This window comes from Leptotrichia shahii (assembly GCF_008327825.1).
Taxonomy (GTDB): Bacteria; Fusobacteriota; Fusobacteriia; order Fusobacteriales; family Leptotrichiaceae; genus Leptotrichia; species Leptotrichia shahii.
The window spans coordinates 2,018,499-2,076,169 of record NZ_AP019827.1 but is presented as its reverse complement, the minus strand read 5'-3'; the positions used below and the strand labels follow the sequence as shown (position 1 = coordinate 2,076,169).

The window sequence follows — 57,671 nt, the reverse complement described above, 5'->3', positions numbered from 1 at the left end:
GATTTCAAAAGAAAAATTTGAGAAATATTTTTTAAATAGAAAAAGTAAGGGGAAAATAGAGGATTATTTTGAGTTTTATGAAACTTGTTTAGATTTTTTTGAAAATAGAAATTTGGAAATATATAAAAAACTAGAAAAAATAAGTAAAAAGGATAGTATAAAAAAGGCTTTTGGATACAATAAAGTTCCATTTAAATTTTGTAAGACATTAAAGGAATTTTTTGAAGAGAATAAAAAAACGATATTTGAAGCTAAAAATATTGAAGAGTTCAATAAATTATTTTATGAATTATTTCGAGATTCTAAAAATTATGATTTGATTTTTGAATATAATGATATGACAATTAGAACTTTTAATCTTTCAGGAATAATTAGTTTTGAGAATGGACTGGTAAATTTATCGTATAAATGGTTGAGTAAAAATATTTTTTCAGAAATTATAGGTATGAAAAAGCTAAATAATGAAGTAGTCAAGGATAATTTTCATAAAAATGTTTCATTTTCAGAGATTTTTGATTTATCAGAAGAGAGAATTGAAAGTTTTATAGAAAAACTAAGAAAAGTAAATAATATTCCAAAAGAAATATCAATTTTTGAATATTTTTCAGACAAAATAGATAAAGATTTTGAAAAGAAATTGGAAGAAAGATTTTCAAATGACAAAGTCTGTACCATATTAAATTTGTTTAAAAATAGGGGAAATGATGAAAAAATTTTAAAAGAAGTTACAGATAATGCTAAAGTCCCTACAATTTTTGAATATATATTGGCAATCGCCTGGCATAGAATTTCCAATAAAGAATTTAATTTGAAGAAAAGTCTAAAATTGTCACTTGATGGAGATGGATTTCCGCTTTCACATGCTCCAGGTGGCGATGGTGACATAATTGCAGAATATTCAGATTTTGATGTTATGCTGGAAGCAACATTGATGGATAAAAATACTCAAAAAAGAGGAGAACTTGAGCCTGTAATACGCCATACAACAAATTTGACAATAAAAAATATGGAAGAAAATAAAGAAACGTATACTTTTTTTGTTGCAAATGAATTGGATATGAATGTAATTAATATTTTTAGAGCAACTTCACAAATTCGACTTCAATCAACACAAAATAGAGAAAAATATACAAATGGAATAAAGATTTATTCTTTGACAATAGATAAGATAGTTTATTTGCTTGAAAATAATATAAATTATAAATATTTTCTAAATAGAGTTTTTGAGAATTACAACAAAATAGAATTTATCGGCAAAAACTGGTGTGAAGATACGTGGAATAACTCTGTAAAAGGAGAAAATATTGGATTTAAAATATATAATAGAAGATATTTAGGAAGTAAATATAAGTTGTTGGAATTTATTGAAAAAATAGTAGAAGAAAATACAGAAAATAGTAAAGTATTTTTTGATTTATTTGCAGGAACAGGAGTTGTAGCAGATTATTTTAATAAAAAGTATGATGTTGTACTGAATGATTTGCTAAGATGTAATTATTTTTCTTATGAATGTTTTTTTTCAAATTTGGAATATGATGAAAAAAAATTGATTGAGATCATGAAAAAATATAATAAAAAGATTGTTGAAGATAACAATTATTATTCTGAAAATTTTAAAGATACATATTTAAATGAGAAAAATTTAAAAAAAGTTGGATTTATAAGAGATGATATTGATGATTTATTTGAGAAAAAAAAAATAAATAAACGAGAGAAGGCAATATTAATAACATCTTTGATATATGCTGTTGATAGAATTGCTAATACAGTGGGACATTATGATGCATACAGAAAAAATGGAGATTTGGAAAAAGAATTGATTTTGAAATTTCCTCAAATTGAAAATGAAAATAATAAAAACAATAAAATTTTTTGTATGGATGCAAATGAATTGGTAAAAAAAATTAAAGCAGATATTGTGTATATTGATCCGCCATATAATTCAAGGCAGTATAGTGATGCTTATCATTTTTTAGAAAATATAGCAACAAATAGTAAACCTGAGGTTTTTGGAATTGCTAAAAAAATGGATAGAACTCATATAAAAAGTAAATATTGTTTATCGAGTGCTAAACAGACTTTAGAAGAGTTGATTAAAAATATTGAAGCAAAATATATTCTTTTTTCATATAATAATACTCAACAAAAGGCAAATTCTCGTTCAAATGCAAGAATTAACGATAATGAAATTTTGGAAATATTAAAATCTAAGGGAGAAGTTACAGTTTTTGAAAAGGATTTTAGTCCATTTACAGTCGGTAAAACGAATATTAAAAATCATACTGAAAGAGTGTTTTTTTGTAGGGTGAGGAAAGTTGGAAAGAATAAAAAAAATAGTAAGGAAAATACTATAAATAATATAACGGAAGAGAATATAGTAGCAGAAGAAAATAAACTTTTTATATTAGAAAATATAAAGAAAAATATGGTTCAGTCACCACTTAATTATACAGGCGGAAAATTCAGGTTGTTAAAACAGATTTTCGAAAAAATACCTGAAAATATTGATGTTTTTTATGATATTTTTTGTGGTGGTTTTAATGTGGGAGTTAATTTTAATGCAAAAAAGATAATTGGAATTGATAAAAATAAGGAGTTAATAAAGTTACTTAAGTTTTTGAAAAAACAGGATTACGAAAAGCTGGAAAAAGAAATTGAAGAAAAAATAGAGTATTATGGTTTAAGTAACTCCTTTAAAAATGGCTATGAATATTATGGATGTAATTCTTATGATGGTTTAGGAAAATACAATAAAGAAAAATTTTTGAGATTAAGAGAAGATTATAATAATAAAAAAAAGGAAATATTATTTTTATTGTTAATATTTTATTCTTTTAATAATCAGATTAGATTTAATAAGAAAAATGAATTTAATTTACCTGTTGGAAAAAGGGATTTTAATTTTAATTTACGAAAAAAACTAAAAAATTTTATTTACAATTTACAATTAGCTGAAACAAAATTTAAGAATATGGATTTTCGTGATATAAATTTAGATAAAATTGACAGTAAAAGCACTTTTTTTTATCTTGATCCACCGTATTTATTGGGTCAGGCAAGTTATAATGAAAATAATTCCTGGACTGAAAATGATGAAAAGGATTTATTGAAATTTTTAGAAAATTGTAATGAAAGAACAATTAGATTCGCTCTTTCAAATGTAATAGAACATAAAGGGAATGAAAATAGAATTTTAAAGAACTGGTGCTCAAAAAATAATTTTTTTGTAAACTATCTTGATTTTAATTATTATAATTCAAATTATCAGGTAAAAAATAAAAATACTATAACAAGAGAGGTTTTGATTACGAATTTTAAATAAAAATACAAAAAACTTAGGAGGATAAAAATTATGAAAGATGAAAAAAGCTACGTAGAAACGGAAAGAATAAGAGAGCAATCAGAATTAGGGAGGAAAGAAGAAAAAATAGTAAATTGTGTGGATATTTCGGATAATCAGAAAGTATTTATAAAATTTAGCACAGTTACGTATAGAAATTTATTAAAATGGGTTATTATTGGTGGAATTTCTGGGATTTTGATGCCTTTTTTTCAAGTGGCGTTGCTTGGTCTGATAGTTTCGGTATTTTGTTGTTTTTCGATATTGATGACAATATTGTTTAATGGGATAAGAACTGTGTAATTGAAGGAAAATACTTTTGTTACAAATGTTGAAAATGAAGATATAGATTATAAATCTTTGGAATATTTTATAATAACAACATATTCAGGGGATTTCCTGACTTATAGAAATAATAAAAATTACTGGAGAACAATATCTGAAATAGCTTTTCCATCACAAACTATACAAAGTCTTCTAAAAAATCATCTGCTTGACAGAATCCCTGTTTCCAAAGAAATTATAAATTCAGGTGGGGAAGAAGTTTTTGGCGTACGTTCAGAAGAAGATATAAAAGCTGATTAACTGTAAAAGAGATTTTCTTGGAAAGCGTAGAGATAGAGTTTATCAAGCTATGAGAGATAAAGTTGTGCCTCTTGACAGACTTCAAAATGAGGCTCGTAAAGTTTTTGAAAATCCAAATAATAAGTTGATAATAAAAAAAGAAGGATTAGTTGTGGATGGTGCAATTTATCCGTGGAATAGACTACTGCCAATAAAAGTTTCCAGAAATTTTGGAGGAATGTTAGAAATAAAAACAAGAGAAGATGAAATAATTTTTTCTGAAAGAGCAACAGCGGTAGTAAAACTTCCTTTATTTGAGATATTATATAATTCAATGGTTTTTCAAAAATAATTTTATGAAAGCAGGAAAAGCAAATGGCAAATAATAAATACAGCTGGGAAAACGAGAGTGATAGAATTTTAAAAAGGCTAGTTTCTCAAGACGAAGAAGAATTTTTGAGCAAAAGACGGGTAAGAGAATTGTTTGACAATGCGATATTGAAAAATATTCAAGTGGGAACTTTTGAAGGCTTGAAGGAAATACATAGATATTTGTTTCAGGAATGTTATGGAACTGCAGGAAAAATAAGGAAACATGATATTCGGAAAGGCGATACTGTGTTTTGTCGTGCGATGTATTTTGAAAATAATTTAAAGATAGTTTCTAAAATGCCCGAAAATACTTTTGAGGAAATAATTGAAAAATATGTTGAAATGAATATAATGCATTCGTTTTATGAGGGAAATTGAAGAACGACTAGAATCTGGTTGGATCAGATGTTGATAAAAAGGCTCGGAATGTGTGTAAATTGGCAAAATATCAGTAAAAATGATTATTTGTCGGCGATGAAAAGAAGTATGGTTAATGATTTGGAATTGAAATTTCTTTTGAAGGAGAATCTAACGGAAGATGTGGAAAGTAGAGATATATTTATGAATGGGATTAATCAGTCTTATGAATATGAAAATATGAGAAAATATGATGTGAAAGAATTGGAAATTTCAAATGAATTAGAAAAAATTAGCGAATAAAAAAGGAGATTAAAATGGAAAAATTAGTAAGAAGAGGTGGCGGTGGACATTCTCACGGTGGAGGACACAGCCATTCTCATGGAAGTGGCGGAAGCCATCACTATGGTGGACATTATGGTGGAGAACATTCGAGCGGCCATTCGGATGGAGAAGGAAATGGAAGATCTAGAAAATCAAGTGACGACGAACAAGAAAATTCAACATCTTTTTGGAGAAGTCACGGATCTCATTCGGGAAGTTCAAGGCAGAGAAATTGTGAAAGTATTGTTGATGCTAAGGAAAGACAGGCTTGTATTGATAGTAGTAATAATGCTAGTAATCTCGAGGCATTTTTTATTTTTTGTGCTATAATAGTTTTTATTTTTTTGAAAATAAAAGATTTTGGAAGAAAATAATGAGAAATAATGAACATTGTATTGAACATATTTTAAATTGAATGATAAAAATAGATTTTGAATTGATAATGTTTAAGATGACGGATAAAAATCCTAAATATAACAGTAAATGTAGGAGAAAAGAGAAATGATAAGTTGAAAATGGCAGGAGCAGAAAATAAAATATGGAAATATTAATATCGGCATTAATCGTAGTTATTGGAATTGCAGTTATAAAATACTTGAATTATCAATTATGAAAATATATAAAAAAGCCAGAAAATTCTGACTTTCTACTCAGCTATTTTTTCTGTTTAGAATTTTCTCTCCCCAGAACCCCGAAAACAGCCCAATTAATACCCCAGCCAAAACATCACTTGGAAAATGCACAGTCAAGTATAATCTTGAAAAAGCAATTATGATACTTGTTATCAGTACGACTGGAAAATATTTTTTTAAATGTTTGTAAAAAACATAAACCATCGTGAAGGAAGCAGAAGTATGTCCTGAAGGAAATGAAAAATCCTTGGGAGCCTTTATTAAAAGTATAATATCAAGTATTTCCTCAAAGGGTCTTGCTCTGTGCATAAGATTTTTCAAAATTACATTTACAATAATTGCATTTATAATCAATGAAATTAACGCTAAATATCCTATTTTTCGATATTTTTTGCTAGAAAGCAGGAACAATGTCACTGCAATCCAGATTAATCCGTGATTTCCTAAGTTGGTAAAAAATATCAGTATACTGGTTAGTAGCTTAGAATCTAAGCTGTGCTGGAAATTGTAAAATTGTTTAATAATAAAAATATCAATATTTTGTATAAAGTTTAACATTTTTTCTCCTAAATAATTTATTTTTAGAGATATTATATATTAAAAAGTTTAAAAAATAAAGAGAAAAATAAAAGAAATAAAACAGTCAAGCAAAGAATTCTGAATAAAACCTTGTTTGACTGTATTTTTTGTTTATTTAATTATTTTATTTTGCAACGTGTAAATGTCCAGCGTGATGAGATTTTCCATGCAAATGATGTTTATAGTTAAATAATAATGCTGTACAGATAATTGTAACTACACTTGCAATTAAAATACCATAAAATTCAATAGTGTGAACAGGAACGTTCTTGAAAAATCTTACAAACCCTTCTGGAGCAATTACAATGTAAGTTGTAACTACCATTGTCATAAACATTGAAGGAATTAATGCAAATAAGAATGGTTTTTCTTTCTTAACAAGCCAAACTGTTGCAGTCCATAATGAAACTGCCGCCAAGGTTTGATTTGCCCATGCAAAGTATCTCCAAATAATGTTAAAATCAATAGTTGTCAGATAAATACCAACAATAAATAAAGGTATTGCGATTAAAAATCTATTTTTTATTGGAGCCTGTTTAATTTTGAAAATGTCGGCAATGATTAATCTTGAACCTCTGAATGCAGTATCTCCTGAAGTAATAGGACAGGCAACAACACCAAGCACAGCTAGAAATGCTCCAAATACACCAAGCAACTGAACAGATGCCTTATTTACAACAACTGCAGGAGTTCCAGCAGCAGCAAGTTCTTTAATTCCGCCAAATACTGTCATTGCAGCGGCAGCCCATACCAATGCAACAACACCTTCTGCGATCATCGCACCATAAAATACTTTGCGTCCTTCAGTTTCATTTTTTATGCAACGTGCAACCATTGGAGATTGAGTAGCATGGAAACCGCTTACAGCACCACAGGCAATAGAAATAAATAAGTAAGGAAACATTGAAGTTCCTTTAGGATGTGGATTTCCTTTAAAAATTTCAGTAACTTCAGGAATTGCGAAAGCTCCTGTAAATTGTCCATAAATTAACATTCCTCCAATTCCGATTGCCATAAATAGCAATGCAAAACCAAAAATCGGATAAATTTTGGCAATGATTTTATCAAGTGGAAGAATTGTAGCTAAAATGTAGTAAGCAATGATAATAATTGTAAAAGTCATGGCACTAACGCCTGGAATCAAATTGTGAAGAATATCAGCAGGTGATTTTATAAATACTACTCCAACTAAAAGAAGTAAGACAATTGAGAAAACTCTCATAATCTGCTGCATTACAACACCTAAATTTTGTCCTACAAGTTCTCCAATACTGCTCCCTTTATCCCTAAGTGAAAGCATACCAATCAAGAAATCATGAACCGCTCCTCCAAAAATACATCCAAAAACAATCCATAAAAATGCAGCTGGTCCCCACAAAGCACCTGCAATAGCTCCAAATATAGGACCTGTTCCAGCAATATTCAAAAACTGGATCAAAAATGCTTTTGGAGTGCTAACTTGTACATAGTCCACACCATCGTAATATTCGATTGAAGGCGGGACTCTGTCAGGTTCTATTCCAAAAACTTTTTCTACAAATTTGCTGTAAAATGCGTAGCCTAGAATAAGTGCTGCAATCGCTAAAATAAAAGAAATCATAATAAAAACCTCCTATAATTTTAAATATTCATTTATTTATCATATAAAAATTTTTAAAATTATTCTGCTAATAATATAATAGCCTGATTTTATAAAAAAACAAGTGTATTTTTTGAAAAATTAATTAAAATATAATTGTCAATTACAAAATTATGTGGTAGACTTAAAATGAAAAAATAAGTTCTAGGAGGAAGGTCATGACAGAAGGAATGCTTAATATAATAAAAAAAGTAATATCAATGCTGACAATAAGTGTTGCGACAATTATTCCAGTAAAAGCTGAAACAAGTAGTGTATCAGGAAATAACAATGAATTAATCTGTATTGATTCAGGACATCAGCTTAAAGGAAATTCAGGATTAGAAGAAATTGGACCTGGTTCATCAAAGAAGAAGCTAAAAGTATCATCTGGAACAAGAGGAGTAGCAACAAAAAAATATGAATATCAGCTTACACTGGAAGTTGGATTAAAGTTAAGAGATGTATTGCAAAAAGAAGGTTATCACGTATTTATGGTACGTGAAACACATGATGTAGATATTAGTAACAAAGAACGTGCAATAAAGACAAACAACGCAGGTTGTTCATTATACATAAGGCTTCATGCTGATGGCATCAATAATTCTTCGACCCAAGGAGCTTCAGTCTTAACTTCTTCACCAGCAAATCCATATACAAAGGGTGTTCAAAAATCTAGTGATAAATTTTCACATGATATATTATCAGAATATGTAAAAGCAACAGGAGCAAAAAATCGTGGAGTTGTCTACAGAGATGATCTTACAGGTACAAATTGGTCAAAAGTAACTAATACATTAATCGAATTAGGATTTATGTCAAATCCTGCTGAAGATAAAAAAATGTCAACACTAGAGTACCAAAATAAAATGGTAACAGGAATAGTAAATGGTATAAAAAAATATTTGAAAGAAAAGTAAAAAAATAAAGTAAGAAAAGTACCTGTAATGTTATTAAAGGTGCTTTTTTTTAAAATATAGTATTTAATGCAGAATCTTAAATTAAATTTTTCAATATTCAGCAATATAGGCATCTTTAAAGTCGCATAAGGAAGATTATCTGGATGATAGATATTTAAGAACAATCATCTTACTATGTTTTTTAATATGTTCCAGGTGCTGTACTTAATTATACAATACACCAAAAAAGTAAAATATAAGAAAAGAAATAATTGTATAGGAAATTAAAATTTGAAATTTAAAAAATAAAAGGAGAAAAAATGAGAACAGCAGTGTATTGCGTCAGTAAAAATGGATATGAAACATGTTTAAAAATAAGAAATAATGTTTATAAAAATCTGCATATTTATGTGTCACAAAGAGTAACGAATATGCTTAATCTTGAAATTGAAAATGTAGAAAATTTATTTGTAATAAATGAGCGAGTGCCAATTTTATTAGAAAAAACATTTGATAAATATGATTTGCATATTTTTGTTGCAGCACTTGGAGCAGTTGTGAGAATTATTGAAGGAAAATTTGAAAGCAAGGATACTGACCCAGCAGTTATCACGGTTGATGACCACGCTAATTTTGTGATTTCACTGCTTTCGGGACATCTCGGAGGTGCAAATGAAGAATGTAAAAAAATTGCAAATGGAATAGGAGCAATCCCAATAATTACAACAGCATCCGATGTTGGCGGGAAAATTGCAGTTGATACATTGTCGCAAAAAATTAAAGCAAAATTGGAAAATCTTGAGGATGCTAAAAGAGTGACGTCGCTTATCGTAAATGGAGAAAATGTGAGCATTCATTTGCCCAAAAATATCGTAGAAAATGACAAAATTTGTGCTGGAGCAATAATTGTTTCAAACAGAAAAAATATTGAAATTTCTAAAATTATTCCCAAAAATATCATTCTCGGAATCGGCTGTAAGAGAAATACACCAAAAGAAAAAATCATCGAAAAAATAAGTTATGTAATGGAAACTCAAAATTTAGAAATGAGTTCAATAAAAAGATCTGCATCTGCTTGGGTAAAATCTGATGAAATTGGTCTTTTAGAAGCAATGGAAGAATTAAATATTCCGATAGAGTTTTTTGAAAAGGAAGAAATTTTGAAAATGGAAAATTTAGTTGAAGAACGCTCAGAATTTGTAAAAAATCAAATTGGAGTGTATGGAGTTTCCGAACCTTGTGCCTATTTAGCTTCGAGCAAAAGAGGAAGTTTTCTGGTGAAAAAAGTTAAGTTGGAAGGAGTTACGATTTCAATTTTTGAGGAGGAAATGTGAGAATGGAAATATATAAATTATCATTTATGGCAATAGTACTATTTATGATACATGAATTTGAAGAAATAATTTTTATGAAAAAATTTATAGAAAAAAATAAAGTTGTAAAATATATGAAAAATGAATTATTTTTGAAAAAAAAGGCAAATTATCCATCTGCAGAAACAATTTCATTAATGATTGCTGAAGAATTTATAATTTTATCAACATTGCTTTTTATTGCAAGTGAGTTTAGTATGTATGAAATAGTATTGTCATTATTTATTGTATATATTGTACATTTACTACCTCATATATATGATGCACTTAGATATAGAAAATTTTCTCCAGGAAGTCGGACTTCTTTTATAATTTTCCCTTTAGGAATTTTAATAATCTGGAATATTATTTTAAATAAAAAAATTCATTTAGTTATTTTAATTTTATGTGTTATAATAATTGGATTTTTGATGATTTTAAATTTGCTATTTTTACATAAAATTAGTAAAAAAATTAATAAGTATCTGTGGAAATAAAAAAAATTATTTTCAATATTTTAAGAAAGTGTGTTATAATTTTGACAAAGAAAAATAAAAGATAAAGTGAGGAGAGTTTATGAAAAAATTATTATTTGTATTGATGTTGGCAGTAATGGGAAATGCGCTTGCAGGGACAGCGGTGCAAAAAAATCGGAATACATCGATGAATATGGTATCGGCAAGTGAGAAAAGTAAAATTGAAAATGCCTTTCAAAAAGAGATGAAAGATATTAAAGAAATGATCGAAAATGAGACTTTAGCGGAAGTGAAAAAAAATACTTTTAGTAATAATGCAGATTTATTATTTAACAAAGATTATAAAATTAGTGATTTAAATAAAAAAAAGATATTAGAAAAATTTTTTGAAGGATGTTCTGATATTTATTTAAAAAATATGAAATTAAGATTTGCTGTTAAAGAAATTAAATATATTGATAAGAAAAATGTTGAAGTAGTGTATGATCTAAAAATGAAGGATTTCGATAAGGCATTGGATGGAATAGAAAAAAAATTTGAAGAAAATATTAGAATTAATGTTTTAAAAAAATTAGGTTATAAAAATGAAAATGAAATAGAAGCTTTAATGCTAAAAAATGGAAATGAATCAGAAAAAATACGAATTTATGACATTATGGTAGATGAAATTTTAAATATCATGAGAAAAGCTTTGGAAAATGTAAATTTAGAAACAGTAGTATCAGCAAATGAAAAGGCAGTATTAACTGAAAGAAATGGACAGTGGGAATTGAGTTATTTTAAATAAAAAAACTTAAAGTATAAAAAGGTAAGAAAAACTTAAGTTTTAATTTATTTAAATTTTTTTTTAAAAATGTGGTATAATGTTAGTAAAAGGATAAAAAATATATTAAGGAGAAAAGTATGAAAAAATTATTATTTTTAATTATGATGATCATTGTAGGGAATACTTTTACAGCAGGAACACAGAATGAGGACATGGCAATAAAAAGATCACTTCAAAGTAGATTGAATTCATTTTTTTTCACGATTGTAAATGAAGGAATAAGAGATAATGAGAAAAATCTCGAAAAAGAGGCATATAACAAACTATTTAAAAAAGATTATGTAATTAGTAATTTTTTAAAAAGAGAGATTGTGGAAGAATATACAAGACAAATTTCAAGAATTATAGCAGATGAAACAAAGTTGAAATTCGACGTAAAACAAATAGATTATCTTTCAGAAAATGAAGCAGAAGTAATTTATGATATAAAATCTAAAAGTCTAAAAAATGTTCCAGATATGTTAGATATAGATGCGGAAACAGAAAGAAGAATCTTGGAAAAAGCTAAAATAAGTGAAGATGACTTTGAAGAAATTATGAAGAAAAAAGGAAATGAGCCTATCAAACGAAAGTACTACAATGCTGCAATTCAAGAAAGAATAAATATGTTTGAAAAAGAAGCTAAAAAAGTTACTGAAGAAGAGGTGATATTGCAAAATTTACAGGCATTGATGGTAAAAGTAAATGGAAAATGGAAATCTGAAAATTTGGAAAAAGCACTAAAAGGGATTAAAGATTAAATAAAATCAAGCTAATAAAAATTAAGTGAAATTAGTTTGGGTATAATATTCATAATTTTTGACCTCAGTTTTAAAGTAATTTTTCTATATATTTGAAAAATTAAGCATACTACATGGTAAGAATGATAATTTCTATGTTTTGCAGTATTAACTTGGATGTCATTTTTACTATGTTTTAGGTGCTGTACTTAATTATACAATACCTCTATTGAAAAATTATAAAAAAAGTGTTGACAAATCAAAATTATTTTTGTATAATAGTTAATGTCCATAAAGGATAAAAGTATAAGGATGTTGTTGGGCTGTCGCCAAGCGGTAAGGCACTGGACTTTGACTCCAGCATGCAATGGTTCGAATCCATTCAGCCCAGCCATTTTAAAAATTAAGTTATAAGTTATGTCTGCTACTAATTATAGTAGTTTTTTTTTATTTAAAAATTATAATTAAATACTTGTTTTTTTAAATGTTAGTATTTTAACCAAAGATATAAAATTTGTTAATTTTTGCCGTTGAAAATTCAAAAAAAATGTGGTATACTCAAAATGTAAGGAATAATATATAATCAATATATATTAAAATTTTTAGGAGGTATTATTAAAATGGCAGTTAAAGTAGCAATTAATGGATTTGGAAGAATCGGAAGATTAGCATTAAGATTAATGTCAGAACAAACAGACAAATTTGAAGTAGTGGCAATTAATGATTTAACAGATGCTAAAATGTTAGCACACTTATTCAAATACGATTCATCTCAAGGAAGATTCAATGGAACTATTGAAGTTAAAGAAGGAGCTTTCGTAGTAAATGGAAACGAAATTAAAGTTTTCGCAGAAGCTGATCCTGAAAAATTACCTTGGGGAGAATTAGGAGTAGACGTAGTATTAGAAGCAACAGGTTTCTTTGCAACTAAAGAAAAAGCTGAAAAACACGTAAAAGCAGGAGCTAAAAAAGTAGTTATTACTGCACCTGGTGGAAATGATGTTAAAACTGTAGTTTATAATGTAAACCACGAAATCTTAGATGGAACTGAAACAGTTATTTCAGGAGCTTCTTGTACAACTAACTGTTTAGCGCCAATGGCTAAAGCATTAAACGATAACTTTGGTGTTGTAACTGGTACAATGACAACTATCCACGCTTATACTGGAGATCAAAACACTTTGGATGCACCTCACAGAAAAGGTGATTTAAGAAGAGCAAGAGCTGCAGCTGTAAACATTGTTCCTAACTCAACAGGAGCTGCAAAAGCAATTGGATTAGTAGTACCTGAATTAAACGGAAAATTAGATGGAGCTGCTCAAAGAGTACCTGTTCCAACTGGTTCATTAACTGAATTAGTATCAATCTTAAATAAAAAAGTAACTGTAGAAGAAGTAAATGCAGCTATGAAAGCAGCGGCTAACGAATCATTTGGATATACTGAAGAACAATTAGTATCTTCTGACATCGTTGGAATCCACTTTGGATCATTATTTGACGCAACTCAAACTAAAATTGTTCAAAACGGAGATACTCAATTAGTTAAAACAGTATCTTGGTACGACAATGAAATGTCTTATACTTCTCAATTAATCAGAACATTAGGATACTTCGCAAGCAAAATTGCTAAATAATTGATTTAATTAAATTCTAAAAAGATCAACTTTAGGAAATCGGCTAGAAATAGTCGGTTTTCTTTTTATTTCTTTTATTTTTTTTCATTATTTTAAATTTTCTTTTTAAAAAATCAATTTATATTTTGTAAAATATATGTTATACTATAATAAAAATATTTAAAAATTATTTTGAAACAACAATAAGGAGAGATTCATGGTTAAAATAGAAATAGCAAAACCAATAAATTTTAATGAACTTATCACATCAAAGGAAGCTGAAGTTGTAAGTATGAGAATCTTAAATCAGTCAAATAGTTATATTTCTTTATTTTCTTTGGCAGACGATGAGGAAATAACGGCAGAGGCTATGCTTGGTAATCGTTATTATTACTGTTTTAACGGTAATGGAGAAATTTTTATTGAAAACAGTAAGAAAATAATTTCCAATGGATATTTTCTTGAAATAGCAGCAAATCATAATTATTCTATTAAAGCAAGGAATAATTTAAAGTTAATTGAAATTGGAGAAAAGATAGGAGATGGGAATATGGAAAATACTACATTGAAAATGCTGGAAAGTGCAAGTGCTTTTAATCTTTCTGAAATTATTGACTATCAGGAAGGAAAAATTGTAAGTAAAAATTTAGTGGCAAAACCAAATTTAGTAATGACAATTATGTCTTTCTGGAAAGGTGAAAGCCTTGATCCGCATAAAGCTCCTGGAGATGCGTTGGTTACCGTACTTGATGGAGAAGGTAAGTATTATGTTGATGGAAAGCCATTTGTCGTTAAAAAAGGTGAAAGTGCAGTTCTTCCTGCAAATATACCTCATGCTGTAGAAGCTGAAACAGAAAATTTTAAAATGCTGTTAATACTTGTTAAAGAGTAAGAATTTGTAACCTTGTTTTTTATAAGGCAATAATTTTATTAAGAAAATTATATATTAAATGAAAAGTTGTATGAGTACAGTAAAGTACTTTCATGCAGCTTTTTATACAAAAATTTATTAAAATGATTATACGTTATCTTAAAATTAACGTAAATAAGCTATAAGGGAGAAAGTAAAAAATAAAAATGATGAAATCTTTTACAAATTTTATAAAAGTTACTTTGATAGGAGCACCGCTTTTAAATAAGATGATAGGAATATTCCTTATTTCGATGCTTCCTGTGATTGAATTGCGTGGTGCAATACCAGTTGGGGCGGCTATTGGATTGCCTTGGTATTTGAATATGATTGTCTCTATTGTGGGAAATATGCTTCCTGTGCCGTTTATTCTTTTATTTTCAATAAAACTATTTGAATTTATGAAAAAACGGAATATTTTGGTAAGATTTATTGAAAAAATAGAAAATCGGGCTAAAAAACGTAGTGAAGGGCTTGCGACAGGAGAATTCATTGGACTTATGCTGTTTGTGGCAATTCCGTTTCCTGGAACGGGTGCTTGGACAGGTGCGTTAATTGCGGCTTTGCTTCAATTTGAGAGAAAAAAATCATTTTTTTATATTGGATTGGGAGTGATAATAGCTGCGACAGTGATGACTTTGGCATCTTATGGGGTAATAAGTATTTTTGCACCAAAACATTAAAAAATTTTGAATAGGATGTTGAAAAATAAATATTTTTGTGGTAAAATAACTTGAAATTAGATATTAAGTAATTGAGGGAATGTTTTGGTTTCGACAGGATAAAAAGATTATTATTGGCAAGTAAGCGGGAGCTTTGAAATCCAACTTAAAAATAATCGGAAACGATAATTACGCATTAGCTGCCTAAGATAGCGGCTCATCTCTTTTGGGAACGCCATTTTTCCATTAGATGATGTCATTTTTAATGGCTTACTCAAATGTATGATTATGTCATTTGAGGAAATCTCATAATCTCGCCTTTAGACTTTTGTCTGTTTAATATCTAACGGTTAAAGCGTTAAATAGACTAAACTTGTAGAAGATAATAAGGACTTTCTATTTTGGACACGGGTTCGATTCCCGTCATTTCCACCAAAACAGAAAATAAAAAGTAAAATTTTAGATAGATTAAAAGAAGCGGGTCATTAGGCTCGTTTTTCTTTAATTAAAAAATAGGAGATTTTTAGTGAAAATGAAAAGAGGTATTGGAAAATCACATAGTAAAATTATATTAATTGGAGAACATTCTGTCGTTTATGGCTATCCTGCCATTGCTATTCCATTAAGAAAGATTGGAATTGAATGCATAGTGGAAGATGCAAAAAATAGTTTTTTTTATAATAAGATAAATACACTTTCAGTCGCCATTTTTACTGCATTAAAACATTTAAAAAAAGAAAATGCGAAAATAAAATACAAAATAACTTCCCAAATCCCTCAAAAACGTGGAATGGGCTCTTCAGCAGCAGTCAGCATTGCGGCAATTCGTGCGATATTTGATTATTTTGAAGAAGATTTAACAGATGAATTGCTGGAAAAATTAGTAAACACAGCAGAAATTGTGGCTCATCAAACTCCAAGCGGGCTAGATGCTAAAACTTGTCTTAGTGATAAAGCCATAAAATTTATAAAGAATAAAGAATTTTCATACATTGACTTAAATCTTGACGCATACCTTGTTATTGCAGACACAGGAATTTATGGAAAAACAAGTGAAGCAATTCAAAGTGTGAAAAATCTTGGAAGTAAAGCCGACATTCCATTAAAAAAACTTGGAGATTTAACAGATGAAATGGCTAAAATTTTAACTGAAAATAGCAAATCAAAAAGTGAAATGATTGATAAAGCGGGAAAAATTATGACAAAGGCAAATACAGAACTTGGGAAGTTAAACATAACTATTGAAAAGACAGATTTATTTGTAAAAACAGCGATTGAAAATGGGGCAAGTGGAGCAAAAATTTCTGGTGGAGGTTTGGGAGGCTGTGTAATTGCACTTGCAAAAAATTTGGAAATTGTAGAAAAGATAAAAGATGGATTTACCAAATGTGGAGCGGAAAATATTTGGGTAGAAAAAATTTAATATTTAGAAATTTAACGAGAAAACAAAGGAGAAAAAATGGTAAAAGTCAAATCTTATGCTAATATCGCAATTGTAAAATACTGGGGAAAAAAAGATGCAGAAAAAATGATACCTGCCACAAGCAGTATTTCCCTTACTCTTAATGATATGTTCACAGAAACAGAAATGGAATTTATAAAGGATGAGGATATTAAAATTGCTGTTGAAAAGGAAATAAAAGATGGAAATTGTAAAGATAAATTTTCAAATATGACGGATTTATTTTATTTAAACGGAGAATTACAGGATAGTGTGCATACAGAAAAGATTAGTAAAGTTGTGGATTTGTTCAGGGAAAATAGAAGTCAGAAGGTAAAAATTTCTACAACAAATAATATGCCGACAGCGGCGGGACTCTCTTCCAGTTCAAGTGGTTTATCAGCTATAATAAAGGCGTGTAATAAGATTTTTGGAAAAAACTGTACACAATCTGAACTTGCACAAATTTCAAAATTTGGATCTGGCTCTTCTTCAAGAAGTTTTTTTGGACCAATTGCGGCTTGGGACAAGGATACTGGAGAGATTTATGAAGTTAAGACAGATTTGAAATTAGCGATGCTTGTGCTTGTGCTGAATGAAAATAAAAAGAAAATTTCAAGCCGAAATGGAATGGAACTTTGTGCCAAAACTTCGACGTATTTTGATGAATGGGTAAAGCAGTCTGAAATTGATTTTATAAATATGAAAAAATATCTTGCTGAAAATGATTTTGAAAAAGTGGGAACTTTGACAGAAGAGAATGCTCTTAGAATGCACAAGACAACTGAAACTGCAAATCCTCCATTTTCGTATTTTAATGAAAAAACTTACGAAGCAATTGATTTTGTAAAAAATTTGAGAAATAATGGAGAGAAATGCTATTTTACGATGGATGCTGGACCTAATGTGAAGGTGCTTTGTCTAGAAGAGGATTTGGAAAAATTGGCAGGGATTTTTGGGGAAAAATATAAGGTTATTGTAAGTAGGACTGTTAAATTATGATTTTAGAAAGGTTTTTGAATAATGGGTAAATTAAGAAAATTTGATATAGTTACAGGCATATTATTTGGAATTATAACAATAATTTTAATTTATTTATTTTTTAATAATGAAATATTTTTTACATGGGCATTTCAGCGGCATTATAATATATTGAGCTGGTACATCAGACCATTATTTATTATTCCAATAATCTGGAGTGCATACAAAAAGGTATTTTCAGGAATTTCAATTTCTATTTTTTGTCTATTTACGAGTATGTTCTGGTTTCCAAAGCCAAACATAACTAATCCTGAAATTGTAAAATTTTTAAATTTTGAAGCAAATTATTTGAAAAGTGGATGGACAATGGATAAAATTGTCCTGCTTTTTACTGTTATAATTTTTTTTATTTTTATTATAATTTCAACTTGGACAAAAAATTGGAAATTACTTTTAGTAATTTTAATAGCAGCTGCATTTTTTAAAATATTTAACAGCTATCTTTTAACTGGCAAGAGTGCATTTTCAATGTTGATGCCTGCGGTTACTGGATTAATTGTTTGTGTGATGGCTGTATTTTTCTTAAAAAAGAAAAACTGATGAAAAAGGAGGATAAATTGTGGGATATATAAAAATACTAGATGAAAAAGTATCAAATATTATTGCCGCTGGGGAAGTTGTAGAAAATCCAGCTTCAATGATTAAGGAAATGATTGAGAACTCGCTGGATGCGAAGGCTACAATGATAAAAATTGAGGTTTTTAAAGGCGGAGTGGATGTTAAAGTAAATGATAATGGAATTGGGATGGATAAGGATGACACGCTTTTGTCAGTTGAGCGTCATGCCACTTCTAAGATTAAGGAAAAGGAGGATGTCTTTAATTTAAGCACTTATGGCTTTCGTGGAGAGGCTCTGTCGTCTATTGCGGCAGTGTCTAAGCTTACGATTGCTACACGTTCTGAGAATAGTCCTGTGGGGTATAAAATTGGCTGTTATGGCGGAGTTGTGAGGAAATTTGAGGAAGTTTCGAGAAATGTTGGGACAGAAATGGAAGTTAGAGATTTATTTTACAATACGCCTGCTAGAAGAAAATTTTTGAGAAAAATGTCAACAGAGTATGGAAAAATTAGGGATATTGTGCTAAAGGAGGCACTTTCCAACAGTAATGTGGCATTTTCACTTGAGCTGGATGGGAAAAGTATGATAAAGACAAGTGGAAAAGGAATTGAAAATACAATTCTTGAATTATTTGGAAAATCGATTTTAAAAAATTTGAAAAAATTTGAATATGGATATTTGGGAAATGTGGAAATTTTACGAAGTTCAAAGGATTTTATGTTTACTTTTGTAAATAATCGGTATGTAAAGTCAGCAACTATTGAGAGAGCTATTATAGATGGCTATTATACTAAGTTAATGAAGGGAAAATATCCTTTTGCCATTATTTTTTATAATGCTGATCCAAAGGAAATAGATGTGAATGTTCATCCATCTAAAAAAATAGTAAAATTCTCAAATGATAAAATTGTTTATAATGAGATAAAATCAGCAATTGATGACTTTTTTTACTATAATGACAGGGAAAATTGGCAGCCAAACATTGATTTAATAAAGAAAAATATTAATATTAATGAAAATGTCGCTGTGGAAAAGGATGATTTATTTTCTGATGACATTTTAAAGGGGGAAAATCAAAAGATTTTGAGTTTGGAAACTTTTGATGGGAAAGAATGTAGTGAAAAATTAGAAGGGAAAAATGAATTTTTAGAAGATAATATTGGAAAAAGTAATGAAAATAAAGGTTTTACAAATAGTGAAGAGAAGAAGGTTAAAGAAGAAAATAATTTGAATCTTGATGAAATTTGGAAAAAAATGAATGGGAATTTGGATAAATCTGTGGAAAATAATGTGGAAAACTCACAAAATATTGAAAATTCTAATTTGAAAAAGAGTGAAAAAGATAATAGAAACTGGAGTAAAAATAGTAATTTTGAAAATTATGAAAATTTTAACGAAAGAAAAAATTCTAATAGTGTAAATGAAAATACTGAAAGTGAATATTATAAAGTGGGAACGTTTGAAAAGCATATTGGAAAACAGATTCATTATGATATTTTGGGACAGATTTTTGACACGTATATTTTGGTTCGGAAAGATGAGGAACTGGAAATTTATGATCAGCATATTATTCACGAGAGAATTTTGTATGAACAATTAAAGGATAAGTTTTATAATAAAAAAATTGAATCACAGCATTTATTGTTACCACTAAAATTAGAAGTTACACAAATTGAAAAAAATATTATTTTTGAAAATATAAATATTTTTAATGATTTTGGATTTGATATTGATGAATTTTCAGAAAACGAGATTGTGATTCGTGCTGTGCCTGCCTTTGATTTTCGGGATAGTATTGAAAATGTATTTTTACAGCTTTTGCTGGATCTAAAAAATGAAGTTGAAATAAAGGATTTGAGAGAAAATATTATTATTTCAATGTCGTGCAAGGGAGCTGTAAAGGCTGGGCAGAAGCTGGATATGTTTGAAATGCAGAATATGGTACGAAGGATTCATGAAGTGGGAAAATATACGTGTCCGCACGGCAGACCAATTATTGTAAAATTGTCTAAAAATGATTTGGATAAAATGTTTGGAAGAAAAAAATAATGGCAAAACAGGGGGAAATTAGTAAAAAAATGAAAAAAACTTTTGACAATAAGGGAAAAATATGATAAGAATTAATGTAGTATGTATTGGAAAAGTAAAAGAAAAATATATAAGAGAGGGAATAGCTGAATTTTCAAAGAGGTTATCAAAGTACACAAAATTTGAAATTATAGAACTGGCTGAAGAAGACGATAACAAAGGGATTGAAAATGCAATAAATTCTGAAACTGAAAGAATAATAAATGTTATTTCAAAAAAAAATTATTCATATAATATTTTGCTTGATTTAAAAGGAAAAATGCTTACTTCAGAAGAAATGGCTGATAAAATTGAAAAAATTTCAATGACAAATAGTGAAATTAATTTTATAATTGGCGGTTCAAATGGAGTTGATGATAATTTACGGAAAATTGTAGATTACAGACTGTGTTTTTCAAAGATGACATTTCCACATCAGCTTATGCGGCTAATTTTGTCAGAGCAAATATATAGATGGATTTCAATCAATAATAATATAAAATATCATAAATAATGGAGGGAAGTTATGTATTCTGCTGGGGAAGAATTTGAAAAAACTAATAGCGAAGGGGATGTTGAAGAGTATACGTGCCTTTCAAATATTACGGTAGGAGATAAGGAATATTTAGTTTGTGATAGTGAAACTGGGGAAAAGAAGGTTTTTTACTATGACAGTATTGAAGAGGAATTGTATGATTTAGATGAAGATGAGGAAGATCAGGTGCTGGAAATATGGAATGATGAATATTACGGCTCTGACAAGGATTATATGTACTGGAATGAAGATTTTGGCGAGTATGATAAAAATGAGAATGTAGATGGAGAATTTGACGAAAGTAATTTTGATTCATTGAATGATGATGAAAATGAATTTTTTGATGAAGAAGAAACCGATGATGAAGATTTATCAGAATTCTTAGATGATTTCTTTGATGATGAAAATGAATAGATTTATTTTATAATTTTTAACAAAAGATAGCAAGAAGTTACTGACTTCTACAAGTGGGAGATTAATTGCTTTTTTTCTAAAAAATTGAAAAAAGGAATATATATGATATAATTCACTTAGATTGTAATCAAAAGAAGGTGTAATTTCGTGAAATATAATTTAGCATTTAAATATAGAATTTATCCAAGTGAAGAATAAAAATTATTGATAAATAAAAATTTTGGATGCGTTCGTTTTGTTTACAATATGATTTTGTATATTGTGAATAAAATTTATGAAGAAATTGGGGAAAATAAATAATTACACCTATCAGCTTGAAAAGTGAAAATCAATTTTTGAAAATAGATAAGTCGTTTCCATCATCAAAAATTCCTAGAAAATGTTAAAGAGAAATTGAAATTATGAGAAAGAAGCTGTCGTTTCTAAAAACGGGAGTAGTTCACTTCTCTGATATAATAAAAAAATAAAAAATAAGGAATATAATGAAAATAAAAATAAAAAGTCTAGATAATTTTAATCAGAATTATGAAAAATTATTTGAGCTGGAAAAAGTATTGGAACAGGAAGAAAAAAAAGAATATCATTATAATGATGAATATGGAAACTGCAAAATTATTGATAAAGGTAATTCCATTGAAATTTACCGATATGGTGAAATTAATTCTAGACAGATTTTTCAAAGTGATAAAAATACGCCATTTACTTATATTACAAAACAGTTTCGAGGAAAATACAAAATTTTTACAAAAAAAATTCAAAAAGAAAATGGAAAAATGATAATAGAATATGATATAATACATAATAATGAAGTGATAAACAATATAAATTTAGAATTACAGTTTATAGATGTTCCAAATAAATAAATATTTATATTTTTAAAAAAGCAGAAAGGAAAAAGTGAATGAGTAATCAAAACCAGAATGATAATGGTATTATAAAAGAAAAATTAAAAAAAGTAGAAGAACTAAAGGAAATTGGAATAGAACCTTACGGAAGAAAATATGAAAAAGTGAATGATATTGCTGAAATAAATCAATATGATGAAAGTTGTGATAAAGTATTTAAAACAGCAGGAAGAATCGTTGCTTTCAGAAGGATGGGTAAAAACGGGTTTGGTAAAATTCAAGATCCAACTGGACAAATTCAATATTATGTAAAAAAAGAAGAAGTTGGGGAAGATCAATATGAAATCTATAAAAAAATGGGACTTGGAGATTTTATTGGGCTTGAAGGACATTTATTTAGAACTAAGACTGGAGAATTAACTTTAAGAGTGGATTCTTTTGAAGTACTATCTAAAAATGTGCGTCCACTACCAGAAAAATTCCATGGCTTGACTAACATTGAGACTCGTTATAGACAAAGATATGTTGATTTGGTAATGAATAGAGAAGTTATGGAAACTATGAAAAAAAGATTTCAAGTTATCAGGTTTTTTAGAAGCTATTTAGAGAAAAAAGGATTTACTGAAGTTGAAACTCCAATGATGCATCCTATCGCAGGTGGAGCGACTGCAAGACCGTTTGTTACACATCACAATGCATTAGATATGGAATTATTCTTGAGAATTGCACCTGAACTGTATTTAAAAAGATTATTGGTTGGTGGATTTGAAAAAGTATTTGAAATTAACAGAAGTTTTAGAAATGAAGGAATTTCTATAAAACATAATCCTGAATTTACAATGATGGAACTTTATCAGGCGTACGCTGATTTTAATGATATGATGGACTTGACAGAAGATTTGATTTCTAGCTTGACTTTTGAGTTGCATGGAAAATATGAAATTGAATATGAAGATAAAACTATTAATTTAGCTAAACCTTGGAGAAGAGTAACAATGAAAGAAGCTGTAAAAGAAGCAACTGGATTTGATTTTGATTCAGTTTCAAGTGATGAAGAAGCCGTAGAAAAGGCAAAAGAATTTGGAATTCCTTTAGAAAAAGATAAAACTTATACAAAATTTGGAATTTTAAATTTATTCTTTGAAGAAAAAGTTGAGGAAACATTGATTAATCCAACATTCATAATAGAATATCCAAAAGAAATTTCACCACTTTCAAAAAATCAAAAGGGTGAAACTGAATGGGTTGACAGATTCGAATTATTCATTTCTGGAAGAGAATTTGCAAATGCCTATTCAGAATTGAACGACCCAAGAGACCAGAAAGAAAGATTTGAAGAACAGGTTAAATTGAAGGAAGCAGGAGATGATGAAGCACAAGGAATGGATTTAGACTACATAAGAGCCTTAGAATACGGAATGCCACCTGCAGGAGGATTAGGAATTGGAATTGATAGATTAGTTATGTTACAAACTAATTCTGCCTCAATTAGAGACGTAATCTTGTTCCCAACATTAAGAAAAGAAGATATTGAATTATAATTTTTTAAATTAATTATAATAAGAATGTTCATAAACTTAGTCGTGAAAATTTAGAAAAATAGATAATCTCAGAAAATAGAGACTATCTATTTTTTTTGTGAAAATTTTTTGAAAAAAGAAAAAAATTAAAAGTTCTCATTTTTCTTTAATCTTTATGTGATAATATTACAATGTAATAGAGAAATAGTAATTACAAATAAAAAATTCGAAGGAGGATTATGAGAAATAAATTCTAAAAGGTAGTGTTGTTAGGTTGTTTAGTATTAGGTGTTTTAAGCTTTACTGGAAGTAAAAATTACAAAAAATCAAATTTTAGTCATAACAAAAGTTCTTATAGAAGATCAAAAATAACCCCCAGCAAGAGCTAAACAAATAGCATTAGCAAAAGTTCCAGGTGCAACAGAAGAAAAAAGTTTTTTATAGATAGATTACAAAAGGATAAGTTTTAAGAAATTTAGATATGTTTTGAAGAAAAAGGTCATTATATATAAAAAAAGTGGACAGATTAAGATAGAGAGAATTTATTTTAAAAAGAAAAAGAGAGAAAAGTTGAGAAGAAATTACAGTTTTGGAGAAGTTGTTTTGTGAGTTGGGTGGCTTACGAAATACTTCTTTTTTAGTTATAATTATTCCCTGTTAAAATAATAGATTTGTTATAATTTAATCAAGATTCCTTGTTAGAAAATAAATAAAATATAATTTTCATTTTTAAATAGAAGTTATTGAACTTTTTTACTTTTATTCTTGAAAGAATGGCTATAATAAAAAGGTGCTATAAAAACACCTTTTTAAATTTTTTGGAGAGAAAATCAACTTGTGAAAATTGATTTATCTTAGTTATATATAAATATAGCTAAAATCATATTTATTTTGTCTTTTGTGAATAATGATTTTATTTAAAATATTTCTAAAAAAATTTTTTCACAGACATGGTTTCATTATAACTCTTAATTTATTAAAATTCCTTTTGGATTTGTTCAACCCATGCGTCAATTCTTTCATCTGTCAATTCAGACTGATTAACTTCATCTAGGGCAAGTCCTAAAAATTCTCCATTTTTTGCTGCTCTTGATTCGTTAAATTCGTATCCTTCTGTTGAAGTTTTTCCAATGATTGTCGCACCAGTTTTTTCGATTTCTTCATCAATAATGGCTATTCCATCCATAAATGTGTCAGAGAAAGTTCCTTGATCTCCACTTCCAAAATATCCTACTTTCTTGCCACTTAAATTTTTACTTGCTAAATCATCAAGAACTGCTGCCCAGTCATCTTGCAAGTCTCCAAATCCCCAAGTAGAAGTACCTAAAAGAAGTACATCATAATCTTCCAATTTATCCTCATTTCCATCAATGTTAAAAACTTCTGCTCCATCAATTTTTTCTGCAATTTTATGAGCAATATCCTCAGTTACTCCTGTTGTTGATCCGAAAAAAATTCCTACTTTTGCCATTTTAATCCTCCGTGTTTATTAGTTTAGTTTTAAATGTACTCTTTTTGCACATTTATTTACTTTTACATTTCTGGATAATTTTATCCTAATTTTTATTTCAAATCAAAGAAATGAAGTAAATTTCCATATAAAAAATATACCATATTTTACTTTGATTGTCAAATTTTTTTATATTTAATATTTTAATAAATCATAAAAAAATTTATTAAATATGCCACATATAATAGTCTTCCTCTGTTTTTGGAATGATTCTAGCTGGAATACCTACTGCGACTGCATTATCTGGGACGTCTTTTAAAACAACTGAATTTGCTCCAATTTTCACATTATTTCCAACTGTTATATTTCCTAGTAATTTTGCTCCTGTTCCTACCGTAACGTTATTTTTTAATGTGGGATGTCTTTTAGTTTTGGAAGTGCTTACTCCACCTAGAGTTACACCGTGGTAGATGACACAGTTATCGCCTATTTCAGCGGTTTCTCCAATTACAATTCCCATTCCGTGATCAAAAAATACTTTTTTTCCTAATTTTGCTCCTGGGTGAATTTCTATTCCTGTAAAAAAACGTGAAATTTGTGAAATTAACCGTGCAAAAAAATATAATTTATGTTTTTGAAAAAAGTGGGCAATTCTATGATTAATAATCGCATGTAGTGACGGATAAAGAAAGACTTCTATTTTATATCTGACAGCTGGATCTTTTTCTGCAATATTATTTATTTCACTTACTAACCATTTAAAAATAATAATCACACTCCTTAAAATTTATATTTGAATTATATAATAAAACTGTTTTAAAAACAACTTTTTATTGCGTATTCTGTTTTTTTTAATACTAAATTTATAAAAATTAAATGATGTATAACATTTGAGCTAAGCTCTAAAGAAATTTTACTATATAATTTATTTCATAAAGTATGAAAATATGAAAATAGGCAATTCATCTCGTTATTATATATGAATACTATATAAAAGTCAGAGAATCCTTGCCCAAGTTAGTTAAGTTTTATTAATTATAAACTGTTTCTAAATGCTTCAATTGATAAGTATTTTTCTCCACCGTCTGGTAAGATTGTTAAAACTTTTTTACCTTTTCCTAATTTTTTGGCTACTTCATAAGCTGCTGCAATTGCACTTCCAGAAGAGATCCCGATAAATAGTCCATTTTCTTTTGAAGCTCTTGTTGCAAATTCTACCGCTTGTTCATTAGTTACTTTTATAATTCCATCTACAAGACTGGCATCATAGTTTCCAGGTACAAATCCTGCTCCAAGTCCTTGCTGAAAGTGTTTTCCAGGTTGTTCTCCTGATAATACTGCAGAAGTTGCGGGTTCAACAGCAAATACTTTAACTCCTTGTCTTTCTTCCTTTAATCTTTTTCCAACTCCTGATAAAGTTCCAGCAGTTCCGACACCTGATATGAAAGCATCAATTTGAGGGAAATCATCTAAAATTTCTTTTGCAGTTGTTTCATAGTGTTTTGCAGGGTTTGCAGGATTTTCAAATTGTTGAGGCAAGAAATATCCATTTTCAGCTGCTAATTTTTCAGCTTCAGCAATTGCCCCTTTCATACCTTTTGCTCCTTCAGTTAATATTAATTCAGCTCCATAAGCTGCTAAAATGCTTCTTCTTTCCACGCTCATTGAATCAGGCATTACAATTACCACTCTATAACCTTTTGCTTTACCAATTAATGCAAGTGCGATACCAGTATTTCCAGAAGTAGGCTCAACAATTGTTCCGCCTGGTTTTAATTTTCCTTCTCTTTCAGCTGCTTCTATCATTCCAAGAGCCGCTCTATCCTTTACACTTCCACCAATATTATATTTTTCAAGTTTAACGTAAATATCAGCTATATTTTCATCATTTAAGAATTTTAATTTTACCACAGGTGTATTTCCAATTAAATCTAAGACATTTTCGTAAATCATTATAAATTACCTCCATATTTAAATATATTTATTTTTTGTTTTATTAATTTGTATCTACAATTATTATAGCACTAATTCTTTTTAAAATCAATAGAAAAATATAAATATTTTAAAAATTTTTTAGGTTATATTTATAAATATACTCAAATTCGTTTAAAATTAAACTATTAAAAATTAACTGTTCAATAACTATACAAGCTCAAAATTTAATAAAATAAATATCTTGAAACATGGGGTCTTGACCTTTTATAGAAATAAAAAAACGTAGGCTATCAAGTATATCCATTATATAAATTTAGGATTTGAATAAAACAGTCATAGTTTTTAAGTTCAGTTTTATCATAATATTTATCTAAATGATAAGTAATATCAGATTTACAAGTTCATATCATCAACATTATCCAAATATTCCTTAATTTTTGGGATTACAAAAGCCAATGTCCCTTCTTCAAACGGATTTTTCAAATTAGCTGATTTCATAAGTTCAAAGAATGGTTTGCTTCCTCCAAGTTTACATAAATTCAAATAGTCTTTCCATGCTTTTTCTCTATTCTCTCTTGATTTTATCCAGAATTGGAAGGCACAAACTTGTGCTAGAGTATAGTCGATGTAATAAAATGGAGAGCTAAAAATATGTCCTTGTCTAAACCAGAAAATTCCATTTTTTAATTCTTCAACTTCTCCATAATCTCTTGTTGGTAAATATTTTTTTTCTATTTCAATCCATTTTTCACGACGTTCTTTTGGTGTAGCTTCTGGATTTTCATACACCCAATGTTGAAATTCATCGACAGTTACTCCATAAGGAATGAATAAAAGAGCTTCTGATAAATGAATAAATTTATATTTATCAGTATCATTTTCAAAAAACAATTCCATCCATGGCCAAGTTAAAAATTCCATACTCATCGAATGAATTTCACAAGCCTCATAAGATGGCCATAAGTATTCAGGAACTTCAAATTCACGGCTTTGGTAAACTTGGAAAGCATGTCCAGCTTCATGTGTCAAAACATCAATATCGTGTGAAGTTCCATTAAAATTAGCAAAAATAAATGGTGCTTTATGCTCTGGAATATAAGTGCAGTATCCGCCGCTCATTTTCCCCTTTTTAGAAAGTAAGTCAAGCAAATTATTTTCAGTCATAAATGTAAAAAATTCATCAGTTTCCTTTGATAATTCCTTATACATTATCTTCCCATTATTTAAAATCCATTCAGGTGACCCATGCGGATCAGCATTTCCAGAATTAAATTTTATAGCTTCATCATAAAATCTAAGTTTTTCCACTCCAAGTCTTTTCTTTTGTCTTTCACGAAGTTCAGTATGTAGCGGCACAATATTTTCAAGCACTTGCTTTCTGTAACCTTCTACCATTCTTGCATCATATTCAAGTCTTGAAAGCTGTTTATATCCAAATTCCACAAAGTTTTTATATCCCATCTTTTGAGCCATTCTAGTTCTAACTTTTACAAGCGAATCATAAATATTATCAAATTCATCTTGATTTTCAGCAAAAAATTGAGCAACTTTTTTAGCCGCCTCAAATCTTATATTTCTATCTTTTGACTGTGTATAAGGAACCATTTGTGACAAATTGAGCTCTTTTCCATCAAAATCTATTTTTGCACTTGCAATTAATTTTGAATATTTGCTGGACAGTCTATTTTCTTCCTGTGCATCTGGAATAATTTTAGGTGAAAATGTTTTCAATGTATTTTCTGCCAAATCAAATAAAAATTTTCCATATTTTTGGATAAGTTCATCTTTAAATTTTGAATTTACAAGAGCTTTATAAAAATCATTTGTAAATCCAAATAGAATAGGACTAATTTCATCCATATATTCATTTTCCTTATCATAAAATTCATCATTTGTATCAATGCTATGACGAACCGAAACAAGTGTTTGCATAGTTTCGATATGATTTCTTAATTTTATAATTTCATCAAGTGCAATAATTTGTCCTTCCACATTTTCGGCTTTTTCAAAACTTTCTATGAGTTCAGAAAATTCTTTTTTTATTTTTTCTAAATCCAAATGTTCATATTTGTATTCATTAAATTTCATATTTTATATTCTCCCTTCAATTTTTCCTAGTTTAATTATATCATAAAAAAATAGGAAGTAAGTATATTTTTATACCTTTTCCCATTTTTTAGTTTCAAAATTGTATTTTTTTATTACTTTTGCTGGATTTCCAACAGCAATGCAGTTTTCTGGAATATTTTTAGAAACAACAGAATTTGCTCCAATTATAGAATTTTTTCCAATTACTGTTCCTGATAAAACAGATACATTTTCTCCAAGCCAAACATTTTCACAAATTTTTACTGGTTTTGTAAAAATTTTTCTTTCTTTTGCAAGTTCTTCAGGATTAGAATGTTCTAAATCATTTGAAAATGAATAATTTCCATGATTTAAGTCAGAAATATAAACTTTGCTTGCTATCAGTACATTATCTTCTATAATTAGTGAATTTGCACATGCTAGATGGACATAATCATTAATTTGGACATTATTTCCAATAATTAATTGGGGTATGTTTTTATTTCTTATATTTTTATCTTGAAAACTATATGCTTCAATTCTGCATCCAGTTCCAGTTGTAAAATTTTTCCCAAATTTTATAAACTTTTTTCCTCTTATATCAAAAGGAAACCGAATTAATCTAGCCTTTGGAAAAAATATTTTTGTTTTAATAAAATTAATTCCCAGTTTCCATAATTCATAAAATGATTTTTCCATATTTTACCTTTCTATACTTTACTTCAAGTCTATTGTATTTCTTCATAAATTTTTTCAAGTATTTCTACAGATTTTTTCCATTCAAATTTTTTTGTCTGCTCTAATCCTCGTTGCACCATTTCCTTTTTTAATTTTTCATCTGATAAAATTTTTTTATATGCTCCAAAAATTTCATTTTCATCAAAAGGATCAACTAATATTCCAGCATTTCCTGCTACTTCTGGCATTGAAGAAATATTTGATGTAATAACAGGAGTTCCTGATGCCATAGCTTCCAAAATTGGCATTCCAAAGCCTTCATACAAAGATGGAAACACAAAAATCTGTGCAAGTTTATAAATAGGAACTTTATCTTCTTCATCAATATAGCCTGTAATTATAATGTCAGTTCCCATTGATTCAATCAGTTTCATAATATTGTCATATTTCCATCCTTTTTTTCCAACAATTACAAGTTTTAAATCATCATTAATTTCCTGTTTGTATCTTTTAAAGGATTTTACAATTCTTTCAATATTTTTACGTGGTTCAATTGTTCCCAAATATAAAATGTAATTTTGGGGCAAATTATATTTTTTTCTAATGTTTTCAAGTTCAGATTTAGAATATTTATGAGAATACTTTTGCAAATCAATTCCAGGTGTTACAATTTTTATTTTTTCTTCACTCACATTAAAATGTTTTATAATATCTGATTTTGCACTTTCTGAAATTGTTATAATTAAATCAGATTTTTCAGCAGCATATCTATATTCGCTAATAGTCTTCATATCACCCATAGTTTCAGGCACTGTAAAAAAAACAGTATCGTAAATTGTAATTATTATTTTTCCTTTTATATTTTTAGGAATAGTAAAATTAAAAAAATGATAAATATCTGATTTTGTACCTAACAAAAAATTATGGCTTATTTTTAATTTTTGAGTTAAGATATTATAAATTTTATATGGAATAAGTTTATTTTGCTTTATTTTTATATTATAGTTAATTTGTTCCTTAACATTATGCCTATTCATAAAATTTATAAATTCACCAGTATAATCATTTTTATTATTTTGAACCAGTCCTTTTACAATATTAAAAATATACCATCCAACTCCTGTTTTAGGACCCACAGCCCACTGAATTTCAAGAGAAATTTTTTTTCTTTCCATATTTTAAATAACTCCTTTTTTATACTGTTCCATATTTAAATTATTTTACTTTTAAAAATTTTTAAAAATACGATTATACAATTTAAAATATTTTTCCTTTATTACATCATTTCCAAAATGACTATAATAATAATCCTTAAAATTATAACTTTTATTTTTCTCTTTTAAATAATCCAAAATTTTATTTTCTAAATCTGTAACATCATTGTCCACTAAAAATTTTTTATCAATAATAACTTCAGGAATTGCCGAAACATCCGAAGCAAAAACAGGCTTATCATGTAGATATCCTTCAATAATTGGAAGTCCAAATCCTTCTCCATATTTTGCCAAAACTGTAACAATATCACAGTCATTGTAAAATTCCCTTATTTTTTTATCTTCAAGAAATCCCATTAATTCAATATTATTTAATTTTTTTTCTTTTATCTCATTTCTATATTTTTCAAGCAAAGGCCCTTTTCCAGAAACTTTTATTTCAAAATTTTTGTTTCTTTGTGCAAGTTCAATAAGTAATTCTATATTTATTCGTTCTTCAATACTTCTTACTGTAAATATTTTTATTTTTTTAGAGTTCCAGATTTTTTTTTCAAATTTTACTTTTACTTTTTCAAGTGGAGTAGTGTTATTAATAATAATAAAATTATTTCCATTATAGAGCGATTCTTCTTTTGAAAAATTTGATATAAAATGCACTAATTTACTTTTTTTGTAGACAGCTTTTTCAATAAATTTAAAAATATTTTTAAATCTATGATTGGTTTGGGATGATAAATAAAAAAGGCCATCATGAACAGTAAATATATCCGTTTTTTTTATCTTTTTTAAAAGAAAAAAACTCATTAAATAATTATGAGAATGAATAATACATTCAGAATTTTTACCTAATTTATTTATAAGTTTATTTAATTTAAAAAAACGAAATAAATTATGCTTTATTGCCACACATTTTATATCATTCCAAAAAAATTCCTCGTCTTTTTCACCAAAAAATAAATAATATTTTTGTATATTTCTAGGTAATGCCATAGATTGAGATAATATAACATTTTCTACTCCACGCTTATATATAAGCGGATTATTAAATCCAAAATATATAACACATTTTTCCATATTTTTCTCCATATTATTTTTTTAAAATTATCTCAAAAAGTTCTCTCCAGCTATTAGAATAAGGTTGTTCTATCTTCTTACATATATTTCCGTCAAAACTAATATTTTTTTTGTTAATAACAGATTCCATTTTCAAAGCTAGTTCTTCAGCTGAATCAGGATTAAAGAAAAATACATCTTCATAGTTTCCCAATGTTTCATGTGCATAAGGTAAATCTGCTAAAATCAGCTTTTTCTTAAACGCTTTTGCCTCAGTAACAGGTAATCCCCATGTTTCAATCTTAGATGGAAATATAACTGTTTCTGTCTTATTGTAGTAATTCATTAGATTTTTTCTTGACTGTAGTCCAATAAATTTGACACATTCTTGTTTTTTGTATTTTTCAACTATTTCTTTTGAATAAATATTTTCACTGCCATCTATTGTCAAATAAACCTTGAAGTTCTTAATATTTTTATTCTCCAGAATTTCAGATGCCTTGCAAATCACCTCAAAATTTTTAAAGACTCTTGGAAAGCTGGGATAAATAAAACTATTTTTCTCAATTTCAATATTTTTATCTATTTTTAAAGCTTCCAGATTAACTTCCGGGTGTGCAACAATGATATTTTCTATTCCAAAAGCTTTCTTAAATTCTTTTCTTATCCAATTCTGCTGAACGATAACATAGTTATTTTTCTTTATGTTTATTTTATAGATATATTTATAAAATTTTGAAAAAAGAAATAATTTAAACGATTTTTTTCTTTCTTCTTTTGTCATCTTATAAAACATCATTGGATTATGACAATACACAACTCTTTTATCAGCTGCTACATTTGGTGTCATATCATGTAATGAAAGCCACAAATACGGTTTCAATTTTTTCGACAACTTTTTAAAAAAAATATATTCATAATATAGTCTTTTTAAGTAACTTTTTTTAGAATCCTTAAATTCCATAAATTCTATTTTTGATTCATACTCTGAAAATAAATTTCTGTCGTGAACTAATGCTATTATTCTATATTCTTCCAGGAAGTTTTCTTCAAGATATTTTAAGCATTCTTTGTAAATTGTTAAGGGCCCGCCTTCACTGAAATTGATAGCGGAAATTATTATTATTTTTTTATTCATGTTTTATATTCTTTCTTTATATTTTTCAAAAATATGACTTTTTTATAATAATTATAACTTTATATATTTAGTTAAAATAATTTATTATCTTTAAAATCGCTATTATTTGAATAATTTTCTTTTGCTCTTTGTAGAAGATTTAAATACAATTTTTCCATTTTCATTGATATCAATTTCCTAAATTATTGCTATATTCATTAACAGTATTATTGTATATCTAATTATTATAGTTTTAATATTTATTTTTTATATCATATTTAAACTTTATTATAAATTTTTCTATATTTATATAAAATAAAAAAGAGCCTAACATAATACAAACTAAATAAATAATAATTAAGTAGATGTCTAATTCCATATTAAAATATTTGAAGATTCCTATATAAATAGGATGCAACAAATATATCGAATAACTTAATGACCCCAAATAATATATTTTTTTTAGAATATTAGATAAAATCCCTTTTTCTTGTGCAAAAACTATAATCATTAATCCTGCAATTACAGGAAATAAATATTCATTTTCTCTATAATAATCTATTTTCCCGTAATATCTAAATAATATCAGACAGATTATCAATTCTAAACCACTATAAACTAAATTTTCATTATATATTAATTTTATTTCTTTTATTTTATTGTAAATTAATGCCGATATAGTTCCAATACTGTAAGAAACTAATATTCTAAAAATTCCTAAAGGAATTCCATGCCACTCTTGATAATGAACATCTAAAAATCTATCAGAATTATGAGTAATAATACTTAAGGAGACTATAAATATTATCGTACATAAAAGAAATAGTAAAACTTTACTTTTCTTTTTGATATAATGAACAAATGGAAAATAAAAATTTCCTATGTATAATTCTAATCCAACAGCCCATGCTACTAATCCAGTATCTAAAATACTTAAATTTGCAATGTTATTTATATTTAATCCCATAATTTGCAAAAGAAAAAGTTCTATAAATCCTTGTAACAATGTTATATGTCGTTTCAAAAAAAATTTATTAAAAAATAAATAATAGAATAAAATTATTAACATATATGGTATTAAAAGCCTAATAACTCTTCCATATACAAATTCTTTTGTATAATCTAAACTATTTTTATTTTTTGATTCTTTATATGTTATTACAAATCCACTCAAAACAAAGAAAAAATCAACAGATAAAATAAAAGAATATGGAATCAAATTACCTTTACCATAAATACCAAAAATATGTAATAATGCAACTGATATCGCTGCAAAAAACCTTAAACTTTCTAACGCTTTAAATTTTCTCATATATAATCGCCTTTTTCATAATTTAATTTTTAAAGTTTAAAACATCTCTTATATTTCTAATAATAAATTCTAAAAATTATAATTTTTCTGCCAAAAACTTCATAACAAAAAAATTAGTTATCATCGTAATTGGAGTTATTGTTAATTTTATTATTATCTTTAGTAAACCTTTATTATTCAAAAGAGGTTCTGAAATATTATACAACATTTGTCCAATTATCGAAACTGTTACTATCAAAATTATCTGATATAAAATATATATTAGATATTTCTGTTTTAAACTGAATTTTCCTATATGTGTTAAAAATATTTTTCTTGTAGACACAAAAAATACAAAAGTTATCGCAGGAATAGAACTTAATATATTTGAAAAAATCACATTATATTTAAGTATAACAGTTAATATTGTATATATTGTTGTATCTATTAACCATCCCGTTCCTGAAATCAATAAAAATTTAAAAAATTGTATTATTAATTTTTTCATTATTTTAAAATTCTTTCTTTGAAATAGGATTTTTTAAAAATTTATTCAAATCTGCTGGTATCCCTAAACCGTACATTCCATTATTTTCACTTCCAATATTATAAAATGTTATTTTTTTCCCATCTTTTATCATTTCATTATATACTGGAGCTACATAATACTCACCATTTACACGGATTTCCTTTTCTATCATTTGTTTTGCATATTTCACAAAATCTGATCCTTTAGCAAAATTATATATTCCAACTGTAGCCTCATCAGATATTACCACTTTTTCCTGAACATCTGTTACCAAATTATTTTCATCGTATTTTATAAACGACCATTTTGGATCATCAGCCTTCATTGTCATGATAAGCCCATCATATCCCTCTTGAGCTTTGATATAATCATTTATATCAATATCTACATATTGATCCGAATTTGCTATCATCATCTCGTCGTCATTATTTATATATTTTTCTGCCAATAAAACAGTACAAGCCGCTCCTTCTGTTACTCTATCAACAGGAACGATAATACAATTTGGTGAAATTTCTTCCAATTTGTTTATTAAATCATATTTTTCGATATGTTCCTGTAAACAAAGATATATAAATCTGTGTTCTTTTTTGGGTCTTATATTATTTGTAACATATTGTATCATCGGTTTATCATGAACCATTATTAATGGTTTTGGTAAATCGTATCCTGCATTTGCAAATCTGCTTCCTCTTCCTGCCATAGGAACTACTATATTCAGCATTCTATTACTCTCCTTTATCAATATATTTATCATTATTTACACCTGGAAGTTTTACAACAACAGTTATTGTATCTGTTACTGCTAAAAAGTCCGTTTTTTCCCCAGGTTCCATAATTATAATACTTCCTTCATTATATTCAACATCATTCATTTTAACAGTTCCCCTAACTATCACTGTTAATTCCGTTGCTATTTTATGATAATGTCTTACACCATAATCTCCTGTTTTGTATTCTTTTACCGCTACTTCAGTATCATTCGTTTTATAAAGTGTCGGTTCAAAATTTCCTATAAACCATCCACCTTTCATTTCGTTAATGTGTGATACTTTCATTATTTTTCTCCTTTTAAATAATCTTCATATTCTTCTCTTCCTCTTTGTTTTTTTAAATTAAAATAATTTGATTTATCAACTTTATAAGCTCCAATTTTTTTCTGTTTTAAAACCATTTCATTTAATGAAGGTGCAACATAATAAACACCATTTACACTAGCTCCTTTTTTTATCATAGTAGTAGCTGAATCAAGAAAATCTTTTGCTTTTTTATAATAATAAAATCCTGTAGTTGCATTTTTACTTATCGGTCTTTTTTCTGCAGCCTGTATAACAAGTCCACTTTCATCTAATTTTACATAAGACCATTTTGGATGAATATCTTCAAAAATAATTGTTCCAGCATCGTAATCATTTTTAATAAAATTATTTACAACTTCATTCAAGTTAATATTTAACACTTGATCAACACCAACAACAATCAAAGGCTCTTCATCATTAATTTTGTCTACAGCTAATAAACAAGTACATATTGCTCCTTTCGTTTCTCCTTCAGCTATAATTACTTTTACATTTGGTACTAATAATTTTAACATATCATCCACATGATATTTTGAAACATCTTCCCTTTTTACAATAAATATAAATTCAGCATTATCTATTTTTGATAAATGTTCATAAACATGCTGCAATACTGTTTTCTTTTCTATTTCATATAATGAACGCATATATTGTGTTGTGATACTTTCGTTATCTCCACCCATAGGAACTATTATTTTCATTTATATTACCCCCCTCTTCAGCTTTTTTGATATGTGCTTTTATATTTTCATAATTTACATCATAAACTGTTTCCACTTCCATTACATGAGCTCCTGATGCTTTTGCTGCAGCAATTCCATTAAAATTATCTTCTACAATCAAACATTCTTCTGGTTTTAACCCTAATCTTTCTATTGCTTTATTATAAATTTCAGGATCTGGTTTACCTTTTTTTACATCTTGATTACTTAAAAAGAAATCTAAATATTCCTTTAAATTGCTTTTTTGCATCATCAAATCTATTGTATTTCTTATAGAATTAGATCCAACAGCTAATTTATATCCTTCACTTTTTAATTTTGCCAAAGCATATTCATGATGAAACATAGGAAAGCAATCTGTAAAAATTTTATCTACAGTATATTGCTGTTTTAATTCATTTATAAATTTATGTAATTTTCTTGGCAATCCTCTTTCCATACTTAACATTTCAAGTTTCTTTGATGTTGGTAAGCCATCGTAAGTAACTAAATGATCATATCTGCTTATTTCATATCCGAAAAGAGATAAAGCCTTATTTAAAGCTTCATAATGCCAATCTTTTGCTTCTATAAGTACTCCATCCATATCAAAAATAATAGCTTTTATCATTATCCAATCAACTCCTTATTAAAAAATTCGTTTGCTTCATCAGGCACATCTGTACATAATATAATTTTAGAATAGTCTATATCAAAACTTTTTAACTTTTTCCAAAATTCTAAATATGGAAAAGAGTGTAACTCTGGTGAAACTAAACATATTTTTTTACCATTTTTTATATGTTTTGAAATTAATTCTTCTGTTATCCAGCTGTCATCATAAAAAGCATCTATCCAGACACCCTGAGATTCTTTATATAATGATAAAGGCTCAGACTCATATTCACTTTGTCTAGCAAAGACATTAAAATTATTCTCACAATAATATATCATTTGAGGTACAGACATATCAAAACAGAAATAATTTGTTATATTATTTTTCTTCAAAAGTTTTGATAATTCTTCTCCTAATCCATCCGCTTTTATATTTATAGCAAAACAAAGTTTATTATTGTATTTTGCAAGTTCTTTAAAAAGTTCTTCTGCAGGCATACAATTTTTGTTTGCTGGATCATGGGATATAACTAATTTCCCATCGTAATCACGAATATCTGATTCGATTCCATAACCTTTTGCAAATGCTTTTTTTAAGGCTTCTTCTGTGTTTCTTTCAGACAATTTTTCCCAATATCCTCTATGAGCTAGTATTATCATTTTATTTTACCTCCGTAGCTTCATAGTTATCTATTATTTTTTTTCTAAACTCTTTAGTTTCTATACTTTTTTTATTAAAGAAAAAAGAAAATAAATATTTTAAAGTTGTAATTGCTTGATTTAACATTCTAACATTTGATACTTGATCGTCTTCTCTCCAAGTTATTGGAAAAAATTTTATATTATGTTTATAGTATGAACTTGCCATAAGCATAATATAATCAAACATTAAGCTGTCAGGAAACTTGATGTAAAATTTATTTTTCAAAATCTTTACTTTATAACAATTTAATCCTGCACCTAAATCATAAAGTTTTCTCCCTAAAAATATTGAAAAGATTAAATTATAAACTCTATTTCCAAAAGTTCTAAATTTAGAATATCCTTGTATCTTAGATCCTTTCATAAATCTTGAACCCAGAAAACGATCATATTGTTTATATTCCCCTGATTTTAAATAAGGCACTAAATCATGAATATTACCTTGATCATCTCCGTGAAGAATAATAAAATAATCAAAATTATTTTCTACTGCATATGAAAAGGCAACTTTTTGAGAACCACCTAAATTATAATTTTCTCTATTTTTTAATAATTTTATAAAACCAGTATTATTTGTGTTTTTTATATATTCTAATACTGCCTTTCTACCACCATCAGTACTTCCATTATCAACAACTATAACCTCTGTAACCAACTCTTTTACTGTATCATCAATTTGTTGCAATACTCTTGTTATTTGATTTTTACAATTATACATTGGTATAAATAGTAATATTTTTTCTTTCATTTTATCTTCATGTAAATAAATTAATAGATAATTTTAAAAACATGCTCCTTTCATTAGATTTCTTCATAAATAACAATTATTTTATACATTTAATTTTCATTTTATAAATCTTAAATTTATATCCTTTGTATCCATAAACACGAAATTCTACATTTTTATTATTTTTTTCAGAAAGTATTACATTTTTTAGAATAACTTTATTATTAGATTTATTAAAAATGATTTTTTCTTTTGCTATAGTAGTAATTTTTTGTATATCCAAATCATCATTATGACTTATTATATCAAAATAACCGATTTCAGTATTATTTGGAATACTTAACAATGTTGTTTCATAATAAAGTTCTATATTATATATACCTTTTTTTATCTCAATATATGGACCATAAAAAACAAATCCATCTAATCCTTTAGAATTAACTGAATGTTTATCCTCTGTATAACCATTTTTTAAATCAATTGATAAAATACTAGCGGGTGGAAACTCTAATTCTTCATTTTTTCTAGGAATTCTTAGTTCTGCTAAAGGGTTTATATCAAATTTGTAAATTTTATAATGTTTTGTTTCAAATATTTTCTCTGCTTTATTAGTATACAATTTTGAATTTAAATTATTAAAAAGCATTTTTTCTTGATCATCACTTAAAACAACTATTGTTGGTACATCTTTAAAATTATAAACACTACTATTACCAAGCCAATAAAAAGGTTTAATATCATTAATATCTATAATACTATTATACCAGTGTCCTATTTTTATTTTTCCTTCTGAATAAGGCCATATTTTCCCAGATAAATTAAAGAAAGTTGCTACTTCTTCTATGTTATTATTCTTTAAATAATCTGTAATCACATTGATTTCGTTATCTTTTTTATACTCCAAATAAACTGTGTCACTAGCAAATATATTAGATAAAAAAATCACAACTATTAAACAAAACATTTTATTTTTATATTTTTTTTCTTGTATGATATCGCAAATTAAAAAAGAGAATAAACAAGGTATTAGGTAATAATACCAATAAAATCCATTAGATACTTTACTATATATTAAAATTTTTATTCCAAATATAATAATCAAATAAATCATAAAAAATGTTACAACTATATTTTTTTTATATTTTTCCTTATTTTTATAAATAAATAATATCACAAAAAGAAATAGAATTCCTTTAAACAACATGTCAAATGCTTTTGCACTTTGTATTTCCATTCCACCTGACCATCCTAAAATAGAATAAAGTATGGAAGATATATTATCATAAAATATATTTATTAGATCTGAAAATTTGGTAACGGTTAATACTTCTTGGGATTTAAATATTATTGTATTAGAAAAAAATATTTTGCTTAACAGAACACCTAGTATGTTTAATGCCACTAGATATATTCCATATTTAATAGTTTTTATTTCCACATTCTTTAAAATATATCTATTAAAAATTAATGTTATCAGTAGAGGAATATATAAGAATATTAACATTCTTATTCCTGAAATTCCTGAAATAAAAGTTAAAATAAATATTAAGATAATTACATACTTATTTATTTTTTCATCATCATATATTCTTTGAATAAAACCAATTATTAAAAATGTTGTAATTGTATAAAATCCATAATAACCATAAAGAAGAAAATTTAAAATAGCAAAAGATCTAAATTCTCCACCAAAGGACAATAGTAATACAATTGAAGGCAAAATTACATCATTTTTATATTTATATGCTTTTAGCATATATATATATGACCATATTATTAATGCTAATGTAATTGTGAGAGAAATAGAATAAGATAAAATATATCTTTTCGTTAATCCATAAATTAAGGAATATATTATTGCTGGTCGAAAAAACATAAGCTCAGTTGCTGGAATCCAAGTATTTGGAAACAAAGATTTTGTTTTCCAAACTTCTTTTCCATAATTTATTTCTGCCCAAATGTCTGGATCTTCTACAAATTTTAATTTTTTAAAATTTAAATATGTTATTAGTAATACAATAGTAGTTATCATTAAATAAGAAATAATTTTTTTTATTTTCTCAGTTTTATTATACAATTTTATATCCTTTCTAAAAAATAAAATTTAATTTTTACAAATATAAATTCTACTTAATTTTTTTATCATCTACAATAAACTTATGTTCTAACCTAACTAATCCAATATCATGTATATTACTATACATCTTAAACTCAGTTATATTTTTATAATAATCATAAGTTGCTTTTTCTTCTAAATCTGCAATTGCTATTCCTATACTATAATCACCTGGTAATAAATTTAAATTATCTAGTTCAATTTCTATAGTACCTTTTTTATTTAACTTTAAATTTTTCTTTCCTTCTCTTGAAGTATTAGTACCATAAATATATGTACCATTTATAGAAGCTATTTCAAATCCAACATTTACTTGCAAATCATCTGGATCTACCTGACACAAATACTTTACTTGCAGTTTTATTTTTTGTCCTGTATTAAAAGAACGTCTATCAATATGTTTTTCATCCAATAATTTACAATCTGTAAATATTACATCCCCATTACCAAAATGATCTCCTAAATGTGTTATTTTAATTTTATTATTTTCATCTTGAATATCGTCTTTTAAGTCATTTTGTTTATTGATATTTTTCCCAACTTCTATTTTTTTTCTTTCTTCTTGTTCTTCTGCCATAAATTTCAAATATCTATTTTCTATTTTTTTAGGACTTCCATCAGCTATTATTTTCCCATGTTCCAACCAAATAGCATAATCACAAAGTCTATCTATCGTGGACATATCATGTGTTACCAAAATAATTGTCGTTCCATTATTTTTCATTTCATATATTTTATTAGCACATTTTGCTTGAAAATTTATATCTCCAACACCTAAAATCTCATCAACTAATAATATGTCAGCATCAATGTGAATTGCTACAGAAAAAGCTAATCTAGCATACATTCCTGAAGAGTATGTTCTAAGAGTATTATCAATAAATTCTTCCAATTCAGAGAAAGCAATTATTTCAGGAATTCTTTTATCTATTTCTTCTTTCGTAAATCCAAATATTGTCGCATTATTATAAATATTTTCTCTTCCTGATAATTCTGGATGAAATCCAGCTCCTAACTCTATTAAACTTGCAATTTTTCCATTAATTGATATTTTTCCCTTATCTGGAAACATGGTTCTATTTATTATCTTTAATAGTGTACTTTTCCCACTTCCGTTTTTCCCTATTAAACCTACTGTACTTCCTTTTTTTACTTTAAAAGAGACATCATTAAGAGCATAAAATTCTTTGTAAGTATTTTTTTTAACTCTTTTCACAATTTTCTCTTTTAAAGACATAGGTCTATCAGCATACAATTTAAACTTTTTGCTCACATTTTCAACATTAATAACTATATTATCATCTTTCATAATACACTCCTAAATTATAATATTTCTGCAAATTTCTTTTGTAATTTTTGAAATATGACATATCCTACACCACATATACAAATAGATATAAATATTAAATAACATAATAATCTTAATCTTGGCATTGTTCCATAATAAGTTACATCTCTATATAAAATAGAGTATCCAGCCATAGGATTTAAAAATAAAAGTATTCTTTGATATTTTAATGGTAAAATATTTATATTATACATAATTGGGGTCATAAAATACAAGGCCATTAAACCAACATTTATTAAATACTCTAAATCCCTAAAAAAAACATTTATACTTGAAACTATCAAAGAAAAACCTAAATTTAAAACGGTTTGAAATATCAATATTATTGGTAACCATAGTAAGTTTATAGTTAAAGGTATATTGAATATGACTAGCATTGGAAAAACTATCATATAGCTAAAAATAGTATTAAACAAACCACTTAATGTATGAGTGATTGGTAAAATTTCTCTAGGAAAGTAAACTTTTGTTACTAAATTACTATTTCCTATTATTACTCCACATGCACCTTGAATCGAATTTGTAAAAAAACCCCATGGAATCAAAGTTACAAATAAAAACATAGCATAATTTTTTTCACTTATTTTTAAAATAAATGGAAACATCAACGAATAAACCACTAATTGCATAAGCGGATTAACAAATGTCCATAAAAAACCTAAAAAAGAACCTTTATATCTTGTTTTAAGTTCTCTTATAGTAAAACTTTTTATCATTTCTTTAAACTTTAAAATTTCTTTTATTCTTTTAAACATATTCTTCTCCAATAAATAGTTTGAACTTTTTTCTTAAATTTTACTTTTCCAATATTCAAAAATCCATTTTATAGTTTCATCTATACTAATTTTAGGACTCCAACCAGTTCGTTCTATAATTTTAGTTATATCTCCTTGAATTATAGGAATGTCATTTAATCTAATTTTTTTACTGTCAATAACTATATCAAAATCTATCTTAGATATTGATTTTACTTTTTCTATTAATTCACGTATTGTAAAGCTTTTTCCACTTGCAATATTATATATTTCAGAAGGTTTTCCAAACTCTAATAAACTATATATTGCTTTAACGGTATCTCTAACATCAATAAAATCTCTTGCACTATTTATGTTTCCAACATTTATAATAGGATTTTGCAAACCTTTTTTTATTTTAATAACCTGTTTACAAATGCTAGATAAGACAAAATTTTCTGTCTGTCTTGCTCCAACATCATTAAATAATCTTCCAATAATTATATTGAGTCCATATGCTTTTGCATAAACTTGTGCTATCATATTTTGACAACTTTTAGATACAGCATACACATTCAATGGCTCTAAACTTGTATTTTCTGAAATTGGTATATTATCAAATCCTTTAAAACTATATTCTTCTCCTGAACCAGTAAAAAATATTGATATTTTTTTATCTATAGTTCTAATAGATTCTAGTAGACTTATTATTCCTTTTATTTGAAAATCTATTGCTTCTTTAGGATGCTCCCATACATATGAAACTGAATCTATTATATCTAAACAATAAATTTTATCTGGAGAAATTTCCATTAATCTTTTTTTTATTGAATTTTTATCATTTATATCTAAAAATTCAAATTCATAATTTTTGAAAGAGTTTGAATTTTTAGAAAATGACACACCATAAACTTCTTCTTTTTTTTTATTTTTTATATAGTCCATTAAATAATATCCTAAAAAACTATTTGAACCTATTATTAATGATTTCATATTCTCACCTATTTTTTATATATTTTTTCTCCAATATGTTAAAATATCTTTAATACTTTCCTCTAATGATATTTCAGGCTTCCAGCCAGTCGCTGTATAAATTTTGTTTATACTAGGTTCTATAATAGGTACATCTAGAGGTCTTAGTTTATTTTTATCTATTTCAACATTAATTTCTTTATTACTATTTTTCAATATAATATTTAAAACTTCAGATATTTTAATAGATTGTCCTCTACCAACATTATAAGTTTCCCCACTTTTCCCAAATTGAATTAATTTAGTATATGCTCGTACTACATCTCTAACATCTAAAAAATCTCTTTTAGCATTTAAATTTCCAACTTTTAATATAGGACTTCTTACTCCTTTTTCAATTTCTGCTACTTGTTTACAAAAATCAGATATAACAAATGTAGAACTTTGATTAGGACCTATGTGATTAAATGAACGAACCATAATTACCTTCATATCATAAGCTTTACAGTACACTTTTGAAATCATATTCTGGCAAGCTTTTGTTACAGCATATATATTTCCTGGTTTTAATGGAGTTTCTTCTACAATAGGAACTTTTTCTATATAACCATATTCTTCTCCAGAGCCAATCATTAGAATTTTAGGATTATAATTAATATTTTTTACAGCTTCTAATATATTTAAACTGCCATTTATATTAATATCTGCTGTAAGTTCTGGCTTTTTCCATGCTAAAGATACAGAGCTTTGAGCTGCTAAATGAAAAATATATTCAGGTTTATTTTCATTTATAAGTGAAAATACTGAATTATAATCTAATATATCTAATTTCTTTAGGATTATATTATTTTGATATATCATTTCTCTTTCTAAATTAGTGGCAATTATATCACATAAAAGAGAATTTTTTATTTCTTCTATTAAATAACTGCCAACAAATCCTGTTGCTCCAATTACTAAAGCTTTAATGTTTATCACCTCTTAAATTTTTTTCTTTACAAAAGTAATCATATGTTATTTTTATTCCTTCTTCTAGTTCCGTTTTATATCTCCAACCTAATGAATTAAGTTTACTAACATCTAGTAGCTTTCTCGGTGTTCCATCAGGTTTTGAAGTGTCGAATTCTATCGTTCCTTTAAATCCTACAATTTTTGAAACCAACATTGCTAATTCTTTTATCGAAATATCTTTTCCTGTTCCTAAATTAACTGTCTCATTTCCTTCATAGTTATTCATTAAAAAAACACATGCTTCTGCTAAATCATCTACAAACATAAATTCTCTTTTAGGAGTTCCTGTTCCCCATACAATTACTTTTTTACTATTTGTCAATTTTGCTTCATGGAATTTTCTAATAAGAGCAGGTAATACATGACTATTTTCAGGATGATAATTATCATTTAATCCATATAAATTTGTCGGCATCGCACTTATATAATTTGTTTTATATTGTTTATTTAAATATTCACAATATTTTAAACCAGCTATTTTTGCTAACGCATATGCTTCATTTGTTTGCTCCAAAGAACTTGTCAAAAGTGAATCCTCTTTAATCGGTTGAGGAGCTAGTCTTGGATATATGCATGAACTTCCTAAAAACAATAATTTTTTTACATTATTCTTAAATGAACTATTGATAGTATTCATTTCAATCATCATGTTATCATACATAAAATCAGCAGGATAAGTGTTGTTGGCTACAATACCTCCCACTTTTGCTGAAGCTAAGAAAACATATTCAGGCTTTTCTTTTTCAAAAAAATTAGCAGTATCTTTCTGATTTCTTAAATCTAATTCTTTTGAAGTTTTATATATAAGATTTGTATATCCTTTTTCCTTTAATGCTCTAACAATAGCACTTCCCACCATACCAGTATGTCCTGCTACATATATTTTTGAATCTTTTTTCATTTTACCTCCTTAGAAATTACGGCTACTCCCAATTCTCGAGTATCAGTTGACATTGGTGACCATAGCCTGTCTGTTGTTATTATTATTTTTAACCATATATTTTTTTTATTAGATAAAGGTAATTCAATATCATTAAATCCTGCATTTAAATTATATTCAAATATCTTATCTTCTATATTAAAAATTATTTTGGTATTATCAAGATGCACCAAAAGACTTAATTTATAAACATTTTCTTTGTAATTACGTAAAAGAAAAGTACTTTTTAAAGAATTCATCCATGAGAAACTTCTACCATCATCTAAAGTTTCCAAATAACTAAAACCATCTAAATATTGGATGTCACGATCATTTTGATACCAAAATTCTTCAGAATCCCTATCTCCTATATATGCAAAAGAAGGATGTCCTACTGGTTTACAAACTAAGTTATGTCTTGCAGGATTATAGAAATCCTCTATTTTATTCGATTTATGAAATCTAAATTTACATAAATCATTCCTAACAAAAAATGCATTTACTCCAGAGACACTAGTTCCTACTAATGTGTATCCTTTTTTTTTGGCAATTTTATTTATATAATTTAATGATGATCCCGTATAATCTGTTCCATCCCAAATAAATTCTGGATTATAAGGTTGAACCCAATCACTCGAAGGTGGAATTTTACCATTATATTCTATGCAAACAACTCTAGGATTTATAACATTAATATTATCCCATACGTAAATGTCATTTCCATCTATATCTATTGAAAGTAAATCTATTTCTCCTGTTACTCCACTTTCTATAAAGATATCGTTTATATTATCTTTATTTATAAATTTATTTAATACTTTTAATTTTCCTTTTGCTATGATGGGTTTAAATTTCTTTTTTATTGTTTCAAAATTTTTACTAGATCCTTCTATCCATAAACCATTCCATCCTTTTAAAAGTAAATAATGTGTATTGTTTTCTAATCCATAATCTACACCAAATTCAATAAATTTTTTATTTGTTGTTCCTATTCTATTAAAAATTTCTTCAATTATTCCATCTTCGTCACTTTGAGAATAAACTTTAAATCCATATCTTTCTAAATATTTTTTTGACTTCAATCTTTTTTCTAATTTTATATCCCATTTCACAGAAGTAATGGAATACTTTCCAGTTTCAAAATTCATATCTCACTCACTCTTTCTTTTAATTTTTTTATATACTTTTTTTAGAAAAATTACCATTTTAGGACTTAATTTTATCTTGTTATATAAATAAAAAGAGCCATTCATTCGTTTAGTAATTGATATTATATTCCATATTTTATAAATGTTTTTAGGTTCTTCAAAAAGTGTAAGAATTATTTCATTTTTTTTTAAAACCCAATCAAGAATCTGAAATTTATCCTTTTCCCAATTTTCGTATCCTTCTTTTATATAATTATAAGTATTTTTTTGAATTTCTAATATATCTGTATCTATAAAAATTTTGGGATTTTCATATTCATACAAAAATCCTGTAACACCATTTATAATATACTCATTCATCGTAGGATTATTTACGGCAACAACACACCTTCCCATTGCCATAGCTTCTAAAAAGCTCATTCCAATTCCTTCTGCAAATCTAGGAGCAATATAAATTGAAGAAGATTCAATAATTTTTTGCATTTCCTTTCTTGTATCAAACCAAGTAGAATATGTTAGTGAAAATCTTTCTTGAATAGATTTATTTATTTCTACTTTTTTTTCATTTGGATCCATTGCCATATGTAAATGTATTTTTTTTGTATTAAGTGCCTCTATTATATTTTCTAAATAATTTACATTTATTAAATTTCTTCGATTCCAAAAAAATATACTATCTCTTTTCCCGTAATCATTAATTTCTATAGGTTTGGGAAAGTATTGAATATAATAAGTTGAGAATCCTAATCTTAAAAGTTTTTTGTGTAAAGTATATGAAAAATTTATTATATTAAATTCTTTATATTGTATCCAGAACTCTTCTGAAGCTTCTCCAGTTCCATCATACATTGGGAAATAAGAGCCTATTTTAAATTTAAATTTTTCTTTTAATAATTTAACAGATATTGGCATTTGAAATAGAATCAAAGCATCATATTCTTCTATATTTGTATCTTTATCACCATTAAATTTTTGTTGTTCCATATCAAAAGTAAATACATCAACATCAAATTTAGTTTTAAAAATTTCAATTAGAAACTGTGTTGATTGAGTTTTGTTATGATATTCATGTCCTATATATGCAAGTTTTTGTTTTTTCATAATAAAGTCCTTATTTTTAGAATATTTTTTAGTTTTTGAAAAACTATTTTTCCGATTCTTTTAATAGATTGTTTTAAACTCAATTCATTATTATAATTCATCATTAATCTCAACATCATTTCATCTGTATCAAAAACTTTTGATAATTTTCTTAATATGTAAAGTTGATGTCTCACAGGGTAAAATTGAATAAATCTCATAGCCCAAATTTCTTCACATTCTTTTTTTGTTAATCCAATATTTCTTCCTATATTCACGTAAAATGATTCAGAATGATCCAATTTAGATTGATTAGATTGTTCACTAGATAAACCACCTAAACGATATGTAATATATGGATTTCTTAATACACTATATTTATATTTTTGTACATACAACTTTATCATTATGTCTGAATCTGCAGAAACTTTATATTTTAAATCAAAACCACCTAAATTTTCCATAATCTTCGATTTTACAAATAATGTTTGATGACAATAGTTCATTGCATAAGGAAGATTATTTATATCTGCAATCCACGTAGTTTCTTTTTTTTCTTCAGTTAATGCCTTAGCATCACCAAACAAATAATCTAATTTATTTTTTTCCATTAACATGACAGCTTCTTCTACAGCATTAGTTCTACAATAAAAATCATCTGAGTTCAGATATACTATATATTTACCTTTAGATCGTTTAAGTCCTTTATTCATTGCATCATATATTCCAGAATCTTTTTCGGAAAATATTTTTAATTTATTTTCTTTGTCATATTTTTTTATTAATTCTAAAGTTCCATCAGTTGAGTTTCCGTCAATTATAATATGTTCAATATTTTTATATGTTTGATTTTTAACAGAGTCTAAACATTCTATGATAGTTTTATCTCTATTATTTTTTATCAAATTAAAAGTTATTGTGACTATTGAAACTAAAGGGTTGTTATTCTTTTGATTCATTATTTCCAACATTTTTTCTACAATTAATTCAGAAAACTTCTTTGTACAGACACTTTTTCGAAAGTTTAATTCATTTTTTTCAGTATAGTTAGTACTAAATTTATATAAATCAAAAATAATTTGTTTTTTTAAATCGAGTTCTAAAACAGAATTATATTTACTATTTCCATAATCATATGCACTAATATAGTAGTCATACATTCGGAAAAATCTTGTATTTTCTCTAATAGTTGTAAATCCTTCTCCTTGAAATTCTATTCGATGAATTAAATCAAGTAGTAGAGCAATACTTGTTATATTGCTATGATTTGCTATACAGTCTGGTTTGTCATTTACTGCAGAAATAAAGAAATCATACTTTTTTAAATCATCATTAAAAATTTTAATATCAAAATCGAAAAATTCATTATCATTTAGTAATTTACTTTTTATTTGTTCATCACGACATAACAAACTTAATTCACAATTATCATTACTTTTTAGATTGTACACTAATGTTTTCATTAAGTTATAATTTTTATTATTTAACTCATATGAATCTATCAATATTTTCATATATTATTTAATCTCCATATATTTTTTTACTAATTTTAAATCATTTTTAACCATTCTTTCTACTAATTCTTCAAACGATATTTTTCTTTCCCATCCCAAAGTTCTTTCAGCTTTTGCAGGATTTCCAATTAAAAGATCAACTTCAGCAGGTCTGAAAAAAGTAGGGTTAACTCTAACAACCGTTTTTCCAGTTTTAGAATCTTTTCCAATTTCCTTCTCATCTTCCCCTTCCCAAACAATATCAATATCTACATGTTTAAACGCAGTTTCTACAAATTCTCTAACTGTCCTAGTTTCATTTGTTGCAATTACATAGTCATCAGCTTTATCTTGCTGTAACATTAGCCACATTGCTCTCACATAATCTTTTGCATGTCCCCAGTCTCTTTTTGCATCTAAGTTTCCTAATTCTAAAACATCTTGTACACCTAATTTTATTCTGGCAACTGCATCTGTTATTTTTCTAGTAACAAATTCTTTTCCTCTTCTTTCAGATTCATGATTAAACAATATTCCTGAACATGCGTACATGTCATAGCTCTCTCTGTAATTTTTAGTTATCCAGTGTCCATATAATTTTGCTACCCCATAAGGACTTCTTGGATAAAATGGTGTTTCCTCAGTTTGAGGAATTGCTTGAACCAATCCAAACATTTCACTTGTAGAGGCTTGATAAAATCTTGCTTCTGGTTTTACAGTTCTAATAGCTTCTAACATATTCAATGCACCAATTCCGTCAATATCAGCTGTTGCAACTGGTTGTTCCCAAGAAGTTCCAACAAATGATTGTGCTGCTAAGTTATATACCTCATCAGCTTGAGAAATCTTCATTGCATTTATTAGAGAGACTAAATCTGTCATATCTGCATATATAAATTTAATTTCATCTTTTCTATGCTCAATATTTCCAAAAGTAGTTACACTTTTTCTTCTCATAAGTCCATAGACTTCATATCCTTTCTCTAATAACAATTCTGCCAGATATGAACCATCCTGACCGTTTATTCCGGTAATTAAAGCTTTTTTCATACGTTATCTCCTATCTTTTTATTTTACAAATATTCATTTCTATTACAAATTCTCAAATTACTAATAATTTCCTTAACTTCTTGAGTATTGTTCTTATGACAAATTAGTGTTACATCATCAGTATCTACAACCACTATATCTTCTAATCCAATAGTTGCGATAAGTTTATCACTTCCTTGAATTATTGTATTTTTTGTTTTTATACTTATTACATTTCCTGTTATTACATTTCCATCTTGATTTGTTTTATTAATCCTTTCAAGAGACAGCCAGCTTCCTACATCATCCCATCCAAAATTTCCTGGAATGACGTAAATATTCTTAGCTTTTTCCATTATTCCATAATCTATGGATTCTGATGGAAGATTTAAAAATTCTTTTTTTAATACTTCTTCATATTTTCCTGTATTTATTGATTTTCCAATTTTTTGCAGTCCTTCATAAATTTCAGGTAAATATTCTTTAAAGTTTTTTAAAATAGTTGATGCTTTCCACACAAACATTCCGCTATTCCATAAATATTGTCCGCTTGTTAAGTATTCTTTTGCTTTTTCTAAATTTGGTTTTTCTACAAAACGTAAAACTTCATAAATATTTGTACTGTCTTTAAAACTTTCACCTTTAGTAAAGTTAATATACCCATATCCAGTTTCAGGATAATTAGGAGTAATTCCTATTGTTGCTAGATTATCACCCTTTTCCACAACATCTAAAGCTGTTTTTAATGTGTCAATAAAGATTTCATTGAATTTAATCAGATGATCTGAAGGTAAGATTATCATTTTTGAGTTTATATCTTTTTTTGCAATGTGAATTGCGGCAAGTCCAATACAAGGCGCTGTATTTTTTGCGGCAGGTTCAATGATAATGTTTTCCTCAGGTATGTCTGGGACATGTTTTAGAACTAGATTTTTATACATTTCATTTGTAACTACATAGATATTTTCAATATTTACAAGACTTTTTACCCTTTCAACAGTATGCTGAATCATAGATTTTCCATCATCTGTTAAAGATAAAAATTGCTTTGGTAAATTTATTCTACTTTTTGGCCAAAATCTTTCTCCTTTTCCTCCAGCCATTATTACTACAGAAGTCAATATTACTCCTCCTTTTTTTATTTTAATTTATTTATTAAATAGTTTATAATTTTAGAATTATAGTAAATTTGCTATTTATCTTTAGATAGGTAATAGCATCAAACTTTCCAAATATTTTTTATAATCACAATTTTTCAATTTATCTATTATTTCAGTAAGTTCTTTTTTTGTTATCCATCCTTTTGTATAGGCAATTTCCTCAAGACAAGCAATATAGAAGCCCTGTCTATTTTGTATAGCTTCTACAAAATTTGCTGCTTCCATCAGACCTTTTGGAGTTCCTGTGTCAAACCAGTTCATCCCTCGCCCAAGAGTTTTTACTTTTAATCTATTGCAAGACAAATAGAGTTCATTAATAGATGTTATTTCCAGCTCATTTCGTTCTGATGGTTTTAATATTTCAGCTTTTTTAATAACTGTATTATCATAAAAATACAGCCCCGGCACTGCGAAATTTGATTTAGGCTTTGCTGGTTTTTCTGCTAGTGAAATTACCTTATTATTTTCATCAAACTCAACAATACCATAATCTTCAGGGTTTTTTACTGGATATCCAAATATCATTGCACCGCCATCATTTGATTTTTTTAATTTAAAATTTTGAAAATAATCAACAGAATCTTCAAGAACTTTTGAAAACCCATTTCCATAAAATATATTATCTCCCAAAATTAAAGCTACATTGTCATTGCCAATAAATTTTTTTCCAATTAAGAAACATTCAGCAATTCCATTTGGCTTTTCCTGAATTTTATATTTAATATTAATTCCCAGCTGTTTTCCGTTTCCAAGAAGTCTTTCAAATAGTAAAATATCTCTTGGAGTAGAGATTATTAAAATATTTTTTATATTTGCCAGCATAAGAACAGACAAAGGATAATAAATCATTGGCTTATCATAAACAGGTAATATTTGCTTGGAAATAGATTTTGTTAGGGGATAAAGTCTTGTTCCACTTCCACCAGCTAAAATAATTCCTTTCATGAGAGACCTCCTAAAATTAGTTTATTTTCCCTTTCCAAGTAAAACAGCCTTAGCAGTTTTCATAACAATAAGCACATCAAGTATAAAATCCTGATGTTTTAAGTAATATAAATCATATTCCAACTTCTTTTTGGCATCTTCCAGATTTTCTCCATAAGGGAACATTACCTGTGCCCAGCCTGTTATTCCTGGTTTTATGAGATGCCTTAGATTGTAGTGGTTTATCTTTCGGGCATAGTCCTTTGCTAAGATATCCCATTCTGGACGTGGACCTATAAAACTCATCGTTCCCTTCAGGATATTCCAAAGCTGTGGCAACTCGTCAATTCTTGTCTTTCTCATAAACTTTCCAAACTTTGTGACCCTCGCATCGTTATCCAGCGTGTATCTGGAGTGCTTTTTGGGATCGTGCATCCTCATGCTTCTGAATTTATAGACTCTGAAGGGCTTCATATTTTCACCTATTCTAGTTTGTTTGAATATGACTGGTCCTTTAGATTCTATCTTAATGATTATTGCAGTAATTAATGCAAGTGGCGACAGAAACACCATTAAAGTGAGTGCAAGAATTATATCCATTCCACGCTTTATATTTTTTTGCATTTCATTACTTAAAATATCAAATCCATTTGACTGCAAGAGCCATTCTTCATTTATTTGATTTATATCTATTTTTTTTTGGATGTCTTCGTTAAATTCTTCATAATTTATTATTTTCAATCCGTTGATTTTTAAATCAAAAATCCTTTTTAAATATTTTTTGAAACTAGGACTTTTTATATCCTTCACAATAACCAATACATCAATTTCCTTTTTAGATATAATTTCTTCCATCTGACTGTAATTTCCAATTAAATATTTTGTTGCCCTGCTTTTATTATTTGAAATGTAACCAACATAATTATAATCAAGAGTATTGATAATGTCCTCTTGAACATTATTTTTTATATGATTAGAACCAAATATTAACACATTTTGCTTTTTCATATAAATAGAACATACTATTTTTCTGAAAATTATCTGGAATATAAAAATTATCAAATAGATATAAAAAATATTAAGTTGTTTCCAAAAGGCATATAACATAACTGAAAATATCATATCAATCCCCAGTGTTATAAACACATCTTTATATCTAAAACGTTCCGCATAGAAATCAAGCTGTCCGAATATAAATTTTACAAATATGAACAGGATAAATATAAAATTGGTCAGATACTTTGCTACATAATTATATTTATCTAGTAAAAGACTGTAAATAATATATAAAACAAGTATATAAAGTATACGTATCCGAATATCTTTATTTAATTTCATAGTCCATCCTCACTTAACAGCCGTTAATCTAAAATTACGGCAATAAACCGTAAATATCTCGGCATTATAGCAAATTTAACTTAAAACAGAAACAATAATATTTTGTTCCTGCATAAAATTTTTAATATTTTTTACTTATTTATCCAAAATAAAACTACTATATTCTACAAATAATTACAGTATGAGTATATCACATTTTATTCCCAAATTCAAGTAAACAACCCTTCAAAAAAATTTTTTGAATTGGTAATTAAAAATAACTTTATCATTGTTTAAAGCTGTACTCTACAAGTTTTTGTTTTATTTTTTATTTTAATATTTTCATAGATCAGTTTTTAAGATTCTTTTACCAAATTATTAAAAATTTTGTTCAGACATTCTTTTTTATGCTCTAAATCAGGATGGACATACAGATTTAAAGTTATTCCAACAGAAGCATGTCCTAAAATTTCGGATACAGTTTTGTAATCTATGCCATTTTCAATAGCTTGTGTTGCGAAAGTATGCCTTAGTGAATGAAATTTCAATTTTGAGATTTTTAAAATATTTAACATTTTTTTGAAAAATTTTCTGTAGGTTCTTGGCTCAATATACTTTTTCTTGCCAGAAATAACGTAAAAATTACTGTTAGATTTAAACTGCTGTAATAAAGGCATTAATTCAGCGGCAATGGGAATTGTACGTCTTGAACTTTCTGTTTTTGGTGATGAAATGATAATTTTGCTTTTTCTAGCAGTATTAATATATATCCTTTGAATCGTATGATTAACACTAATAACTTCAGTTCGTAAATTCACATCCTCCCACTTCAATGCACATATTTCCCCTATTCTAAGTCCAGTACATATACAAATAAGTATTCCCAAAGTTTGGTCACAAAGATTATTTTTTACATACTTGCAAATTTTTTTTCTTTCTTCAAAATTAAACACTTCAACTTTTCTAGTCTTTTCCTTCCTAGGGATTTTAAATTCAAATTCTGTCTTATCTATAATTTTATGCTTCATTGCAAATGTTAATACAGACTTTAACACAACTGTCATATCTTTTACAGTTTTTTTTGATAGTCCTCCCTTGCCATCTAATCTTCCAAAATTTAATTTATCCAAAACAAAAGACTGAAAATCCTTATTTGAGATTGTATTCATTCTTCTTCTTTTAAAATACGTTTTCAAATGATTTTCAATAATTGTCAAATAAAGAAAGTAAGTTGATTCCTTTATATAATTATGTTCATTTTTTAACCAAATATCCATACATTTTGATATGCTCATATTTTTATTCATTACTTTCATTTTGCCCTCCTAAATATAAAACTTAAACCATAGTAATACAACTTTAAGAATTAAGTTTAAAAAAAATTTAAACTCTAATAATAAATTATCAAAATTATATAAATTTGATGTTTGAGAATTATAGAGTAAATCTTTGAAACTAAAAATTATAATTATTAAGATGGAATTTTAAAGATACCTTCAAAAAAATAAATAAAATAAAAATAGTATTATTAACAATATCAATGTGGATTTTGTATTTTTTTTCATATTATATGTTTTCATTATTTTTAACAATAAAAGGGTATAATTTTAAAGGAGTAGGTATATTCATTCAAATGATGCTTTTGGGGCAAATCAGTTAGTAATAATGTCTAAAATATTAATGTTATGGAAATGTATGGTGATGAGAATTGAAAAAAATAAATTAATTTTATGTGATTTAGATGAAACTTTATTTGATACTTTAGAAGTGAATTATCAATCATATAAAAAGTATTAAAAAAAGTGGGTATAATTGAATAATTTGTGTTAATTTATCAAAAGGAAATAAAGAAGTAGCTGAGATATTGAATGTAAAATTTATAAAAGGTAATTTGAGAAATAGAGAAAAATTAAAAGAAGTATTTGAAACAGAAGATATTACGGCAGCAATTTTTGGAGAACCAGTTAAAGAAAAAATAGACGACAAACATCAGCAGTTACCAATTAATCCGTATGGTAAGAGTAAATTAATGGTAGAGAAAATACTTGAAGATTATGACACAGCTTATAGCTTAAAAAATGTTGTTTTAAGATATTTTAATGTAAGCGGGAGCGATAAGGAAGGAATAATTGGGGAAGGTCATGTTCCTAAAACTCATTTGATTCTATTAATTTTACAGACAGCTAACGTAAAAAAGAGAGAACATAAAAATATTTTGAGATAATTATCCAACGAAAAACGGTACTTGTATAAGAGATTTTGTTCATATTTATGATTTGGAAAGAGTACATATTTTGGATATGGAAAAAATGTTGGAAGAGAATAAAAGTCTAAATTATAATCTTGGAAATGAGAAGATAATCGCAAATATTAAAAAATATGGTATACTTAAAATAGGGAATATATTATATTTAGGAGAAAAAATTATGAAAGAAAAAAATAAGAAAGTCAGTGATACCTGCTGTAGATTAGGAACAAGAGTATTGCTAGCAACAAAGGCACAGCCTAAAGAAATGTTAGTAATAGCGGATAAACCGGCATTACAATATTTAGTTGAAGAATTAGTAGATTCAGGAATTGAAGAAATATTTATTATAATGGGAGGAAATAAAACTTCAATAGAAAATTATTTTGATTATTCTTTTGAGTTGGGAAAAACGCTTGAAGAAAAAGGGAAAAAAGATTTATTAAAAGTGATAAATGATATTTCAAAATTAGCAAATATTTATTATGTAAAGCAAAAAAACATACTAGGTTTAGGACATGCAATTGGCTGTGCTAAAACATTTGTAGGGGTGTCATAGTTTTGGGAGATGACATTGTTTATACTGACAAAACAAGAGGAGAATTACCTACAATAAAACAATTAATAGATAGATATTCTGAATTAAGAGATAAGATAAAAGAATATTAAAAAAATTAACTAAATGTGAAATATAGAAAATTAGAGGAATAATATGAAAATACTACTAACCGGTTCAAACGGCCAACTAGGCCACGACTTCAAAAAAATATTCAATAAAAAAAATATTGAATATATCGCAACAGACTACAAGGAATTAGACATCACAAACGATGAAGATTTAAAAGAATTTTTTCAAGAAAATGAAGGAATTACCCATATAATAAACTGTGCGGCATACAATGATGTAGATAAAGCTGAGACTGACAAAAAGGTTTGGTTGTTGAATGCTGAAGCACCAAAGAAATTGGCTGAGGTTTCTAAAGAGATTGGGGCAGTTTTTGTTACTTATTCAACAGATTTTGTATTTGATGGGAAGAAAAATTCTCCTTATGTGGAGGATGACAGGACAAATGGAATCTCAGAGTATGGAAAATCGAAGGCTCAAGGAGAAAAAGGTGTTTTGGAAACATATGATAAGTCTTTTGTGATACGTACTTCGTGGGTATTTGGAATAGCAAATAATAATTTTAACAAGCAAGTTATTAATTGGAGTAAATCTAGAGATGAATTAAATATTGTAGATGACCAAGTATCGGTTCCAACTTATTCGGCAGATTTAGCTGAGTTTTCTTGGAAACTAATCCAAACTGAAAAATTTGGATTGTATCACATCACAAATGACGGAATTGCAA

58 protein-coding genes, 1 tRNA gene, 1 other RNA gene and 1 pseudogene (2 of these 61 cut by a window edge) are annotated in these 57,671 nt (G+C 27.0%); 29 read left to right on the top strand and 32 right to left on the bottom strand.

Features of this window, described 5'->3' with window-relative positions:
• The 7 genes in view from F1564_RS10225 to F1564_RS09660 are tightly spaced (at most 49 nt apart) and all read left to right on the top strand, a layout consistent with a single transcriptional unit that may run on beyond the window.
• Positions 1-3,322, top strand: partial view of an AlwI family type II restriction endonuclease gene (locus tag F1564_RS10225; protein ID WP_197737468.1) — the 3' portion only. Its footprint begins 683 nt before the window's first position; only the last 3,322 of its 4,005 coding nucleotides appear in the window; the start codon falls outside the window, past its left edge; its stop codon occupies positions 3,320-3,322.
• Between the two features lie 30 nt (positions 3,323-3,352).
• On the top strand, positions 3,353-3,643 hold the full coding sequence (locus F1564_RS10445) for a hypothetical protein (protein WP_018451123.1): 291 nt from the start codon (positions 3,353-3,355) through the stop codon (positions 3,641-3,643).
• Positions 3,644-3,925 (top strand): hypothetical protein, encoded by a 282-nt coding sequence (locus tag F1564_RS10440; protein WP_018451122.1) that lies wholly within the window; start codon positions 3,644-3,646, stop codon positions 3,923-3,925.
• Positions 3,926-3,974: 49 nt separating this feature from the next.
• On the top strand, positions 3,975-4,256 hold the full coding sequence (locus F1564_RS10435) for a hypothetical protein (protein ID WP_018451121.1): 282 nt from the start codon (positions 3,975-3,977) through the stop codon (positions 4,254-4,256).
• A gap of 23 nt (positions 4,257-4,279) precedes the next feature.
• On the top strand, positions 4,280-4,654 hold the full coding sequence (locus F1564_RS10430) for a Fic family protein (RefSeq protein ID WP_018451120.1): 375 nt from the start codon (positions 4,280-4,282) through the stop codon (positions 4,652-4,654).
• A gap of 27 nt (positions 4,655-4,681) precedes the next feature.
• The gene (locus F1564_RS10425; protein ID WP_018451119.1) at positions 4,682-4,936 is read left to right on the top strand and encodes a hypothetical protein; all 255 of its coding nucleotides are present in this window, start codon (positions 4,682-4,684) and stop codon (positions 4,934-4,936) included.
• Between the two features lie 14 nt (positions 4,937-4,950).
• On the top strand, positions 4,951-5,331 hold the full coding sequence (locus F1564_RS09660; RefSeq protein WP_018451118.1) for a hypothetical protein: 381 nt from the start codon (positions 4,951-4,953) through the stop codon (positions 5,329-5,331).
• A gap of 276 nt (positions 5,332-5,607) precedes the next feature.
• Here the strand turns inward: F1564_RS09660 and F1564_RS09655 are convergent, their stop codons facing one another.
• Positions 5,608-6,147 (bottom strand): phosphatase PAP2 family protein, encoded by a 540-nt coding sequence (locus F1564_RS09655; RefSeq protein WP_018451117.1) that lies wholly within the window; start codon positions 6,145-6,147, stop codon positions 5,608-5,610.
• Positions 6,148-6,292: 145 nt separating this feature from the next.
• A complete protein-coding gene (locus F1564_RS09650; RefSeq protein WP_018451116.1) occupies positions 6,293-7,768 on the bottom strand; it encodes a carbon starvation CstA family protein in 1,476 nt (491 codons plus the stop codon).
• A 197-nt stretch (positions 7,769-7,965) separates the two neighbouring features.
• Between F1564_RS09650 and F1564_RS09645 the strand changes: the two genes are divergently transcribed.
• The 19 genes from F1564_RS09645 to lysS all read left to right on the top strand — a co-directional run bounded on the left by F1564_RS09645 (position 7,966) and on the right by lysS (position 23,686).
• Positions 7,966-8,706 (top strand): N-acetylmuramoyl-L-alanine amidase family protein, encoded by a 741-nt coding sequence (locus F1564_RS09645; protein ID WP_018451115.1) that lies wholly within the window; start codon positions 7,966-7,968, stop codon positions 8,704-8,706.
• A 299-nt stretch (positions 8,707-9,005) separates the two neighbouring features.
• Positions 9,006-10,019, top strand: a complete 1,014-nt coding sequence (cbiG, locus tag F1564_RS09640; RefSeq protein WP_018451114.1) for a cobalt-precorrin 5A hydrolase — start codon at positions 9,006-9,008, stop codon at positions 10,017-10,019.
• A 2-nt stretch (positions 10,020-10,021) separates the two neighbouring features.
• On the top strand, positions 10,022-10,534 hold the full coding sequence (locus F1564_RS09635) for an HXXEE domain-containing protein (RefSeq protein ID WP_018451113.1): 513 nt from the start codon (positions 10,022-10,024) through the stop codon (positions 10,532-10,534).
• Positions 10,535-10,613: 79 nt separating this feature from the next.
• Positions 10,614-11,300 carry a hypothetical protein gene (locus tag F1564_RS09630; protein WP_018451112.1) on the top strand — a complete coding sequence of 229 codons (687 nt, stop codon included), beginning with the start codon at positions 10,614-10,616 and terminating at the stop codon, positions 11,298-11,300.
• Between the two features lie 116 nt (positions 11,301-11,416).
• Positions 11,417-12,079: a hypothetical protein gene (locus tag F1564_RS09625; protein WP_018451111.1), complete on the top strand. Its 663-nt coding sequence runs from the start codon at positions 11,417-11,419 to the stop codon at positions 12,077-12,079.
• Positions 12,080-12,377: 298 nt separating this feature from the next.
• A tRNA-Gln gene (locus tag F1564_RS09620) sits at positions 12,378-12,452 on the top strand.
• A gap of 226 nt (positions 12,453-12,678) precedes the next feature.
• The gene (gap, locus tag F1564_RS09615; RefSeq protein ID WP_018451110.1) at positions 12,679-13,692 is read left to right on the top strand and encodes a type I glyceraldehyde-3-phosphate dehydrogenase; all 1,014 of its coding nucleotides are present in this window, start codon (positions 12,679-12,681) and stop codon (positions 13,690-13,692) included.
• 196 nt (positions 13,693-13,888) lie between these two features.
• Entirely contained in the window at positions 13,889-14,563 is a 675-nt protein-coding gene (locus F1564_RS09610) for a cupin domain-containing protein (protein WP_018451109.1), read from the top strand.
• A gap of 185 nt (positions 14,564-14,748) precedes the next feature.
• Complete coding sequence (locus F1564_RS09605) at positions 14,749-15,264, top strand: COG2426 family protein (RefSeq protein ID WP_018451108.1); 516 nt, start codon at positions 14,749-14,751, stop codon at positions 15,262-15,264.
• Positions 15,265-15,339: 75 nt separating this feature from the next.
• Positions 15,340-15,678, top strand: a transfer-messenger RNA (tmRNA) gene (gene ssrA, locus F1564_RS09600).
• Positions 15,679-15,775: 97 nt separating this feature from the next.
• A complete protein-coding gene (mvk, locus tag F1564_RS09595) occupies positions 15,776-16,666 on the top strand; it encodes a mevalonate kinase (protein ID WP_040505670.1) in 891 nt (296 codons plus the stop codon).
• 36 nt (positions 16,667-16,702) lie between these two features.
• Positions 16,703-17,686, top strand: coding sequence for a diphosphomevalonate decarboxylase (gene mvaD / locus F1564_RS09590; RefSeq protein WP_149201939.1), 984 nt, complete (start codon positions 16,703-16,705; stop codon positions 17,684-17,686).
• 21 nt (positions 17,687-17,707) lie between these two features.
• On the top strand, positions 17,708-18,265 hold the full coding sequence (locus tag F1564_RS09585) for a hypothetical protein (RefSeq protein ID WP_018451105.1): 558 nt from the start codon (positions 17,708-17,710) through the stop codon (positions 18,263-18,265).
• A 19-nt stretch (positions 18,266-18,284) separates the two neighbouring features.
• Positions 18,285-20,333, top strand: a complete 2,049-nt coding sequence (gene mutL, locus F1564_RS09580; protein ID WP_018451104.1) for a DNA mismatch repair endonuclease MutL — start codon at positions 18,285-18,287, stop codon at positions 20,331-20,333.
• 61 nt (positions 20,334-20,394) lie between these two features.
• A complete protein-coding gene (locus F1564_RS09575; protein ID WP_018451103.1) occupies positions 20,395-20,865 on the top strand; it encodes a 23S rRNA (pseudouridine(1915)-N(3))-methyltransferase RlmH in 471 nt (156 codons plus the stop codon).
• 12 nt (positions 20,866-20,877) lie between these two features.
• The gene (locus F1564_RS09570; RefSeq protein WP_018451102.1) at positions 20,878-21,300 is read left to right on the top strand and encodes a hypothetical protein; all 423 of its coding nucleotides are present in this window, start codon (positions 20,878-20,880) and stop codon (positions 21,298-21,300) included.
• Positions 21,301-21,504: 204 nt separating this feature from the next.
• Positions 21,505-21,600: a helix-turn-helix domain-containing protein gene (locus F1564_RS10420; RefSeq protein ID WP_018451101.1), complete on the top strand. Its 96-nt coding sequence runs from the start codon at positions 21,505-21,507 to the stop codon at positions 21,598-21,600.
• Positions 21,601-21,782: 182 nt separating this feature from the next.
• Entirely contained in the window at positions 21,783-22,163 is a 381-nt protein-coding gene (locus tag F1564_RS09560; protein WP_018451100.1) for a DUF1934 family protein, read from the top strand.
• A 38-nt stretch (positions 22,164-22,201) separates the two neighbouring features.
• Entirely contained in the window at positions 22,202-23,686 is a 1,485-nt protein-coding gene (lysS, locus tag F1564_RS09555; protein ID WP_018451099.1) for a lysine--tRNA ligase, read from the top strand.
• Between the two features lie 955 nt (positions 23,687-24,641).
• On the opposite strand, the gene F1564_RS09550 is transcribed toward lysS, so the two are convergent.
• From F1564_RS09550 to F1564_RS09405, 30 genes are all read right to left on the bottom strand, one after another.
• Entirely contained in the window at positions 24,642-25,136 is a 495-nt protein-coding gene (locus F1564_RS09550; protein WP_018451097.1) for a flavodoxin, read from the bottom strand.
• A gap of 205 nt (positions 25,137-25,341) precedes the next feature.
• Positions 25,342-25,890 (bottom strand): serine O-acetyltransferase EpsC, encoded by a 549-nt coding sequence (gene epsC, locus F1564_RS09545; RefSeq protein WP_018451096.1) that lies wholly within the window; start codon positions 25,888-25,890, stop codon positions 25,342-25,344.
• 260 nt (positions 25,891-26,150) lie between these two features.
• Complete coding sequence (cysK, locus tag F1564_RS09540) at positions 26,151-27,068, bottom strand: cysteine synthase A (protein WP_018451095.1); 918 nt, start codon at positions 27,066-27,068, stop codon at positions 26,151-26,153.
• 375 nt (positions 27,069-27,443) lie between these two features.
• Positions 27,444-29,138, bottom strand: coding sequence for a M3 family oligoendopeptidase (locus tag F1564_RS09535; protein ID WP_018451094.1), 1,695 nt, complete (start codon positions 29,136-29,138; stop codon positions 27,444-27,446).
• Between the two features lie 69 nt (positions 29,139-29,207).
• The gene (locus tag F1564_RS10530) at positions 29,208-29,816 is read right to left on the bottom strand and encodes a DapH/DapD/GlmU-related protein (RefSeq protein ID WP_018451093.1); all 609 of its coding nucleotides are present in this window, start codon (positions 29,814-29,816) and stop codon (positions 29,208-29,210) included.
• A gap of 29 nt (positions 29,817-29,845) precedes the next feature.
• Positions 29,846-30,970 (bottom strand): glycosyltransferase family 4 protein, encoded by a 1,125-nt coding sequence (locus F1564_RS09525; protein WP_018451092.1) that lies wholly within the window; start codon positions 30,968-30,970, stop codon positions 29,846-29,848.
• Positions 30,971-31,021: 51 nt separating this feature from the next.
• Complete coding sequence (locus F1564_RS09520) at positions 31,022-32,083, bottom strand: glycosyltransferase family 4 protein (RefSeq protein WP_018451091.1); 1,062 nt, start codon at positions 32,081-32,083, stop codon at positions 31,022-31,024.
• A gap of 13 nt (positions 32,084-32,096) precedes the next feature.
• On the bottom strand, positions 32,097-33,200 hold the full coding sequence (locus F1564_RS09515) for a glycosyltransferase (RefSeq protein ID WP_018451090.1): 1,104 nt from the start codon (positions 33,198-33,200) through the stop codon (positions 32,097-32,099).
• Positions 33,201-33,432: 232 nt separating this feature from the next.
• On the bottom strand, positions 33,433-34,491 hold the full coding sequence (locus F1564_RS09510) for an acyltransferase family protein (protein WP_018451088.1): 1,059 nt from the start codon (positions 34,489-34,491) through the stop codon (positions 33,433-33,435).
• A gap of 76 nt (positions 34,492-34,567) precedes the next feature.
• Positions 34,568-34,978, bottom strand: a complete 411-nt coding sequence (locus tag F1564_RS09505) for a GtrA family protein (protein WP_018451087.1) — start codon at positions 34,976-34,978, stop codon at positions 34,568-34,570.
• Between the two features lie 4 nt (positions 34,979-34,982).
• Positions 34,983-35,723, bottom strand: a complete 741-nt coding sequence (locus F1564_RS09500; RefSeq protein ID WP_018451086.1) for a glycosyltransferase family 2 protein — start codon at positions 35,721-35,723, stop codon at positions 34,983-34,985.
• A gap of 4 nt (positions 35,724-35,727) precedes the next feature.
• A complete protein-coding gene (locus F1564_RS09495; RefSeq protein WP_018451085.1) occupies positions 35,728-36,057 on the bottom strand; it encodes a hypothetical protein in 330 nt (109 codons plus the stop codon).
• A complete protein-coding gene (locus tag F1564_RS09490) occupies positions 36,057-36,779 on the bottom strand; it encodes a glycosyltransferase family 2 protein (RefSeq protein WP_018451084.1) in 723 nt (240 codons plus the stop codon). Before F1564_RS09490 ends, F1564_RS09495 begins: the two co-directional genes overlap by 1 nt.
• A complete protein-coding gene (locus F1564_RS09485; protein WP_018451083.1) occupies positions 36,748-37,410 on the bottom strand; it encodes an HAD family hydrolase in 663 nt (220 codons plus the stop codon). The genes F1564_RS09490 and F1564_RS09485 overlap by 32 nt, the downstream gene beginning before the upstream one ends.
• On the bottom strand, positions 37,410-38,054 hold the full coding sequence (locus tag F1564_RS09480; RefSeq protein WP_018451082.1) for a PI-PLC domain-containing protein: 645 nt from the start codon (positions 38,052-38,054) through the stop codon (positions 37,410-37,412). The genes F1564_RS09485 and F1564_RS09480 overlap by 1 nt, the downstream gene beginning before the upstream one ends.
• 1 nt (position 38,055) lies before the next feature.
• Positions 38,056-38,844, bottom strand: a complete 789-nt coding sequence (locus F1564_RS09475) for a glycosyltransferase family 2 protein (RefSeq protein WP_018451081.1) — start codon at positions 38,842-38,844, stop codon at positions 38,056-38,058.
• A 76-nt stretch (positions 38,845-38,920) separates the two neighbouring features.
• Complete coding sequence (locus F1564_RS09470; RefSeq protein ID WP_149201938.1) at positions 38,921-40,261, bottom strand: hypothetical protein; 1,341 nt, start codon at positions 40,259-40,261, stop codon at positions 38,921-38,923.
• Positions 40,262-40,949: 688 nt separating this feature from the next.
• On the bottom strand, positions 40,950-42,248 hold the full coding sequence (locus F1564_RS09465) for an ABC transporter ATP-binding protein (RefSeq protein ID WP_018451079.1): 1,299 nt from the start codon (positions 42,246-42,248) through the stop codon (positions 40,950-40,952).
• A 14-nt stretch (positions 42,249-42,262) separates the two neighbouring features.
• Positions 42,263-43,042: an ABC transporter permease gene (locus F1564_RS09460; protein ID WP_018451078.1), complete on the bottom strand. Its 780-nt coding sequence runs from the start codon at positions 43,040-43,042 to the stop codon at positions 42,263-42,265.
• Between the two features lie 33 nt (positions 43,043-43,075).
• Positions 43,076-44,014, bottom strand: a complete 939-nt coding sequence (locus F1564_RS09455) for a GDP-mannose 4,6-dehydratase (protein WP_018451077.1) — start codon at positions 44,012-44,014, stop codon at positions 43,076-43,078.
• Positions 44,015-44,029: 15 nt separating this feature from the next.
• Entirely contained in the window at positions 44,030-44,971 is a 942-nt protein-coding gene (locus tag F1564_RS09450; RefSeq protein ID WP_018451076.1) for a GDP-mannose 4,6-dehydratase, read from the bottom strand.
• Positions 44,958-45,905: a GDP-L-fucose synthase gene (fcl, locus tag F1564_RS09445; RefSeq protein WP_018451075.1), complete on the bottom strand. Its 948-nt coding sequence runs from the start codon at positions 45,903-45,905 to the stop codon at positions 44,958-44,960. Before fcl ends, F1564_RS09450 begins: the two co-directional genes overlap by 14 nt.
• Complete coding sequence (locus F1564_RS09440) at positions 45,902-47,071, bottom strand: hypothetical protein (RefSeq protein ID WP_018451074.1); 1,170 nt, start codon at positions 47,069-47,071, stop codon at positions 45,902-45,904. The genes fcl and F1564_RS09440 overlap by 4 nt, the downstream gene beginning before the upstream one ends.
• A gap of 3 nt (positions 47,072-47,074) precedes the next feature.
• Positions 47,075-48,172: a glycosyltransferase family 4 protein gene (locus F1564_RS09435; RefSeq protein ID WP_018451073.1), complete on the bottom strand. Its 1,098-nt coding sequence runs from the start codon at positions 48,170-48,172 to the stop codon at positions 47,075-47,077.
• Positions 48,169-49,665 (bottom strand): glycosyltransferase family 2 protein, encoded by a 1,497-nt coding sequence (locus F1564_RS09430; RefSeq protein WP_018451072.1) that lies wholly within the window; start codon positions 49,663-49,665, stop codon positions 48,169-48,171. Before F1564_RS09430 ends, F1564_RS09435 begins: the two co-directional genes overlap by 4 nt.
• A 3-nt stretch (positions 49,666-49,668) precedes the next feature.
• A complete protein-coding gene (gene gmd, locus F1564_RS09425; protein WP_018451071.1) occupies positions 49,669-50,694 on the bottom strand; it encodes a GDP-mannose 4,6-dehydratase in 1,026 nt (341 codons plus the stop codon).
• A 23-nt stretch (positions 50,695-50,717) separates the two neighbouring features.
• Positions 50,718-51,794, bottom strand: a complete 1,077-nt coding sequence (locus F1564_RS09420; protein WP_018451070.1) for a mannose-1-phosphate guanylyltransferase — start codon at positions 51,792-51,794, stop codon at positions 50,718-50,720.
• 81 nt (positions 51,795-51,875) lie between these two features.
• Complete coding sequence (gene rfbA / locus F1564_RS09415) at positions 51,876-52,778, bottom strand: glucose-1-phosphate thymidylyltransferase RfbA (RefSeq protein WP_018451069.1); 903 nt, start codon at positions 52,776-52,778, stop codon at positions 51,876-51,878.
• Between the two features lie 21 nt (positions 52,779-52,799).
• Positions 52,800-54,095, bottom strand: a complete 1,296-nt coding sequence (locus tag F1564_RS09410) for an exopolysaccharide biosynthesis polyprenyl glycosylphosphotransferase (protein WP_018451068.1) — start codon at positions 54,093-54,095, stop codon at positions 52,800-52,802.
• A gap of 335 nt (positions 54,096-54,430) precedes the next feature.
• Positions 54,431-55,390 carry a tyrosine-type recombinase/integrase gene (locus tag F1564_RS09405; RefSeq protein WP_018451067.1) on the bottom strand — a complete coding sequence of 320 codons (960 nt, stop codon included), beginning with the start codon at positions 55,388-55,390 and terminating at the stop codon, positions 54,431-54,433.
• 548 nt (positions 55,391-55,938) lie between these two features.
• On the opposite strand from F1564_RS09405, the gene F1564_RS10410 reads away from it, so the two are divergent.
• The 3 genes and pseudogenes from F1564_RS10410 to rfbD all read left to right on the top strand — a co-directional run.
• Positions 55,939-56,298 (top strand): GDP-mannose 4,6-dehydratase, encoded by a 360-nt coding sequence (locus tag F1564_RS10410; RefSeq protein ID WP_018451065.1) that lies wholly within the window; start codon positions 55,939-55,941, stop codon positions 56,296-56,298.
• Between the two features lie 215 nt (positions 56,299-56,513).
• Positions 56,514-56,967, top strand: a pseudogene (locus tag F1564_RS10405) (sugar phosphate nucleotidyltransferase); the annotation flags it as partial.
• A gap of 64 nt (positions 56,968-57,031) precedes the next feature.
• Positions 57,032-57,671: the 5' portion of a dTDP-4-dehydrorhamnose reductase gene (rfbD, locus tag F1564_RS09395; RefSeq protein ID WP_018451063.1), read on the top strand. The gene runs 218 nt beyond the window's last position; only the first 640 of its 858 coding nucleotides appear in the window; it begins with the start codon at positions 57,032-57,034; its stop codon lies beyond the right edge, outside the window.

What these genes read in the sequence shown, in the direction of transcription:
- F1564_RS09605 (WP_018451108.1), top strand. Translation starts at nt 14,749, where the DNA reads ATGATGAAATCTTTTACAAATTTTATAAAAGTTACTTTGATAGGAGCA.
- F1564_RS09635 (WP_018451113.1), top strand. Translation starts at nt 10,022, where the DNA reads ATGGAAATATATAAATTATCATTTATGGCAATAGTACTATTTATGATA.
- F1564_RS10435 (WP_018451121.1), top strand. Translation starts at nt 3,975, where the DNA reads ATGAGAGATAAAGTTGTGCCTCTTGACAGACTTCAAAATGAGGCTCGT.
- F1564_RS09410 (WP_018451068.1), bottom strand. Translation starts at nt 54,095, where the DNA reads ATGAAATTAAATAAAGATATTCGGATACGTATACTTTATATACTTGTT.
- F1564_RS10430 (WP_018451120.1), top strand. Translation starts at nt 4,280, where the DNA reads ATGGCAAATAATAAATACAGCTGGGAAAACGAGAGTGATAGAATTTTA.
- F1564_RS10425 (WP_018451119.1), top strand. Translation starts at nt 4,682, where the DNA reads ATGTTGATAAAAAGGCTCGGAATGTGTGTAAATTGGCAAAATATCAGT.
- cbiG (WP_018451114.1), top strand. Translation starts at nt 9,006, where the DNA reads ATGAGAACAGCAGTGTATTGCGTCAGTAAAAATGGATATGAAACATGT.
- F1564_RS09490 (WP_018451084.1), bottom strand. Translation starts at nt 36,779, where the DNA reads ATGAAAATAATAGTTCCTATGGGTGGAGATAACGAAAGTATCACAACA.
- F1564_RS09630 (WP_018451112.1), top strand. Translation starts at nt 10,614, where the DNA reads ATGAAAAAATTATTATTTGTATTGATGTTGGCAGTAATGGGAAATGCG.
- F1564_RS09535 (WP_018451094.1), bottom strand. Translation starts at nt 29,138, where the DNA reads ATGAAATTTAATGAATACAAATATGAACATTTGGATTTAGAAAAAATA.
- F1564_RS09560 (WP_018451100.1), top strand. Translation starts at nt 21,783, where the DNA reads ATGAAAATAAAAATAAAAAGTCTAGATAATTTTAATCAGAATTATGAA.
- F1564_RS09480 (WP_018451082.1), bottom strand. Translation starts at nt 38,054, where the DNA reads ATGATAATACTAGCTCATAGAGGATATTGGGAAAAATTGTCTGAAAGA.
- F1564_RS10530 (WP_018451093.1), bottom strand. Translation starts at nt 29,816, where the DNA reads ATGGAAAAATCATTTTATGAATTATGGAAACTGGGAATTAATTTTATT.
- F1564_RS09465 (WP_018451079.1), bottom strand. Translation starts at nt 42,248, where the DNA reads ATGAAAGATGATAATATAGTTATTAATGTTGAAAATGTGAGCAAAAAG.
- F1564_RS09435 (WP_018451073.1), bottom strand. Translation starts at nt 48,172, where the DNA reads ATGAAAAAACAAAAACTTGCATATATAGGACATGAATATCATAACAAA.
- F1564_RS09575 (WP_018451103.1), top strand. Translation starts at nt 20,395, where the DNA reads ATGATAAGAATTAATGTAGTATGTATTGGAAAAGTAAAAGAAAAATAT.
- F1564_RS09660 (WP_018451118.1), top strand. Translation starts at nt 4,951, where the DNA reads ATGGAAAAATTAGTAAGAAGAGGTGGCGGTGGACATTCTCACGGTGGA.
- F1564_RS09500 (WP_018451086.1), bottom strand. Translation starts at nt 35,723, where the DNA reads ATGCTGAATATAGTAGTTCCTATGGCAGGAAGAGGAAGCAGATTTGCA.
- gap (WP_018451110.1), top strand. Translation starts at nt 12,679, where the DNA reads ATGGCAGTTAAAGTAGCAATTAATGGATTTGGAAGAATCGGAAGATTA.
- F1564_RS09475 (WP_018451081.1), bottom strand. Translation starts at nt 38,844, where the DNA reads ATGAAAGAAAAAATATTACTATTTATACCAATGTATAATTGTAAAAAT.
- F1564_RS09650 (WP_018451116.1), bottom strand. Translation starts at nt 7,768, where the DNA reads ATGATTTCTTTTATTTTAGCGATTGCAGCACTTATTCTAGGCTACGCA.
- F1564_RS09455 (WP_018451077.1), bottom strand. Translation starts at nt 44,014, where the DNA reads ATGAAATCATTAATAATAGGTTCAAATAGTTTTTTAGGATATTATTTA.
- fcl (WP_018451075.1), bottom strand. Translation starts at nt 45,905, where the DNA reads ATGAAAAAAGATTCAAAAATATATGTAGCAGGACATACTGGTATGGTG.
- F1564_RS10445 (WP_018451123.1), top strand. Translation starts at nt 3,353, where the DNA reads ATGAAAGATGAAAAAAGCTACGTAGAAACGGAAAGAATAAGAGAGCAA.
- F1564_RS09430 (WP_018451072.1), bottom strand. Translation starts at nt 49,665, where the DNA reads ATGAAAATATTGATAGATTCATATGAGTTAAATAATAAAAATTATAAC.
- F1564_RS09515 (WP_018451090.1), bottom strand. Translation starts at nt 33,200, where the DNA reads ATGAATAAAAAAATAATAATAATTTCCGCTATCAATTTCAGTGAAGGC.
- F1564_RS09485 (WP_018451083.1), bottom strand. Translation starts at nt 37,410, where the DNA reads ATGATAAAAGCTATTATTTTTGATATGGATGGAGTACTTATAGAAGCA.
- mvaD (WP_149201939.1), top strand. Translation starts at nt 16,703, where the DNA reads ATGGTAAAAGTCAAATCTTATGCTAATATCGCAATTGTAAAATACTGG.
- F1564_RS09525 (WP_018451092.1), bottom strand. Translation starts at nt 30,970, where the DNA reads ATGGAAAGAAAAAAAATTTCTCTTGAAATTCAGTGGGCTGTGGGTCCT.
- lysS (WP_018451099.1), top strand. Translation starts at nt 22,202, where the DNA reads ATGAGTAATCAAAACCAGAATGATAATGGTATTATAAAAGAAAAATTA.
- F1564_RS09505 (WP_018451087.1), bottom strand. Translation starts at nt 34,978, where the DNA reads ATGAAAAAATTAATAATACAATTTTTTAAATTTTTATTGATTTCAGGA.
- F1564_RS09655 (WP_018451117.1), bottom strand. Translation starts at nt 6,147, where the DNA reads ATGTTAAACTTTATACAAAATATTGATATTTTTATTATTAAACAATTT.
- F1564_RS09510 (WP_018451088.1), bottom strand. Translation starts at nt 34,491, where the DNA reads ATGAGAAAATTTAAAGCGTTAGAAAGTTTAAGGTTTTTTGCAGCGATA.
- F1564_RS09585 (WP_018451105.1), top strand. Translation starts at nt 17,708, where the DNA reads ATGGGTAAATTAAGAAAATTTGATATAGTTACAGGCATATTATTTGGA.
- rfbA (WP_018451069.1), bottom strand. Translation starts at nt 52,778, where the DNA reads ATGAAAGGAATTATTTTAGCTGGTGGAAGTGGAACAAGACTTTATCCC.
- F1564_RS09405 (WP_018451067.1), bottom strand. Translation starts at nt 55,390, where the DNA reads ATGAAAGTAATGAATAAAAATATGAGCATATCAAAATGTATGGATATT.
- cysK (WP_018451095.1), bottom strand. Translation starts at nt 27,068, where the DNA reads ATGATTTACGAAAATGTCTTAGATTTAATTGGAAATACACCTGTGGTA.
- mvk (WP_040505670.1), top strand. Translation starts at nt 15,776, where the DNA reads ATGAAAAGAGGTATTGGAAAATCACATAGTAAAATTATATTAATTGGA.
- F1564_RS09460 (WP_018451078.1), bottom strand. Translation starts at nt 43,042, where the DNA reads ATGTTTAAAAGAATAAAAGAAATTTTAAAGTTTAAAGAAATGATAAAA.
- F1564_RS09495 (WP_018451085.1), bottom strand. Translation starts at nt 36,057, where the DNA reads ATGAAAGTATCACACATTAACGAAATGAAAGGTGGATGGTTTATAGGA.
- F1564_RS09550 (WP_018451097.1), bottom strand. Translation starts at nt 25,136, where the DNA reads ATGGCAAAAGTAGGAATTTTTTTCGGATCAACAACAGGAGTAACTGAG.
- F1564_RS09645 (WP_018451115.1), top strand. Translation starts at nt 7,966, where the DNA reads ATGACAGAAGGAATGCTTAATATAATAAAAAAAGTAATATCAATGCTG.
- F1564_RS09610 (WP_018451109.1), top strand. Translation starts at nt 13,889, where the DNA reads ATGGTTAAAATAGAAATAGCAAAACCAATAAATTTTAATGAACTTATC.
- F1564_RS09570 (WP_018451102.1), top strand. Translation starts at nt 20,878, where the DNA reads ATGTATTCTGCTGGGGAAGAATTTGAAAAAACTAATAGCGAAGGGGAT.
- F1564_RS09440 (WP_018451074.1), bottom strand. Translation starts at nt 47,071, where the DNA reads ATGAATTTTGAAACTGGAAAGTATTCCATTACTTCTGTGAAATGGGAT.
- gmd (WP_018451071.1), bottom strand. Translation starts at nt 50,694, where the DNA reads ATGAAAAAAGCTTTAATTACCGGAATAAACGGTCAGGATGGTTCATAT.
- F1564_RS09625 (WP_018451111.1), top strand. Translation starts at nt 11,417, where the DNA reads ATGAAAAAATTATTATTTTTAATTATGATGATCATTGTAGGGAATACT.
- F1564_RS09520 (WP_018451091.1), bottom strand. Translation starts at nt 32,083, where the DNA reads ATGGAAAAATGTGTTATATATTTTGGATTTAATAATCCGCTTATATAT.